This is a genomic window from Agrobacterium cavarae (assembly GCF_004310285.1).
In the GTDB taxonomy this organism is placed as follows: domain Bacteria; phylum Pseudomonadota; class Alphaproteobacteria; order Rhizobiales; family Rhizobiaceae; genus Agrobacterium; species Agrobacterium cavarae.
Genome location: NZ_SISF01000034.1, coordinates 131,491 through 186,362 on the forward strand (window position 1 = coordinate 131,491; position 54,872 = coordinate 186,362).

Here is a 54,872-nt window from a genome sequence, read left to right on the forward strand (position 1 = left end):
CGTGAAGGAACTGAAGCAGGCCGGTATTGCAAAGGTGGTTATCGAGCGCCCACACAAGAAGTGCCGCGTTACGATCCACTCCGCTCGTCCGGGCCTCATCATCGGCAAGAAGGGCGCTGACATCGAGAAGCTTCGCAAGAAGATCTCCGAGATGACCAGCTCCGAAACGCACCTCAACATCGTTGAAGTGCGCAAGCCGGAAGTCGACGCAACGCTCGTTGCGCAGTCGATCGCCCAGCAGCTGGAACGCCGCGTGGCTTTCCGTCGCGCCATGAAGCGCGCCGTACAGTCCGCTCTGCGCCTTGGCGCAGAAGGCATCAAGATCACCTGCGCAGGCCGTCTCGGCGGCGCGGAAATCGCTCGTACCGAATGGTACCGCGAAGGCCGCGTTCCGCTTCACACGCTGCGTGCAGACATCGACTACGGTACGGCTGAAGCCGAAACCGCATTCGGCATCTGCGGCATCAAGGTCTGGATCTTCAAGGGCGAAATCCTTGAGCACGATCCTATGGCGTCCGAGCGTCGTGCGCTCGAAGGCGATGCTCAGGGTCCTGCAAGCCGTGAGCGTGGCGATCGCAACGATCGTCGTCGCGAAAACGCTTGATTGACGCTGGCGAAAGATAAGCTCGGAGAAGTAAGAAAATGTTGCAGCCAAAGCGTACAAAGTACCGTAAGCAGTTCAAGGGACGCATCAAGGGCGTTGCCAAGGGCGGCTTTGACCTGGCATTCGGTGAATTCGGCTTGAAGTCGCAGGAACCGAACCGCGTGAATGCACGCGAGATCGAAGCGGCCCGCCGCGCGATCACGCGTTACATGAAGCGCGCAGGTCGCGTTTGGATCCGTGTATTCCCCGATACTCCGGTTACGGCTAAGCCGACCGAAGTTCGTATGGGTAAGGGCAAGGGTTCGGTTGATTACTGGGCATGCAAGGTCAAGCCTGGTCGTATGATGTTCGAGATCGACGGTGTTTCCGAGGAGATCGCCCGCGAGGCGCTTCGTCTCGGCGCTGCCAAGCTCTCGGTCAAGACGCGCTTCGTACAGCGCATCGCAGAGTAAGGAGCAAGGCAAATGAAAGCCGAAGATATTCGCGGCCTCAGCGCCGACCAGCTCAAGGACAAGTTGGCTGACCTGAAGAAGGAACAGTTCAACCTGCGTTTCCAGAAGGCCACCGGCCAGTTGGAAAAGTCCTCGCGCATCAACGAAGTCCGTAAGGACATCGCCCGGATCAAAACCATTGCTGCCCAAAAGGCCGCAGAAGCCAAGGCCTAAGGAAGAATACTATGCCTAAACGCATTCTCCAGGGCGTCGTTGTATCCGACAAGAACGAGAAGACTGTCGTAGTCCGTGTTGAGCGCCGATTCGCTCACCCGTTGCTGCAGAAGACCGTTCGTCGTTCTAAGAAGTACAAGGCGCACGACGAAAACAACCAATACAAGGTCGGCGATGTGGTTTCCATTGAGGAATGCGCACCGATCTCCAAGGATAAGCGCTGGACGGTTGTTGCCGCTCACGCTTAATTTCAACGGAATCGCGCCAGGTGTCTTGCACTTGGCGCGAAAATCTGTATGAAGCAGCGCAAGGACGCTCGTAACCCGAGCGTCTTTTGCTTTGATGCGCACGGAAGGTCCCTTTGGGAAACCACCCTGGCAAGATTTCTTCCGCGCAAAGACAGAGATTTCATAAGCTGGAACAGGGGGCAGCATCCATGATGTATGCCCAACCGGTCCGGTAACAACAAGAAGGCGACCTGACATGATTCAGATGCAAACAAACCTCGACGTGGCGGATAATTCCGGCGCACGTCGTGTCATGTGCATCAAGGTGCTGGGCGGCTCCAAGCGCAAGTACGCTTCCGTGGGCGACATTATCGTCGTTTCCATCAAGGAAGCTATTCCGCGCGGCCGCGTCAAGAAGGGCGACGTGATGAAGGCGGTTGTTGTGCGTACCGCCAAGGACATCCGCCGCGCCGACGGCAGCGTCATCCGTTTCGATAACAACGCAGCTGTTCTTATCGACAACAAGAAAGAGCCGATCGGCACCCGTATCTTCGGACCGGTTCCTCGCGAGCTTCGCGGCAAGAACCACATGAAGATCATCTCGCTGGCTCCAGAAGTACTGTAAGGAGCACGAGCGATGCAGAAGATTCGTAAAGGCGACAAGGTTGTCGTATTGACCGGTAAGGACAAGGGCCGTACCGGCGAAGTAATCCAGGTAATGCCGAAGGAAGACCGTGCTGTTGTGCGTGGCGTCAACATGGTGAAGCGTCACCAGCGCCAGACCCAGAGCCAGGAAGCCGGCATTATCAACAAGGAAGCATCCTTGCACATCTCCAACATTGCCATCGCCGATAAGGATGGCAAGCCGACTCGCGTTGGCTTCAAGGTTGTAGAAGGCAAGAAGGTCCGTGTGGCCAAGCGTTCGGGAGAAGTCATCGATGGCTGAGACCAAGTACGAACCGCGTCTCAAGACGGAATACGTAAACCGTATCCGCGGCGCCATGCAGGAGAAGTTCTCCTACGCTAACGTCATGATGATCCCGAAGCTGGACAAGATCGTGATCAACATGGGTGTGGGTGAGGCGACTGCCGACTCCAAGAAGCCCACGGTTGCTGCAGGCGATCTGGCTGCTATTGCAGGTCAGAAGCCGGTCGTAACCCGCGCCCGCAACTCGATTGCTGGCTTCAAGGTTCGCGAAGGCATGCCAATCGGTGCGAAGGTTACTCTTCGCGGCGCACGCATGTACGAATTCCTTGATCGTCTGGTCAACATCGCGCTTCCGCGCGTTCGCGACTTCCGGGGCCTGAACCCGAAGAGCTTTGACGGCCGTGGCAACTTCGCCATGGGCATCAAGGAGCACATTGTGTTCCCAGAAATCAACTACGACAAGGTTGATCAGATGTGGGGCATGGACATCATCGTTTGCACGACGGCGCCGACCGACGACGAAGCACGGGCTCTTTTGACAGAGTTCAACTTCCCGTTCCGTCAGTAACCGTAACGACGAGCGTAGAAAAGGAACTCCGATATGGCGAAAACAAGCGCAGTTGAAAAGAACAAGCGCCGCCGCAAGACAGTTGCCTCCCAGGCCGGCAAGCGTGCCGCCCTCAAGGCCATTGTCATGAACCAGTCCCTTCCGATCGAAGAGCGGTTCCAGGCAACTCTGAAGCTCGCTTCGCTGCCGCGTGACGGCTCGAAGACGCGTATCCGCAACCGCTGCGAAGTAACGGGCCGTCCGCGCGCGTTCTATCGCAAGCTCAAGATGTCGCGTATCGCGCTTCGTGAGCTGGGCAATTCCGGCAAGGTGCCGGGCATTGTCAAGTCGAGCTGGTAAGGAGACGGGCACATGACCATGACTGATCCTTTGGGTGATATGCTCACCCGCATCCGCAATGGTGCTTCCCGTCGCAAGTCTTCGGTTAGCACACCTGCTTCCAGCCTCCGCGCACGCGTTCTCGACGTGCTGCAGGCTGAAGGCTACATCCGCGGTTATTCCAAGGTCGATTTTGAAAACGGCAAGTCCGAATTCACCATCGAGCTGAAGTACTACGAAGGTGCGTCGGTGATCCGTGAGATCGGCCGCGTATCCAAGCCGGGCCGCCGAGTTTATGTCTCGGTTAAGTCCATTCCGCAGGTCGCGAACGGCCTCGGCATCACCATCCTTTCGACCCCGAAGGGCGTGATGGCCGATCACCAGGCTCGCGAACAGAACGTTGGTGGCGAGGTTCTCTGCTCGGTCTTCTAAGGCCGAGTAAGGATCTCCGTAACGGACAGACAGGATAGAAATATGTCTCGTATCGGTAAAAAGCCCGTTCAGGTTCCCGCAGGTGTGACGGCCAACGTTGAAGGCCAGAAGATTACTGCCAAGGGTCCGAAGGGCGAACTGTTCTTCGTCGCAAATGACGATATCCAGCTCAAGCTGGAAGACAACGGCGTTTCGGTACAGCCGTCCAACAACACCAAGGAAGCTCGTTCCAAGTGGGGCATGTCCCGCACGATGATCGAGAACATCTTCAAGGGTGTGAAGGATGGCTACGAGCGCAAGCTCGAAATCAACGGCGTCGGTTACCGTGCCGCCATGCAGGGCAAGAACCTGCAGCTGGCTCTCGGTTTCTCGCATGACGTCGTTTACGAGCCGCCGCAGGGTATCACCATCGCCGTGCCGAAGCCGACGGAAATCATCGTTTCCGGCATCAACAAGCAGCAGGTCGGTCAGGTTGCCGCGGAAATCCGCGAATACCGTGGTCCCGAGCCCTACAAGGGCAAAGGCGTCAAGTACGCTGAAGAACGGATCGTCCGCAAAGAAGGCAAGAAGAAGTAAGGAACTCGCGAAATGGCTAGCAGGAAAGAAGCACTTGCACGTCGTGCGAACCGTGTACGCCGCCAGCTCAAGGCGGTTGCTAACGGTCGCCCGCGCCTGTCGGTTCATCGCTCGTCGAAGAACATCTACGCTCAGATCATCGATGATGTTGCAGGCAAGACGCTCGCGTCTGCCTCCACGCTCGAAGCCGATCTGCGCTCGTCGCTGAAGACCGGCGCTGACGTTGCGGCTGCTGCCGTCGTTGGCAAGCTGGTTGCCGAGCGCGCTGGCAAGGCTGGCGTCAAGGATGTCGTATTCGACCGTGGCGCATTCATCTATCACGGCCGCGTCAAGGCCCTGGCAGATGCTGCCCGCGAAGGCGGTCTGAACTTCTAAGACTTTATCCACCCGGGCGCATGTCGCACCGGGTGGATTTTCACCGGGCCAACCGGACTTCAGCAATGGAGCCGGAGGGCCTACTTTCGTTTGCCGTTCGATACCGGAAAAGAAAAAGGAAAAGGACAATGGCACAGGAAAAAAGAGGTTCTCGCGAAGATCGCCAGAACCGCGAAGAGCGCGATAGCGAATTCGTCGACAAGCTGGTCGCGATCAACCGCGTTGCTAAGGTTGTTAAGGGTGGCCGTCGTTTCGGCTTCGCAGCTCTCGTCGTCGTCGGCGACCAGAAGGGCCGCGTTGGCTTTGGTCACGGCAAGGCTCGTGAAGTTCCAGAAGCAATCCGCAAGGCAACTGAAGCTGCCAAGCGCGATCTGATCTTCGTTCCGCTGCGCGATGGCCGCACGCTGCACCACGACGTTAACGGCCGCCACGGCGCCGGCAAGGTTCTGCTGCGCTCCGCCAAGGCTGGTACCGGTATCATCGCCGGTGGCCCAATGCGCGCTGTTTTCGAAACGCTCGGCGTTCACGACGTTGTTGCCAAGTCCACGGGCTCTTCGAACCCGTACAACATGGTCCGTGCAACGTTCGACGCTCTGAAGCATCAGGTTCATCCGAAGGACATCGCTGCTCAGCGCGGTCTCAAGTATGCAACCCTTCAGTCACGTCGCGTCGCATCCGGCGTCGCTTCTGAAGAGTAAGGATCTGGATCATGGCCAAGAGCACTACTGAAGCCAAGAAGACTGTTACGGTCGAACAGATCGGCAGCCCAAATCGCCGCCCTGAGATCCAGCGTCAGACGCTGATCGGTCTGGGTCTTAACAAGATGCACCGTCAGCGCACGCTGGAAGATACGCCTTCTGTTCGTGGCATGATTCGTGCGGTCCAGCATCTCGTTCGCGTCGTAGACGAGAAGTGAGACGGAGGAACCTATCATGAAACTCAATGAAATCAGAGACAACGAAGGCGCCACCAAGGACCGTATCCGCGTAGGTCGCGGTATCGGCTCCGGCAAGGGCAAGACCGGTGGTCGCGGCGTCAAGGGTCAGAAGGCTCGTTCGGGCGTTGCCATCAACGGTTTCGAAGGCGGTCAGATGCCTATCTACCGTCGTCTGCCGAAGCGCGGCTTCACCAACATCTTCGCTTCCGAATACGTGACCGTTTCGCTCGGCCGTGTTCAGGCTGCGATCGATGCCGGCAAGCTCGACGCCAAGGCAACGGTTGATGCCGCTGCTCTCAAGGCTGCTGGCGTGATCCGTCGTCCGAAGGACGGCGTGCGCATCCTGGCCGACGGCGAGCTGACGGCAAAGGTGGCTTTCGAAGTCGCCGGCGCTTCCAAGCCTGCGCTTGAAAAAATCGAGAAGGCTGGTGGCTCCATCAAGCTTCTCGTTGTTGCGCCGGAAGCTTCCGAGTAATATATGATGTCTGAACGCCCGGGGTGTTTCGCCCCGGGCGTTTCTCTTTACGCTACGTAAGTCTTTGAAAATCTAATCGATTTGACGGAAGTGCGCAGCGACTCATTGCGATCTCGCATGTCTCGCGCTCAAAATGCCGCAGCGTGCAGCGCAAGTGAGTGCCTCACAGTCCTTGAACTCCCTTGGGGGAGGGGATAGGACATACGAAAACAAGGGTGAGGCATGATTGCGACGTTACAGTCGCTTTCCGTCCGAAGCCCGGTTTTTGAACCAGTATCTTTATGGACCCTGCCGGAGACGCCGTTTACCGTGCTGCTGGATAGGGTCATGCGGAGAATTTTATGGCTTCAGCAGCGGAACAACTGGCCTCAAACCTGAATTTTTCGACCTTCGCCAAGGCTGAAGATCTGAAAAAGCGCCTCTGGTTTACCCTTGCCGCACTTCTCGTCTATCGCCTCGGTACGCATATTCCGCTTCCCGGTCTGAACCCGGAAGCCTATGCCCAGGCATTTCGCGGTCAGGCGAACGGCATTCTCGGTCTCTTCAACATGTTTGCGGGCGGCGCTGTCGAGCGCATGGCGATCTTCGCGCTCGGCATCATGCCTTACATCTCCGCTTCGATCATCGTTCAACTGATGACATCGGTCGTGCCGTCTCTGGAATCCTTGAAAAAGGAGGGCGAAGCGGGCCGCAAGATCATCAACCAGTACACGCGCTATGGCACGGTGCTGCTTGGTACGCTGCAGGCCTACGGCATTTCCGTTGGCCTCGAAAGCGGTGCTGGCCTCGTTGTCGACCCAGGCCTGTTCTTCCGCGTCTCCACGGTCCTCACGCTGCTTGGCGGCACGATGTTCCTGATGTGGCTTGGCGAGCAGATCACCTCGCGCGGTATCGGTAACGGTATCTCGCTGATCATCTTTGCGGGTATCGCGGCAGGTCTGCCGAAGGCTCTGGCCGGTACGCTGGAGCTTGGTCGCACAGGCGCGCTGTCCACGACGCTGATTCTGACCGTCGTCATCGTGGCCATCCTGGTGATCGCGCTGATCGTCTTCGTCGAGCGCGCCCAGCGCCGTCTTCTGATCCAGTATCCGAAGCGTCAAGTCGGCAACCGCATGTTCCAGGGCGACACCTCGCACCTGCCGCTGAAGCTGAACACGGCGGGCGTTATCCCTGCGATCTTCGCATCCTCGTTGCTGCTCCTGCCGGCAACGGCTGCGGGCTTTACCAACAGCACCAACCTTCCTTCCTGGGCGACGACGATCATTGCGTCTCTCCAGCATGGCCAGCCGCTCTTCATGCTGTTCTACGGCCTGCTGATTGCGTTCTTTGCCTTCTTCTACACGGCGATCGTGTTCAATCCAAAGGACACGGCGGATAATCTGAAGAAGCATGGCGGCTTCATTCCCGGCATTCGCCCCGGCGAGCGCACCGCAGAGTACATCGACTATGTGTTGACACGCATCACGGTTGTCGGCGCCATTTATCTTGTCTTCGTCTGTATCCTTCCTGAGACACTTATTGCCCGTACAGGCATACCGTTAGCCCTTGGTGGTACTTCGCTTTTGATCGTAGTCAGTGTAACTCTGGATACTGTTGCGCAAATCCAGGGCCACCTGATTGCTCAGCAATATGAGGGGCTGATCAAGAAATCGAAACTGCGTGGAGGAAAGAGGGGACGATGAGACTGATATTTTTGGGACCGCCAGGTGCAGGCAAGGGAACACAGGCCAAGCGTCTGACGGACAAGTACGGCATTCCGCAGCTTTCCACCGGCGATATGCTGCGTGCGGCTGTGACTGCTGGAACGGACATCGGCAAGCGCGCCAAGGCGGTGATGGATGCCGGTGGTCTCGTGTCGGACGATATCGTCAACCAGATCGTGTCCGAACGGATCGAGCAGGCTGACTGTGCGAACGGCTTCATTCTCGATGGCTACCCGCGGACGGTACCGCAGGCCAAGGCTCTGAGCGAGAATCTTCAGCAGAAGAACATTCAGCTGGATGCGGTCATCGAGCTCAAGGTCGACGAAGAGGCGCTGGTGCGCCGAATCGAGAATCGTGTGGCTGAGACGATCGCTGCTGGCGGAACCGTTCGCTCGGACGACAATCCGGAAGCCTTCCGCAAGCGCCTGTCCGAGTATCGTGAGAAGACCGCGCCGCTCTCCGAATATTACCGTGAGCAGGGCGAACTCGTCGTTCTGGACGGCATGGCCGATGTGGATGCGGTGACCGCTGCAATCGCTGGCGCCTTGGAGAAAGACAACAGCCCGGCGGCCTCTGCTGCACGGATCTAAAGAATCTTGGCGGGGCCGGTTGCTTTTTTGAACCGATTCCGTTAAACACCGCGCCAACTCGCGACAACCCAAGCGACTGGCGCGGATTTTCCTTTAGGGAAGGAAGGTCCGGGTTCGGTCGTTTTGACTTGTGACGAACAGGAATTTGAACTGGCGGCAGCATCGTGCCGCTCAAATGGAAGCACCACTTGCCGGATGGCAACTGGAACGCAAGGAGAATAGACGTGGCACGTATCGCTGGCGTCAACATCCCGACGGCTAAGCGCGTTGTTATCGCTTTGACCTATATTCACGGGATCGGTCCGAAATTCGCGCAGGAAATCATGAACAAGGTTGGTCTCTCGGCCGACAAGCGCGTTCATCAGCTGACGGACGCTGAAGTCCTTCAGATCCGCGAAACCATCGACCGCGATTACCAGGTCGAAGGCGATCTTCGTCGCGAAACTGCGATGAACATCAAGCGCCTCATGGACCTCGGTTGCTATCGTGGCCTGCGCCACCGCCGTGGCCTTCCGGTTCGCGGTCAGCGCACGCACACCAACGCTCGTACCCGTAAGGGTCCAGCGAAGGCCATCGCGGGCAAGAAGAAGTAATTTTCCGTTTATGCGGAAGAGGAGGCTGGTGCGAACCGCGCCAGCCTTTCTGAGTTTGGCGCAATGCCCGCAAGCGGGCGGCGTGCCGGTGTAGCCGCTGGTGTTACGGCGGTGAAGAGATCAATGAAAGGACTATCATGGCCAAGGAAGCCGCACGCGTACGCCGTCGCGAACGCAAAAATATCACGTCGGGTGTAGCGCACGTCAACTCGACCTTCAACAACACGATGATCACCATCACCGACGCACAGGGCAACGCGATTGCCTGGTCGTCTGCTGGTGCCAAGGGCTTCAAGGGTTCGCGTAAGTCGACCCCGTTCGCTGCCCAGATCGCTGCTGAAGATTGCGCCAAGAAGGCTCAGGAACACGGCATGAAGTCGCTTGAGGTCGAGGTTTGCGGTCCGGGTTCGGGTCGTGAGTCCGCACTTCGCGCTCTGCAGGCTGCCGGTTTCCTCATCACTTCCATCCGCGACGTGACGCCGATCCCGCACAACGGTTGCCGCCCGCGCAAGAAGCGCCGCGTCTAACGCGTTCTGTCTGGAGGTTCCGCCTTTCCATCGGTCTGGCGGAATTTTCGCGTAATCGGCGTGTGGTTGCCGGCGTGGCCGGTGTGCTTACGCTTGAAACCCTCCGATGAACCTTTGCGGTTCCTCTCGGTGATCATGCTCGGTCCGCCACGATTGGATGGTGGCGGCGAACGGAAGGTTTAAAGATGATTCAAAAGAATTGGCAGGAACTGATCAAGCCGAACAAGGTCGAGTTCACGTCCTCCAGCCGCACCAAGGCAACGCTTGTTGCTGAGCCGCTGGAGCGTGGTTTCGGTCTGACGCTCGGCAACGCGCTGCGTCGCGTGCTCCTGTCGTCTCTGCGTGGCGCCGCTGTGACTGCCGTGCAGATCGACGGCGTCCTGCACGAGTTCTCCTCCATCCCCGGCGTTCGGGAAGATGTGACGGATATCGTGCTCAACATCAAGGAAATCGCCATCAAGATGGACGGCGATGACTCCAAGCGCATGGTCGTGCGCAAGCAGGGCCCTGGTGCCGTTACCGCTGGCGATATCCAGACGGTTGGCGACATCGAGATCCTGAACCCCGACCATGTCATCTGCACGCTCGACGATGGCGCTGAAATCCGCATGGAATTCACCGTCAACAACGGCAAGGGCTATGTGCCTGCAGAGCGTAACCGCGCGGAAGATGCCCCGATCGGCCTCATCCCTGTGGACAGCCTTTATTCTCCGGTCAAGAAAGTGTCCTACAAGGTGGAAAACACCCGTGAAGGTCAGGTTCTCGACTATGACAAGCTGATCATGACGATCGAGACCAACGGTTCGGTTTCCGGCGAAGACGCCGTTGCCTTCGCCGCTCGTATTCTTCAGGACCAACTTGGCGTGTTCGTCAACTTCGACGAGCCGCAGAAGGAAGCAGAAGAAGAATCGGTTACGGAACTGGCGTTCAACCCGGCACTTCTCAAGAAGGTCGACGAGCTCGAGCTGTCCGTTCGTTCGGCAAACTGCCTGAAGAACGACAACATCGTTTATATCGGCGACCTGATCCAGAAGACCGAAGCCGAAATGCTTCGCACGCCGAACTTCGGTCGCAAGTCGCTCAACGAAATCAAGGAAGTTCTCGCTTCCATGGGTCTGCATCTCGGCATGGAAGTGCCCGCATGGCCACCAGAGAACATCGAAGATCTCGCTAAGCGTTACGAAGACCAGTACTAACAAAGAAAAGGCAGGCCCTCAAAGACTGCCTTTCCCCGTCAAACAGCAGACCAGTCGTCTGCATGTGCCAGGAAACGGCAGGACCGGATAGGGAACCTGCACTAAAGGAGAATAGCAATGCGCCACGGAAATTCAGGCCGCAAGCTCAATAGAACCGCCAGCCACCGCAAGGCAATGTTTGCCAACATGGCTGCTTCGCTCATCACCCATGAGCAGATCGTCACCACTCTGCCGAAGGCGAAGGAAATTCGCCCGATCGTAGAAAAGCTGGTCACGCTCGGCAAGCGCGGTGACCTGCACGCTCGTCGTCAGGCCATCTCGCAGATCAAGGACCAGGACGCTGTCCGTAAGCTCTTCGACGCGATTGCAGCTCGTTACGCAAACCGTAACGGCGGCTACATCCGCATCATGAAGGCTGGCTTCCGTCAAGGCGACAACGCGGCCATGGCTGTCGTTGAATTCGTCGAGCGCGACGTCGACGCCAAGGGCGCAGCCGACAAGGCTCGCGTTGCTGCTGAGACGGCTGCTGCCGAAGCTGCATAAGCCTCGCGCTTAAGCATCAAGACTTGAGAAGCCGGGTGAGCGATCACCCGGCTTTTTTGCGTTCTTGTATGGTCGTGCTGGTGGTCCGGCATGGTGGGGAAGCGGTTGGATGACCGGTGTCGAAATGTCTAGAGCGTGATGCTCCCTATTGGACGACCGAAGGACGGTCCATCTTCTTTGATCTAAGCATTGTGATTTGCGAAAATCGATTTCGATTTTCGGGCCGATGCTGTCAGAACCTACCGGTTCATGCATTGATGTCTCAAGTCGCGGTGTGGCCAGCACTGTGACACCAACGCGGTTTGTATCGGCCGACACAGGCTAGTGCAGGGACACTTTGAAGCGTCGCGGCTTTCTTGCCCAATAGTGGTCGAAAATGCCGATCGATTTTTCCGGACGTGGTTTGCTCTGGCTATACCGGTTAAACGACGTCGGAGGGTGTAGTCTGACGCCTCTCGCTATCAGCTCTGCTCGTTGCTGCTACGGGACAACGCAGCAAACACCGGTGGCTATTGCTCATGCGGCGCACCTTCGTTGTGCGAATGACGCCATTGCGAGATACCCCGGCGTCCGTCCACGAGAGGCTTTGACCGGCCTACTGTTTTTCTGGGAAACGAGCGTCGCAAAGCGTGACGAAGCGCTTCATGGAGTCGGGGTCTTTGGCAAAGATCGCGGACATCGTGTCGACGTGCTTCTGCAGGTAGGTCCGGGCTTCCGACTTCGACATTCTGTTCTCTTCGAAAGACGCTTCCGCCATCGCAGCAAGTTTGTTGAACCTGCTCTCGTAAGCCTGCGCCTGCGCTCTCGCCTTGGCGGATTTTGGACCATCCTGCAACGCGTGGGCGTTGATGATGAAGGTCGCTCCACACTGGAACATGTAATCCGTCTGGGACGGGCCAGGCTTGGCGGTGGAGGCGGCTAAAGCCGGAGCGCTGGACAGGCTTGCCAGAAGAATGAAGATACCAATACGCAACGCCGGTTCCTTTCAAGAGAGGCAGAACGTTTCGTGGTCATCACGCAGATCTTCACGACGTCATGTCGGCGGCCGTTATCGGGCATAAGACTTGAAAATAGGCCTCATCTGAAGGTCTGTAAATTGTGGTTTCTCGTACGATTTTTGGGAGTGAAACCAAACCTTTAGGTGTGTTTGTAGTCTGCCTCTACTCCGGGATGAAGATTCTGTGTTTGATATGCTTCAAATGGCAGACGATGGTGAAGGTCATGATGACGAGCAGCGACCATGAACTCCATTTGCCGAGGCTCACTGCGGACCATGCGCCGAGTTGGTTGGGGTAGCTCCAGATGGCAAAGAAGGTAGAGATGTTTTCCGCCAGCCAAACGAAGAAGCCGATGAGGATGAAGGAAAGAAGCAGTGGCATTTTCCGATCCCTGTCGTAAGGGCGGTAGGTCACTGTGGTGCGGGCATAAAGGCCCAGCGCGCAGGCGGCGATGTACCAGCGATAGTCGCCAATATAGTGATGGGTGAAGAAGTTGGCGTAGATCGCAAGCGCGATCAGCGTTGCCATCCAGTAAGGCGGATGATGGCGAATTCTCAAATCGAATAGCCGCCACGCTTGAATGATGTAGCTGCCGACGGCCGCGTACATAAAGCCGGAAAACAGAGGCACACCAAAGACTTTGCTGTAAGCGAAGTCCTGATAGGACCATGACTGGATGGTGCCGGACGTTTTGAACAATTCCAGCGCGAAGCCGACGATATGGAACAGGAAGATCGCTTTCGCCTCATCGAGCGTCTCGAGCTTGCTCCAGATCATGAAGATCTGGATCGTCAACGCAATGACGAGGAGAACATCGTAGCGTGGCAGGCCGAGGAGGCCGGCCCGCGGCACCAGAAAAATGGACAGGAAGAACAGCCCGGCAAATAGGCAGGCTCTGGCATTCTTGATACCGAAGTAGAGGAATTCAACGGCAAAGCGCCTGAAGCCGCTCAAGCCTCCCCAAGGCCGCGCGTCGCAAAGATAATGATCCAGGAATGACAGACGGGTTGCCGGAAACATTGTATCGGATACCAAGGTCTATGCTCCTGTTTACCGGCGTCGAGAAATGGGTGAGGGAATCGACGTAAGGCAGGATGATGATGATCGATAGCGGCAAATTTTATGCGTCCCGATTGCTCATCCTGTCGGGCCTTATCCTCGTCATTCTGGCGGGACTGGCGCTGCGGCGTTACGGATACATGATCGGACTGCCATTCCTCATCGTCAAATATGGCGGTTCGGTGTTGTGGGGCGCGATGGTCTATCTCCTGGTGGCGCTGCTATTCGTGAACCGCAGAACGCAGCTTTTCATCATCGCCGCCACGTGCTGCTTCGCTATCGCTGTGGAGTTGTTGAGATTGGTGCATTTCCCAGCGCTGGATACATTCCGCGACACGGCGACCGGCACCTTGCTGCTCGGCCGCGTGTTCTCGCCGTGGAATATCCTTTGCTATTTCGCCGGTATCGGAATGGCTGCCGCGATCACGCTGCAGGTCGCGAGGCGGTAGCGTCTCTGCGGGCTCTGCGCCGCGCCATGATGGTTGGCCGGATCAGGCGATAGCCGAGGAGCAGGATCGTGAGGGTGATGTAGAAAGCCGGTTCCAGCGTCAGGCTCTTGCGCGCCAGAACGAAGTGAAGAACGGCGACGATGAGCACCGGGTAGGCGAGCTTATGGAGCGTGTTCCATCGCGAGCCGAGCTTGCGGATCGACCAGCGGTTCGAGGTCAATGCCAGGGGCAGAAGCATCGCCAGTCCCGCCATGCCGAACATGATGTAGGGGCGTCTCAGAACATCGCCAATGATGGAGCTGAAGACCAAACCGCGATCGAGCGTCAAATAGACCGCAAAGTGCGCCAGCACATAGTAGAAGGCCAAGAGGCCGAGGGCGCGTCGATAGACAATCAGGTTGATGTTGAACAGATCGCGCAGTGGGGTCACCAGCAGCCCAAGGCAGAGGAAGCGCAGAGCCCAGATGCCCAGCAGATGCTCGAAATCCTTGACGGGATTAAAGCCAAGCCCACCTGTCGCGGCCAGGTAAAAATACCAGAGGCCGGGACAGAGGCCGAGAATGTAAAGTGCCCAGATGGCGGCGGGCTGGTAGCGTTTGGGCAAAGAGGGCAGGGGCAGGGCGAATGCCATGTCAATAATTCGCCTTCAAGTCCAGGCCGGTATAGAGGCTCGCAACGTCTTCATAGCCGTTGAACATCAGCGTCGGCCGGTTCTTGACGCCGAAGAAGCCGCCTTCGCCGATGCGCTGCTCGGTGGCCTGGCTCCAGCGGGGATGATCGACGTTGGGATTGACGTTGGAATAGAAGCCATATTCCCGCGCGTTGGAGTTTTTCCACGTGGTTTCGGGCTGTTTCTCGACCAGCGAAATGCGGACGATCGACTTGATGCCCTTGAAGCCGTATTTCCAAGGAACCACGAGGCGGATCGGCGCGCCGTTCTGGTTCGGCAACGTCTCGCCATAGAGGCCGACAGCCAGGATGGTCAGTGGATGACGGGCCTCGTCGAGGCGCAGGCCTTCGACATAGGGCCAGTTGAGCGGCTGGAAGAGCCCGCTTTGACCCGGCATCTCATCGGGGCGAACGACGGTCTCGAAGGAAACGAATTTCGCACTGCCGAGCGGCTCTACCTTGTCGAGAAGGCTTGCCAGGGGGAAGCCGATCCACGGGATCGCCATCGACCAGCCTTCGACGCAGCGCATGCGGTAAGTACGTTCCTCGAGGTCGAACTTAATCAGCTCTTCCAGCCCGAACTCTTTTGGCTTGCCGACGAGGCCATCGACCTTCACGGTCCACGGCGTCGGTTTGAACTTGCCGGAGTTTTCTTTCGGGTCGGATTTTCCGACGCCGAATTCATAGAAGTTATTGTAGCTGGTGACGGCATCAAGCGGCGTCAGTTGTTCATCCAGCTTGTAGGCGCCCGGCTTTGCCGTCAGTGGCGCTGCGATTGCCTCGCGACCCGTCAGGCCAATGGCTGCGAGCCCAGCCGCCGTGCCGAGAAAGCGACGCCTGGAGAGATAAACATCGCGCGGCGTGATTTCGCTGGAGGCGATACGGGGTGGGCGATAGACGGGCATCGAAATCTCCTGAGAAACAGGTGCTGCACCGGACGTGCATGATGAGGCAGGTCCATATGATATGATCCTGGTTTACGGCAAACAACAGGCGTCGGTTCACTTAATCGCGCGAAAGTGAAAACGCGATGCGATATGTTCGTCTGCTATGACGAGCGAGCGCACTCCTTTGTAAAACAAGGTCTAGATTCTGGTCAGATAGGTGGACGAAGGATTGGTTCGCTGGGTACTGTAATGACGGAGATTTCGCCGATTTTTTTCCTCGGGCGCTGGACGAGATAGTGCATGACGCCGGGGGACTCGCCCTCGAAAAGATTGAAGGTCTCCTGGCCCCTAAAGGTGATACGCGCTTGACCTGTATGGAACGAGCAGGGCGACGCGCAGGCAACGGTCAGTGTGTTTGCGTCGATACCGTTTGCCTGACCTAACTCGATACCCACCGTAATGCCGAGCTTTGGTTCCGAAATGATGCCGCAGTTCCTGCCGCTGTCGCAGGCTGCTGTCGCGATGAGCGGCTCCTTGGACGCGTCAAGGAGAACTGCTACCTGAACCTGTTGGACTTTTACTTCGGCTGCCTGGGACACGCAGGTTAACGCCAACAACGATGCTGGCGCTATTCTGAGTGTCCGCAGAAGCATTACGATCATTGAAATCTCCAACCCTGGATCGTCCTCACAGACAGTCGCGTCAACTGGCACCTGTGCGTGCCACGCATCGTATCACGCTGATTACAGGTGAGAAACAAATGAATTGGCGTACCGTACCGCACCGTACTGTTTTGCCGCAAGGTGACAGTGACAGGAGTTTGCGAATGGAGTAGAAGACGCGTCAGATTTTAAGCGGGCAGGGCGCGTTGATGTACCTGGGAGATATGCCCGCGAGTTTGAGAGAACCGAGGAATAACGAGATGCCTGTCTATCGCTCCAGAACGACAACCCATGGCCGCAACATGGCGGGTGCGCGTGGCCTTTGGCGCGCCACCGGCATGAAGGATGGCGATTTCGGCAAGCCGATCATTGCGGTGGTGAACTCCTTCACGCAGTTCGTGCCTGGTCACGTTCACCTGAAGGATCTTGGTCAGCTCGTCGCACGCGAGATCGAGGCGGCCGGCGGTGTTGCCAAGGAATTCAATACGATCGCCGTGGATGATGGTATCGCCATGGGTCACGATGGCATGCTCTATTCGCTGCCGTCGCGCGAGATCATCGCAGACTCGGTCGAATATATGGTCAATGCGCATTGCGCAGATGCCATGGTCTGCATCTCCAATTGCGACAAGATCACGCCCGGCATGCTGAATGCCGCGATGCGTCTCAACATCCCGGCCGTCTTCGTTTCCGGCGGCCCGATGGAAGCCGGTAAGGTCGTCCTGCACGGCAAGACCGTTGCGCTCGATCTGGTCGATGCCATGGTTGCGGCTGCCGATGACAAGGTTTCCGATGAAGACGTAAAGATCATCGAGCGCTCCGCCTGTCCGACCTGCGGTTCGTGCTCGGGCATGTTCACGGCCAACTCGATGAACTGTTTGACGGAGGCGCTTGGTCTTTCTCTGCCTGGCAACGGCTCGACGCTGGCGACCCACTCCGATCGCAAGCGTCTGTTTGTCGAGGCCGGTCACCTGATCGTCGATCTGGCACGTCGCTATTACGAGCAGGATGACGAGACCGTGCTGCCGCGCACCATCGCTTCAAAGGCTGCATTCGAGAACGCCATGTCGCTCGATATCGCCATGGGCGGTTCCACCAATACGGTTCTGCATATTCTGGCAGCGGCGCATGAAGGCGGAATCGAATTTACGATGGAAGACATCGACCGGCTTTCGCGCAAGGTTCCTTGCCTTTCCAAGGTCGCGCCTGCCAAGCAGGACGTGCATATGGAAGATGTGCACCGCGCCGGCGGCATCATGCGTATTCTCGGTGAACTCGACCGCGGCGGTCTCATCAATCGCGATTGCCATACTGTTCATGAGCCCACGCTGGGTGACGCCATCGACCGCTGGGATATTACCCGCACCAATTCCGAAACGGTGCGCGAGTTCTTCAAGGCGGCGCCTGGTGGCGTGCCGACCCAGGTTGCCTTCAGCCAGTCTTCACGCTGGGACGATCTCGATACCGACAGCGAAAACGGCGTTATCCGCTCAGTCGAAAAGCCTTTCTCGAAGGACGGCGGTCTTGCCGTTCTTTACGGCAACATCGCGCTGGATGGCTGCATCGTAAAGACGGCGGGTGTGGACGAGAGCATCTTGAAGTTCAATGGCAGCGCTGTTGTCTATGAAAGCCAGGATGCTGCGGTGAAGGGCATTCTCTCCAACGAAGTCAAGGCGGGCGATGTCGTCGTCATCCGTTACGAAGGCCCGAAGGGCGGCCCCGGCATGCAGGAAATGCTCTATCCGACGAGCTATCTGAAATCCAAGGGTCTGGGCAAAGCCTGCGCCTTGATCACCGATGGTCGTTTCTCCGGCGGCACGTCGGGCCTTTCCATCGGCCACGCCTCTCCGGAAGCGGCCCAGGGCGGCGCCATCGGCCTCGTGCGTCAGGGCGATCTCATCGAGATCGACATCCCGAACCGCACGATCAACCTCAAGGTTTCGGACGCCGAACTTGCGGCGCGTCGCGCAGAGCAGGACCAGCTTGGCTGGAAGCCGGCGGAGTTCCGCAAGCGCAACGTCACCACCGCGCTGAAGGCCTATGCAGCCTTTGCATCCAGTGCAGATAAGGGTGCTGTTCGCATTCTGCCGGAGTGACTTTTCTCCGGGCCTCAGCATGATCTTTTTTAAATGGAAAACGCCCTGACACGGGCGTTTTTTTATTTTCTCCAACGGATTGGGAGGTTTGGTTATGAGATTGAATCAGGTCCTGATCACCATGCTGATTCTGGATAAGGGCTGAGACTTCACCTTCATCTTCGGTCGCGGCTTTGAGCTTTTTCCCATGTCAGCCGCTCAAGCTTGTAACGGATAAGGGGCACCACCTTGCTACGCTCAGAGCAAAAGGCTCTGGCGACGCCGTTCCTTTCAAACCCCAGCTTTTCCAGCAGATGACGAGATGCTTTGTTGTCCGCAATCGGGCTGGCATGAAGAGCGTCGATCTCAAGGCACTCGAAAGCATGGTTGATGACAAGACATGCTGCCTCAGAGGCAAAGCCTCTGCCCCAAGCGCTGCGGCCGAGCCAATAGCCGAATTCACCCGCAAGGCCGATCAGACCAACGAGTTGACCGGTGTCGATGGCCCAAACCGGGCTCTTCTTTTTTCGGGCTCGCAAGATCAGTTCTCTTGCATCGGCGGTGGTAAAAGGCATTGCGGTTTTAAGCAGATTGCGTGTGACCAGTGGATCGTTTGTCATCCGCGCGAGCCCTGCGGCGTCCGCAATTTTCAGCGGTCGCAGCAGGAGCCGTCTCGACGTCAGCACGATAGGATAGGTGGCGACCTTGCTCATGGACCTCATCATGCGTGAGACGTTCGTCGACGCAACCCTTGTTTCAGCATCGGAACAACCAGCCAATCGGAAACGTTGCCGCATGAATTGCTAGGGAGAAAATCATGAAGCGGGCAGTTGTGACCGGCGGCGGTGGCTTGATCGGGGCGGGAATTATCGAGGCTCTGTTGGACGACGGCTGGACCGTTGCGTGCTTCGACATCAAGGACACCAAGACAGCGGCGCGCAACATTCTGTGTGACGTGGGAAATGAGACCTCAGTGCTTGCCGCCTTCGATCAGCTTGGTTGGAAAGGGCTTGAACTGCTCGTCAACAACGCCGGTATTGCAAGCCCGGTGAATGGGCCGATCCATGAGCTGTCGCTTGCCGATTGGCGCAAGGTCACCGATAGCCATTTGACGGGAGCATTCCTGATGACAAGGTCCGCCGTGCCGCTGATGGGCGAGGGTGCGAGCATCGTCAATATGGTCTCAACGCGTGCCTTCATGTCCGAGCCGGAAACCGAAGCCTATGCCGCGTCCAAGGGTGGGCTTGTTGCCTTAACCCATGCGCTGGCTGTCAGTCTCGGGCCAAAGATACGCGTCAATGCGATTGCGCCGGGTTGGGTGACCGATGAAGCCGATCTCCGCAAAAAGGACCATGCGCAGCACCCGGTAGGGCGCGTTGGCAGGCCGAAGGATATTGCCGATGGTGTGCTCTATTTGGCGGGTGCCGGCTTCATGACTGGTCAGGTTCTGGTGCTGGATGGTGGGATGACGCGGAAGATGATCTACGAGGAATAGCATTCGTGTTTCTTCAAAAAATGAATCAGGGCGTTGAGGTTTTGATTCAGGAAAAAGCTGAAACGCATTGTTTCGAGACTCCTTTTCGCGATCGACGCTTTGCGAGTCACAAGGTGGTGATGCTGCTTCCTTTGATCGTGGCAGCGCTTACCTAGGTAAACATGAAACGTCGCACAGCACTCGCACTCCTCGCCTCCCTGCCTTTTGCCACAGCGGTTCGCGCGCAATCGTCAGGCACAGGCGCCAAATTCGATCCCATCCTGGAAGGGGCGGGTTCTCTTCAGACGCTGAAGGCAGTGATCGTCAGCGTCGATAGCGAGGAGGTTGCCTCGCGCGCCTATAATGGTTCATCGCTCAACGGATCGACCAATATCAAGTCCGCGTCCAAGTCGATCGTCTCTGCCCTTGTTGGCATGGCAATCGATCGCAAGATTCTGGAGGGTGCCGATCAGCCTATTGCCTCGGTGCTGAGAGCCGACTTTCCCGCGAACTCCGATCCGCGACTGGAACGCGTTACGATCGGCAATCTGCTTTCGATGCAGTCTGGTCTCGCACGCATGTCCGGTCCGAATTACGGGCGCTGGGTCGCGAGCCGCAACTGGGTGCGCACGGCTCTCGGCTCGGGCTTCGATGGCGAGCCGGGCGGTGGCATGCTCTATTCGACGGCCTCAACGCATCTCCTCTCGGCCATTTTGACGAAAGCCTCCGGTCGCCCGACGCTGGCGCTTGCCCGAGACTGGTTCAAGCCGCTCGATAGGTTTGCCATCGGCAGCTGGGAACGTGATCCGCAGGGCATTTATCTGGGCGGTAATCAGATGGCGATGACGGCGCGTTCGCTCTTGGCTTTCGGAGAATTGTATCGGCGTGGTGGCGTTACCGCCGATGGTGAGCGCATCCTCTCGCAGTCATGGATCGACCAGTCCTGGACGCAGCGAACGAACTCGGTGTTCAATGGCGACGGTTATGGCTATTGCTGGTTCATCAAGGAAATGGCGGGAGAGAAGGTATTCTACGCCTGGGGCTATGGCGGGCAGATGCTCTATATCGTGCCGTCGAAAAAGCTCTCTGTGGCCATGACATCCCGGGAAGATGCGCCCTCGGCGCGCACCGGTTACCGGGATGCGTTGCATGGTTTAATGACGAATATCATCGCGGCGAGTTAGAGTGGGCGGTTGATGCTCTGGAATGCTTCGCCAAGCTTCACCATGCGCTCGTCATAAGCCTTGGTCAGGCAGGCGACATCCGCTTCACAGGTCTGGCGACGCTTCAGCCATTCGCTCTGTTCGGTTTTCAGTGCATCACGAGACCCCATGGCCATGAGCTGAGTGAGAATGTCGAAGGTGGTGGCCATTTTCACGTCCTGATCATTCAGGGCGCGGTTCTCGCAGATGGTCTTCTCATCTGCCGCGAGATCAGTCTTGCTGCAATCGAAGCTCGCGGCTCCGACGGGCGATCCATGCGAATAGGAGGCGCAAACAATAAACAGGGCCAGAGCGTGTTTTCGAAACTGCATTTTTCTGTCTCATCTTTCATCAGATCTTGGCGGTTCAATTCTCAGACCTCGAAACCAGTTCCAAAGAAAGTAAAGCGCTCGCTTGTAAAGCCGTGCGTCATGATATTGCCGCCCTTTGATTTATAGGCTGAGACGCTATAACTGCATCCTATTGATGAAGATGAGGAATCACATGCAGCGCGTGTTGAAATTCATGGCCCACGGCTTTCTTGCGGCGTTGCTTCTTGCGCCCTTGGGTGCGCAGGCGCAGGACGCTAAAGCGGTGCCGGCCAGCCGCATGGACATGCAGCTGTCCTTTGCCCCGCTGGTCAAGCGCACATCCGGTGCCGTGGTGAACGTTTATGCCGAGCGCATCGTCCAGCGCCGCACCTCGCCCTTTGCCGGCGACCCGTTCTTTGAACAGTTTTTTGGCCAGCAATTGCCGAACCGCACGGAAAAGCAATCTTCGCTGGGCTCCGGCGTGATCGTTTCGGCCAGCGGGCTGGTGGTGACGAACAACCACGTCATCGAAGGCGCCGACGATATCAAGGTCGCGCTGGCCGATGGTCGTGAATTTCCCTCCAAGGTTCTCCTGAAGGATGACCGTGTCGATCTCGCGGTGCTGCAGATCGATGCAAAGGAACAGTTCCCCGTGCTGCCGCTTGGCAATTCGGACGCCACGGAAGTCGGTGACCTGGTGCTTGCCATCGGTAACCCGTTCGGTGTGGGGCAAACTGTCACCAGCGGTATCGTCTCAGCCTTGGCGCGCAATCAGGTGACGCAAGGCGATTTCGGCTTCTTCATCCAGACGGATGCTTCGATCAATCCCGGCAACTCCGGTGGCGCACTGATGAACATGAACGGCGAGCTGATCGGCATCAATACGGCGATCTTTTCGCGCGGCGGTGGCTCCAATGGTATCGGCTTTGCCATCCCTGCGAACCTGGTCAAGGTGTTCCTGGCCGCGGCTGAAAAGGGCGACAAGAGCTTCCAGCGGCCCTATGTTGGTGCAACATTCGATCCGGTTACCTCCGAAGTCGCGGAAGCTCTTGGGCTGAAGCGCGCGCGAGGCGCACTTGTCGTCAGCGTTGTGAAGGGTGGCCCTGCGGAGAAGGCGGGCATCGAGCCAGGCCAGGTGGTCACTGCCGTAAACGGCATTGAGGTGGAGCATCCGGATGCGCTGGGTTATCGCCTGACGACGGCGGGTATCGGCAAATCCGCCAAGATCGCGCTGATCGACAAGGGCAAGGAAAAGACCGTCACCATTGCGCTCGATACTGCGCCGGAAACGGCACCGCGTGACGAGCGCCTGCTGGAGGGTCGCAATCCATTTGCCGGTGCCACCGTCGCCAATCTTTCGCCGAAGCTTGCCGATGAGTTGCGTATGGTCGGAACACCCTCCGGTGTCGTGATCGTCGATGTCGCGCGCGGTTCGCCCGCTTCGCGTGTCGGCTTCCAGCCAAAGGATATCATCGTGTCGTTGAACGGCGCCGATATCACCTCCAGTGCCCAGATGGAGGAAGCGCTGCATGACGATCCGGGCTTCTGGCGTCTTGAGATCATTCGCGATGGTCAGCGCCTGCGGCAGTTTCTGCGATGAGCGGAGACCTCTTCGCACCTCAGATTCCAGCGGAGGTCGCCAATCGGCGGCCTTTGGCAGACAGGCTGCGGCCGACCACGATCGCACAGGTCACAGGTCAGCCGCATCTGACGGGCGAGGAAGGTGTTCTGCGCCGCATGATCGAAAGCGGCTCGCTGGGCTCGATGATCTTCTGGGGGCCGCCGGGCACGGGCAAGACAACCGTTGCGCGGCTACTTTCGGGTGAAGCCGGTCTCGCCTTTGAGCAGATTTCCGCAATCTTCTCCGGCGTGGCCGACCTGAAGAAGGTGTTCGAGGCTGCGAGGACGCGGCGGATGAACGGGCGGCAAACGCTGCTCTTCGTCGACGAAATCCATCGCTTCAACCGGGCTCAGCAGGACAGCTTTTTGCCGGTGATGGAAGATGGGACCATCATCCTTGTCGGTGCAACGACCGAGAACCCGTCCTTCGAACTGAATGCCGCTTTGCTGTCGCGTGCCCGCGTTCTGACCTTCAAGCCGCATGACGAAGAGAGCCTGATGGAGCTCCTGAAGCGTGCCGAGGAGGCGGAAGCCAAACCGCTGCCGCTTGATGAAGACGCGCGGCTCTCACTGCTTCGCATGGCCGATGGTGACGGGCGCGCCGTGCTGACGCTCGCCGAGGAAGTCTGGCGTGCGGCGCGAGAAGGCGAGGTGTTCAATACGGAGGGGCTGACCCGCATCGTTCAGCGTCGGGCGCCGGTCTATGACAAGGGTCAGGACGGGCACTATAATCTGATCTCTGCACTTCATAAGTCGGTGCGCGGCTCCGATCCCGATGCAGCGCTTTATTACCTGGCGCGAATGCTCGATGCGGGCGAAGATCCGCTTTATCTCGGCAGACGTCTGGTGCGTATGGCAGTGGAGGATATCGGGCTTGCCGATCCGCAGGCGCTGGTCATCTGCAATGCGGCGAAAGATGCCTATGATTATCTCGGCTCGCCGGAGGGGGAGCTGGCGTTGGCGCAGGCCTGCGTCTATCTGGCGACGGCGCCGAAATCCAATGCGGTCTACACCGCCTACAAGAGCGCGATGCGGGCGGCCAAGGAGAACGGATCGCTCCTGCCTCCCAAGCATATTCTCAATGCGCCGACCAAGCTGATGAAGGGCGAGGGCTATGGTGATGGCTATCGCTATGATCACGACGAACCAGATGCCTTCTCAGGCCAGGATTACTTCCCGGAAAAGATGGGGCGCACTACCTTCTACGATCCGCCCGACCGGGGTTTTGAACGCGACATTCGCAAGCGCCTGGATTGGTGGTCGAAGCTGAGACGGGAACGCAACCCTCGTTGAAGCGCAAAACCAGCTTTAGGGCTGGCTGTCTGCGCTTCGCTTCGCTTCTCATTCCTGTTGGACGGTTGATCAGGCGCTCTTGCGCTGGGCGGCTGCTGGATTTGCCGGCAGCATCTTCACAGAGGATTCCGCCAAGCCATTGTGGCCTTCACCATCGACGATGACATGCCAATGGCCGGTTTCGGGAATCGCCAGACGCAGCGGTGATTTTCGAGCAACGCCGCCGACATATTTGAAATCCAGAAGCTCTGTGAATCTTTGGAAATTTCTGGCCGTCATCAATCGTACGTTGGCGACCGCGTTGAGAGATACTTCAATAATGGTACCAGTACGGATCTCCTTGAGATCGTAGTGGGTGTAGCGAAAATTAGGTTTTGGCATATCGATCTCGTCGTCTTATTCGGCGCAGAGATCATGATTCTGATTTCTTAATTCGAAATTACTTGATGTGTAGTCTGTGCGAACTTTTTTTAGGCTTTAAGGAGACAAACTCCCAACGATACTGCGAGCTAAAAACAATACGCCGTTATCTCAAATGTGTTGTCTGAGCCGTTACCTTCCAAATTATATTTCCACCTACCACTGCGTGCACTTTATGTTTTTGTCAATTTTTTAAGATTACCAATAATTGATCACATTCGGGGGAATTTGACGTATGAAACATCTCACCATTTCCACGCGGCTTTATGCGCTGGTCGCATTGTTTCTGGCGATACTGGCGGCGGCGCTGACATCAAGCCTGTTCGGTGGCTATGGCGGGATGGAGAGGGAGCGCAAGGCCGGGCTGGAGGCGTTGACGCATTCGGCTGTCGGCATTCTCGATCAATATTATCGTCTGGAACAGAGCGGGACGCTGACTCGGGAGGTCGCTCAGCAACAGGCGAAGGCTTCGATTGCCGCGATGCGCTATGACAATGGCAATGGCTATTTCTGGATCAACGACATGGGTCCCAAAATGGTCATGCATCCGGTGAAGCCGGAGCTGAACGGTGCCGATCTGACGAAAAACAAGGATCCGAACGGCAAGTTTCTCTTTGTCGAATTCGTCAATACCGTGAAGGCGAGCGGGAAGGGCTTTGTCGATTATCAGTGGCCGAAGCCCGGCGCGCCTGATCCCGTGGGCAAGTTCTCTTATGTCGAAGGCTTTGCACCCTGGGGCTGGATTGTTGGCACAGGTGTCTATGTTGACGATCTGAACGCCATGTTCTGGCGCGAGGCAACCCTCTATGTCGGCATTTGCCTGATCAGCGCGCTCGTCGTTCTTGCCGTCGCCACCGCGGTCGTGCGCAGCGTTTCAGGCCCGATTGGCAAGCTGAAGACGAGCATGTCCAGCATTGCGGATGGAAACGCTGAGGCCGATGTGCCGTTCGTCGAACGTCGCAACGAGATCGGCGCCATGGCCAAGACGCTGCTCGTTCTTCGCAACTCCGTGAATGAGCGCAGCCAGTTGCAGCTTCGCGAAGCCGAGCAACAGAAGGCAATCGAGAATACGCGCCGGGAAAGCGAGGATGTGCTTCGTTCCGCCTCCGAGCGCCAGGCCCAGGCCATGGACTCGCTCGGGCAGGCTATGGAAAACCTCGCGCGCGGCGATCTTACTGTTCAAGTGGGTCAGGTGGGTGCCGAATATGACAAGCTGCGCGCCGACTTCAACAGCGCTGTTGGCGTCCTTCGGGACGTGATCGCAACGATTTCGCGCAGCAGCGATGTCGTCAACGCCAGCGCCTCCGATATCAGCGAGGCGACGGGCAATCTTTCCCGCCGTACCGAACAGCAGGCAGCGGCGTTGGAAGAGACGGCAGCTGCACTCGACGAGATCACGGCAACGGTTCGCACGGCGTCCGAGCGCGCAAACGAGGCGCGGCAGATGGTAACGGAGACGAAGCAAAGCGCGGGTCGCTCCGGTGATATCGTCCGCAGCGCAGTGGAGGCCATGAACCGGATCGAGGAGTCTTCCCGCAAGATCGGTCAGATCATCGTCGTCATCGATGAAATCGCTTTCCAGACAAACCTGCTCGCCTTGAACGCTGGTGTCGAAGCCGCACGTGCCGGTGAGGCCGGTCGTGGCTTTGCCGTCGTAGCGCAGGAGGTTCGCGAACTTGCTCAGCGTTCCGCCAATGCTGCAAAGGAAATCAAGACGCTGATCAACAGCTCGGCAGAGCAGGTGAGTGGCGGTGTGACGCTGGTTCGGTCCACCGGAGAGGCGCTGGAGGAGATCGTATCGCTGGTCAACCGTGTCGACGGCCACGTGAACTCGATTGCCACGGCTGCTCGCGAGCAGGCGACGGGACTGCAGGAGATCAACACTTCCGTCAACCATATGGACCAGATGACCCAGCAGAATGCCGCAATGGTGGAGGAAACCACGGCGGCGAGCGAAACGCTGGCAGAAGAGAGCCGCAAGCTGCATTCGCTGCTGGCGCGGTTCCAGCTTGGAAGCTTTTCTGCTGGAGGCTCGATGTCGCGGGCGGCCTGACTTTCACTTCCATACCGATAGCGGGGCGTCGCTTGCGGCGCCCTTTTCGTTTTCGCATATGAGTGCAACGCTTCGGTCGCAGCTACGACTGTGCGGTTTTCGGGAGCCTGCTGTTTCGTTTCAGAACATACAAGCCTTTGCCGGTCACTTTCTTTGCGTCGACACAAAGGGTTCGTTTACCAGATTTCTTTAGAATTTGATCTGATCGCTGCGTGTTGCGGTCGCTGAAGGTACAGGTTCTGGTATGGCGTATGTTTCCCTTCCGCGTCGTCTTGCGGCGTTGATGACAATGTCGGCGGTGATCGTGTCGTGCTCAGCGGAGGGGCTTGTGCCCCCCGCTGAGGTCGATGGCGCGACACGGGTCAGTTCCATTCGCTCCTCCAGCCGGCAGAATTACAGTGCGCCGCCCGCACCTGTCAGCCAGGATCTTCCCTTCAACGACCATTCCGCCCTGTCGCAGCCGCTGCCGGAGGCGCCGGTATCGCGTGATCCGCTGCTAAGCTCCAGCGGGCAGGGCTACTCGACGCTCGATGCGCAGGCGAGCCGCCTTGCGCCCGTTCAGCCGCAGTCAACCCACATGCCGTCGCAGATGGCGGAGGGTGACGAGGGCGTGAACATGGATGCAGGACTGGGCGTGGCGCCGGGACGGAGCCTTGCGGAGGAACAGGATATGCAGGTGTCCGCTCCCGACAGTGCCGCTTCTCAGCCACCGCAAGCACCGCGTGGGCTTGCCAATCAATCCCGCCTTATTCCGCCGCCGCCAAGCGGTCAGCGTCAGGCGCAGCCCGTGGAAGAGGTGGCGATGCTGATGCCGGACAATCCGGCGCAGGAGCGGCGCATGTCGCAGCCGCCCGGCATGATGCCACCCTCCGAAGTGGCCTGTCGCACAGAGCTTCGCCGATTGGGTGTCGCCTTTCGCGATGTGGCGCGCATTGCCGATGGTCCGACCTGCGGTATCGATTACCCGATCGAGCTTAGCGGTCTCGATAGTGGCGTTGCGATCCGCCCGGCTGTAAAGCTGAACTGCCAGGTGACGCTTGCCTTTGCCAAATGGGTGAAGTTCGAACTCGTGCCGTCTTCTCGCTTCCGTTACTTCTCTGGTGTCGGCCGTATCACCCCGATGGGTGGCTACTCCTGCCGCAAGATGAATTCCAGGGCGAGCAACCCCTGGTCTGAGCATGCGCGCGGTAACGCCATCGACATTGGAACGATCACGCTCAAGAACGGCAAGGAGATCGACGTTCGCAAGAAGAGCTTCTTTGCCTTCCGTGAGAAAGGCTTGTTAAAGGCCGTTCGCTCCGACAGCTGCAAGTATTTCTCTACCGTGCTCGGACCGGGTAGCGACCCCAACCACTGGAACCACTTCCACTTCGACCTGCGTACACGCAAGTCCGGTTATCGCCACTGCGATTGATGGCCTTGCTCTTCGATCGGATGGTGGATGTCGACTGCCCAAAAACAGGGCCAAAAAAACAGGGCAGAGTGCGGGGGTAGCCTCTGCCCAAAATAATGTTTTTCAATATGACTGCCGTATGTCTCAAAATGTCGAGCGGTGCTGAAAACCGGACGGGCGCCCTGTGGTGAACAGTCCGGTACCCGTCACGCCGATTTCTACGACATCAGCATCACATCTTCATGACAGGGACGATAGGAAGATGACGCCGTTGGTGAAATTTGCGGAACTGCAACCGGCGTGTGTTGTTTCCGCTCTCTCCAGCTAACTTTTTGTCTTGATCCCTTCCGGATGCAAAACGGACAACACTTTTGCTGGAAATGCTTTATATGAGCAGTTCAAGAACGTGCCGAAAGATCATTCATGACGCCTTCCCGCAAACCCATCGTTTCCATCCGTAATCTGACGAAATCTTACGCCAACGGCTTTCAGGCGCTGAAAGGCGTCACCCTTGATATCTACGAGGGCGAAATCCTTGCGCTGTTAGGCCCTAATGGTGCTGGCAAGACGACGCTGATTTCGATCATCTGTGGTCTCGTCAATCCGGGCGAGGGCAGCGTGCTCGTCGGCGGCAGTGATGTCGTCAAGGATTTCCGCAAGACACGCGCTTTGATCGGGCTCGTGCCACAGGAACTGACGACCGACCAGTTCGAGACGGTGTGGAACACGGTGTCGTTTTCCCGCGGATTGCATGGCTATCGTAAAGACCCTCAACTGATCGAGCGCGTTTTGAAATCCCTGTCGCTGTGGGACAAGAAGGACAATATGCTGCGTGAGCTTTCCGGCGGCATGAAGCGCCGCGTGCTGATCGCCAAGGCGCTGGCGCATGAGCCGAAGGTTCTGTTTCTCGACGAGCCGACGGCTGGTGTGGATGTGGCGCTGCGGCGTGACATGTGGAAGGTTGTCGAAGAGCTGCGGTCCGCTGGCGTCACCATCATTCTGACCACCCATTACATCGAAGAGGCCGAGGAAATCGCCGATCGCGTCGGGGTGATCAATGGCGGCGAACTTCTGTTGGTGGAAGAAAAGACTGCGCTGATGCGCAAGCTGGGCCGCAAGCAGCTTTCGCTGGAATTGACGACGCCGGTCACCACGCTTCCCGAAAGCCTGTCGCCTTTCCATCTGCAACTTTCGGAAGACGGTACCTGCCTGACCTATGAGTATGACGGCAATGGAGAGCAGGGACGGATCGCCGAGCTTTTGTCAGCGCTTGCCGGTGAGGGCATTCATTTCAAGGATATTTCGACACGACAAAGCTCGCTCGAGGATATTTTCGTTGCATTGGTAGGAGGACAGAAATGAATTTTGAAGCCATCAAGTCCATCTACCTGTTCGAAATGGCACGCACGCGCCGCACGCTTTTGCAAAGCGTGATCTCGCCGGTCATCTCGACATCGCTCTATTTCATCGTCTTCGGCACCGCGATCGGATCGCGCATCCAGGAGGTCGAGGGCGTTTCCTATGGAGCTTTCATCACGCCTGGCCTTATCATGCTGACGCTGCTGACGCAGTGCGTCAGCAATGGCTCCTTCGGCATCTATTTCCCGAAATTCACCGGCACCGTGTATGAAATTCTCTCCGCCCCGATCTCGATGACGGAGATATTGGCAGGCTATGTCGGAGCGGCGGCCACCAAAGGTCTGATGATCGGTACAATTATCTTGATCACGGCGTCTTTCTTCGTCGATATCTCGATTGCCCATCCGTTCATGATGGTCCTGTTCTTCGTGCTGACGGCCGTCAGCTTCAGCCTGTTCGGCTTCATCATCGGTATGTGGGCGTCGAATTTCGAGCAGCTCAACCTCATTCCGATGCTGGTTGTTCCGCCCTTGACCTTCCTCGGCGGCAGTTTCTACTCGATCAACATGCTGCCGCCCTTCTGGCAGACGGTCAGCCATTTCAATCCGGTGCTTTATCTGATCAGTGGCTTTCGCTGGAGCTTCTACGAGATCGCCGACGTCAATCCGCTGATCAGCATCGTGATGATCATCGGCTTTTTGACCGTGTGCCTCGCCATCGTCGGCTGGATGTTCAGGACGGGTTACAAGCTGCGCAACTAACCGGCCTTACCGATCCCTAAGCGTCAGCTGATCTGTCTGCATCTGCAACGATCCGAGGGTCGAGAGGAAGGTCATGCCGAGCAGGCTTTGATCCAGCTGACCCTTCTGCGCGACGAGGGCAGGGACATTGCGCCGAACAATCGGACCGACCGCGATCTCCGACAGACGCACCGGGGCTGCCGATGTGCGTCCATTGGCGGTCATCACCGAGACGGTATAATTCAGATTGTCCGGATTGATGCCGACTGCCTCGGCGTCGGCATTGGATAGGACGACGGAGCTTGCACCGGTATCCACCAGCATATGGACAGAGACGCCGTTGATCGTGGCGTCGGCCTCGAAATGGCCGCCCATGGATTTGCTGAGGATGACTTCCTGCACACCGTCGGATGTTGTCGTCACCACGGCGCGACCGGGAATAAGGCCTGCCATCAGCCTGTCGCCGAAACGCTGCAGGTCTCCCCGGTAAAGATAGCCTGCGGCGAGCCCCAAGATGATGAGGAGCCAGATGGCCAGTTGGCGGAGCACCGTGGGCAGGTTGCCGCGACTGCCTGCCAGAATGCCGGCCGCAAGAAGAACGGCAATCGGCGTCAGATAGAGCGCACTGGCGAATCGATCATTGTCGATGCCGAAGGTCTGTCCGCTGCTGTTGTTGATCAAGAGAAGTGCCAGGCCGATGCCAAGAATGAAAAGAACCAAAGTCAGCCTGTTCATGCACTCTCCATTCCTGTCGCCTTCGCCGTCTTGCGTCTGGGTAACTCACTCATGATCCTGTGCCTTTCAGCGACGGTAAAGCCGCTCCAGCCGGTGATTTCAGCGATTGTCCGGTGGCAACCGGTGCAAAGACCTTCAGGGCTGAGCTGGCAGACGTGAATGCAAGGTGTTTCCATCATTTTCATATCTGTTCTTCAGGCGAGGAGAGCAAGAGCGACCAGCATCACGATCTCGGTGATTTGCTGTGTTGCGCCAATCGTATCGCCGGTGTGCCCGTCAATCTTGCGGAGACACAGACGTTTGAACAGGTGCGCGGCCGCGAAAGAGGCGGCGATCGCGACGATTGCGGCAACTACAGCGTATGACAAAAACAGCACCATGCAGGCGATGACGATGCCGTAGGCAAGAGCGTGGTTTCGATCGGTTGGTCCTGGCTGGCCAATGGAGGCTGCAACGCCAGCTTGGCGGGCAGGTGGAAGACCATGCCAGTGCCACACCATCATAGCACGGCTGAAGCTTGCCACGGCGATCAGAGAGACCGCACTTGCAGGCCCGGGGAGTTCGCGGATCAGGACGGCGATGGCTGCAACTCTGACCATGAAGGAAAGGATCAGCGCGATGGCGCCATAACTTCCGATGCGGCTGTCCTTCATGATGGTGAGGGACCGTTCCTTGTCCGCCCCGCCGCCAAAACCATCCGCGGTGTCTGCCAGCCCGTCCTCATGCAAGGCGCCTGTAAGAGCCGTGGTGACAGCCAAAGCCAATGTCGCTGTCAGCAACGTGTCGGCGTGCGCGTGATGGAGAATGGAGACGAGAATGGCGGATGGCAGGGCGATCAGCAGCCCGGCTATGGGGAAGACACGGGTGGCGGCCAGCATGTCTACCTTGCGACCTTGAAAGAAGCTGTCATGGACAGGGATGCGACTGAGAAAGCTGAGTGCGTGCATGACCCGCGTCAGAAAACCGTCCAGGATCAATCCGCTCTCCCGCATTTCGAAAGACCAATGTTGCGCTGTCGGCGAGCGTCATAGTATCGCAAAACCGTGTCCTTGGTTTGCACCACATGCTTTAGAGGTTGTCCCTCTGCCCGTCCCCGATTATGAGAGGCGCAACAAAGACCGATTTGCCGGAAAACACAAGTCTTCGGCATGAGAGAAAGATCGATACCATGAGCGTGAGCGGCCTGCCTTTCGACGATTTTCGTGTTCTTTTGCGTGATCTGCCGGGACCGGATACCTATGCGCTGGTTGCCGCCAAGGAACGCAATGCGCAGCTGACCAAGCCTGCCGGTTCGCTGGGTCGTCTGGAAGAGATTGCCATGTGGCTTGCCGCCTGGTCGGGTCGCGCACCCGCCGTTAACCGTCCGCTCGTCGCGATCTTTGCCGGCAACCACGGTGTGACCCGCAACGGTGTGACGCCTTATCCGTCCTCCGTGACGCAGCAGATGGTGGAGAACTTCGCCGCAGGCGGTGCCGCGATCAATCAGATCTGCGTGACCCACGATCTTGGTCTCAAGATTTTCGACCTTGCCCTCGATTACCCGACCGGTGACATCACCTGCGAGGCAGCACTCTCCGAGCGGGACTGCGCAGCCACCATGGCCTTCGGTATGGAAGCGATCGCAGGCGGCACCGATCTGCTCTGCATCGGAGAAATGGGCATCGGTAACACGACGATTGCTGCTGCCATCAATCTGGCGCTTTATGGCGGTACGGCTGAAGAGTGGACCGGTCCTGGCACGGGCTCTCAAGGTGACGTCATGGAGCGGAAGATCGCCGCTGTGAAGGCTGCCGTGGAGTTCCACAAGGATCATCTCTCCGACCCACTGGAAATTATGCGCAGACTGGGCGGTCGCGAAATCGCTGCCATGGCCGGTGCGATCCTCGCAGCCCGTGTGGAAAAGATACCGGTCCTGATCGACGGCTATGTGGCAACCGCGGCTGCCGCTCTGCTGAAAGCCGCAAACCCTGCGGCCCTCGATCACTGCCTGATCGGCCATGTGTCCGGCGAACCAGGCCACATGGCGGCGGTGGAGCGGCTGGGCAAAACGCCACTTCTGGCACTTGGCATGCGTCTTGGTGAGGGAACCGGTGCTGCACTTGCAGCCGGTATCGTCAAGGCCGCTGCTGCCTGCCACTCCGGCATGGCGACCTTTGCGCAGGCCGGCGTCGATACCGGTGCTGCTCACCATTGAGGCGATGATGGACAACCTTCCCAAGAGCCCAGTGTCAGAGCCAGTCTTCCGCAAGGAAACCGGCTTTCGCCATCTGCTTGCCGCCGCACGCTATTCGCTGCAAGGGCTTCAGCGCCTCTGGCAAGAGGCGGCGTTTCGTCATGAAGTGATTGCCTTGGGTGCAGGACTTGTTTTGCTGGCGGCCATCAACGCACCTCTGGTGCATGATCTGATCTTCATCCTGCTGATGCTGCTGCTTTTCTGTGTGGAAGCGCTGAATACGGCAATCGAGGAAATCGTCGACCGCGTTTCGCCGGAGTTTTCCAGCGCTGCCCGCAACGCCAAGGATCTGGGCTCCTTTGCGGTTTTCTGCCTTCTGCTCGCCAATGGCGGCTTTATTCTCTACTCGTTGATTTCAACGGTGTTCTTTAGCGTCAACGCGATCTGATTCACGCAAAAGATCGCTTGCGTGGCTGCACCGCCTGCACGTCTTCAACTGCGGGGACGGTTTGCAGGATGCGCTTGGCCGGCAGGATTGCGATTGTTTCGGTTCCCTCGCGCAGTTTCGATTTCAGCACGAACTGACCATCATGCTTGGAGAGAATGGCCTGAACGATCGGCAGGCCAAGACCCGTGCCCTGTTCTGCGCTTTTGATAGCAATCGATCCCTGACCGAAGGCAGAGAGCACCACTGGAATTTCTTCTTCTGGAATGCCCGGACCGTTGTCCTTGATCGAGACATACTGGCCGCCACGTGCGGTCCAACCGGCCTTGATCGAAATCTCGCCGCCCTGTGGGGTGAATTTAACGGCATTGGACAGGAGGTTGAGGATCACCTGGCGGAGCGCCTTTTCATCTGCCCAGACGCTCGGCAGGCTGCGCTCGAACTGCTGGACGATGCGGATATTCTTGCCGCGTGCGCGCAGCTGTATCATGCCGACGCAGTCTTCGGCGATTTCGAGGAGCGACACGGCCTCTTCCTGCAACTCATAGCGGCCTGCCTCGATGCGGGAGAGATCCAGAATCTCGTTGATCAGATCAAGCAGGTGCTGGCCGGAGCGGTGGATATCGCCCGAATATTCCTTGTAGAGCGGGTTGTTGAGCGGCCCGAGGATTTCCGATGCCATGACTTCGGAAAAGCCGAGGATGGCGTTGAGCGGCGTGCGCAGCTCATGCGACATGGATGCCAGAAAGCGGGACTTTGCGAGATTGGCTTCCTCCGCCCGGCGCCTTGCCTCATCCGACATGGACTTCGCCACTTCCAGTTCCGCGATCAGGTCGTCCTTTTCCGACTGGAAGGACAGAAGCTTGATGCTGGAATTGTGCAGGCGCCTGGTGATGTAATGGCAAAACAGCATGGCCATGAAGAACATCAGCGCCATGCCGATTGCCATCGGATCCTGCGAGGTGGCGGCATTGATGCCAAGCGCCATCAGCACCGGAAGAAAAGTCATCAAGATCGCCCGCCGCAACATGAAGTTGGACATGGCGGTGATGGAGAGCGCAATGAGCAGCGTGGCGCCCTTGTAGAACATCGGCAAGGCCGCGTCCTTGGCGCCCATCGGGTAGCCGGCAAAAAGCGCCCAGATCAGGCCGATGATGATCTGCACGGCAAGGAACGTGCTGACCCAGCGGTTGACGTTTGCGGGCGTGATGGTCTGCTTTTGCGCCTTGCGCGCAAAGATCAGCGCAAGGGCGTGGCCGCTCAGCGCCAGAAGGGTCCAGCCAACGATCTCGATGTCGCGGGTGATATAGACGCCGATGCCGGTTGCCAGCAGGATGAAGAGCGGCATGATGGTTGCGCCGTACAGCGTCTCTGCGATATGCATCTGCAGCATTTCGCATTCGAAGGCCACAGTGCCGACACCGCCATATTGCAGCCGCTCGCGCGTCGACTTCACGGCATCGAACACGGCTTTATTACGCCGCGTGCGAGACCGATCGACGATGTTCTTGTCGGCTATGTTGCTGGCGCTTTTACTCATCTACTGAACGAAACCGATGCGAGATGTTTGCACGTTACCGGTAAAGTCTTAAGAAGATGCTGCCGCGAAAGGATTTGTTTGCCATTTCTGCAAAGGGTTTGTTGGGATATGAGACGAAAGTCAGGCAGGAGATTTTCTCCGGTGAAGGACGGAATCATTCTGCTTTTGCTGATCGTTCTGGGTGCCTTGATCATGGCGAAGGTCGATGGTCTCAATGATCGGCAGTTCTCCGGTAGCTTCGTCGCGATTGACGGAGATACGCTTGCGCTCGGTGCTTCCCGTTATCGGTTGATGGGGATCGATGCGCCTGAGCTTCGTCAGGATTGCGGAGCGGGTGATGGAACCTGGGCATGTGGACACGCGGCTAAGGATTTCGTCAGAGAGGTTCTGGAGACAGGCGAGGTCGAGTGTACCGGCGGTAGCAAAGATCGGTATTCCCGTTTTCTCGTCCGCTGTTCGGTGAATGGTGCAGACCTCGGCAGCCTCATTGTCTCTGAAGGTCTGGCTTTGACCACGGAGTATTTCCTCTACGCCAAGGAGGAGGATAATGCGCGAGAGGAAAAGCTTGGCCTCTGGAGTGGAGCATTCGAAAATCCAAGGGACTGGCGACGGGAGCAGAAGACAATGGAAGCCGATGCGCCGCGGGCAGGGCCTTTGACGGTGCTGCGCCATGCCTTCGGCTGGTGACATGAACGTGACTGTGGAGAAGCAGGGGGATATCCAAGAGGCATTGATCGAGCGGTTGCGCGACAGCATCGCGCGATGTCGGATCTGCCGGGACACGCCGCTGAAGGGCGAAGGCGACCGGCTGCCGCATGAGCCCAGACCGGTCGCTGTCATCTCGGCCAAGGCTAAAATCTTGATTGCCGGGCAGGCGCCTGGACTTCGTGTGCATGAAAGCGGTCTGCCATTCAATGATGCCTCTGGCGACCGACTGCGCACGTGGCTGAATGTCGACCGGGACATGTTTTACGATGCCGATCGGTTCGCCATCGTGCCGATGGGCTTTTGCTTTCCCGGATATAACCAGCGCGGCAGCGACCTGCCGCCCCGGCGGGAATGCGCCCCGCGCTGGCGCGATGAGGTGATGTCCGCCATGCCGCAGATCGAGCTTGTGCTGGCGATTGGTCAATATGCGCAAGCCTATCATCTTGGCGACCGGCGCAAGAAAAGCATGACGGAAACCGTGCAGAACTGGCGAAACTATCTCCAAAGCAATACGGGCATTCCCGTACTGCCCCTACCGCATCCAAGCTGGCGCAATACCTCCTGGTTGCGAAAGAACCCCTGGTTCGAGCAGGAGATACTGCCGACCCTCCGTCAGCATGTGGAAATTCTCACGCGATGAAACAAATTTCTTTTTCTTGGTTTTTTTTAGTGTAAATAGAGGAAAATAATTCCGTAGGAGAGAAGATTGGACCGTCTCGACCGTAAAATTCTGCGTATTCTGCAAGAGGATTCCACACTGGCTGTTGCCGACCTTGCAAAGAAGGTCGGGCTTTCCACGACGCCCTGTTGGCGGCGTATCCAGAAGATGGAAGAGGATGGCGTCATTCGTCGTCGCGTGGCGATTCTGGATGCGGCGAAGGTCAATACCAAAGTCACGGTCTTCGTTTCCATCCGCACCGCGTCTCACTCCATCGAGTGGCTGAAGCGCTTTTCGGAGGTTGTTTCCGAGTTTCCGGAAGTGGTCGAATTCTACCGTATGAGCGGTGACGTGGATTATCTGCTGCGCGTCGTCGTACCGGATATCGCTGCTTATGATGCCTTCTACAAGCGGATGATTGCAAAGATCGAAATCCGCGATGTGTCATCGGTCTTTGCCATGGAGCAGATCAAGTACACGACCGAACTGCCGCTCGATTACATGATCCTGGACAATCCAAAGTCCGGCGAAGAGTGATCGGCCGTGTCAACTGATAGCTCATTCCCGCGCTGATCGCGGGAATGAGTAGAGCCACGCTCAGCCCTTGAACTTCGCGATCACCAGATGGCCGGGTGTCGGCTCCCCATCCTGCATGCGCACATTGATATCTGTGACCTCGATCACATCAAAGCCGGTCGCGGTCAGACGTTCGCGCACATAGGTTTCCGCATGGGCAAAACGCTGATGAGCGCCGACGATGTAGGGTCTGCCAGCCATTTTGTCGTCGGGGAGGGTTTCTGACGAAAAGACAAAGATGCCGCCTTTCACCATATTTTCTGCGGCACCGAAGAACAGCGGTTCCAGAGCGCCGAGATAGGGCAGCACGTCCGTCGCGGTGATCAGATCGAAAGCTTCGTCGTCATTGTCTTCGAGGAAATCCTCGACTTCGGCGACGTAGAGCGTCTCGTAGACATCCTTTTCATGGGCGATTTCAACCATGTTTTCGGAGATGTCTATTCCGGTGATGTCGTCGGCCATGTCGCGAAGCGCTTCGCCCGTGAGACCGGTGCCGCAACCAAGATCGAGCATGCGCTTGAAGGGACCGAGTTCAAGCGTCTGCAATCGCTGACGCACCATCATCGGGACGGCATAGCCAAGCTGTTCGACGAGAATATCCTCAAAGGCTTCCGCATGCTGATCGAAGAGCGTTTCGACATAGGCGTCCGGTGCCTTAGGCGGCGCTTCGCCTCGTCCCATCGATGCGATGCGCACGGCGGCACCGCCATGATCTTCGGGATCGATTGCAAGAACCTCTTCGTAAGCCTTCACCGCGGCGTCGATATCGCCGGCCTTTTCGAGCGCAAGTGCGCGGTTATAGGCTTCTGCAAGAGCCTCTTCATCGATCTTGGCGTTCTTGGTCATGGCGTTCATCAGGCTCCGCTTCGTTGGAAGCCTGATTAAGCCGCAACGCTTTTGCGCGCAATGTTTTGTTTCATCGTTAGCTTCGAAGCCGGAGGCGCATCCGTGCGGACATTTATGTCAGTGCAGGATGAATTCGCCCTTCAAGGAGCGCCATTCCTGGGCCGATATCAGCTTTCGGTGGACGTAGCGCACCGAGTGCAGCGGACCGTCCAACTTCTCCTGCCAGAATTTCAGGAAGCCGTGCATTTCCGGAAAGTCGGGTGCGAGATCATAGTTCTGCCAGAGATAGCTCTGAAGCACGGAAGGACGATCCGGCATGCGATAAAGGATTTCGGCTGTGGTGAGACCATAGCCTTTCAGCATCATTTCCATGTCTTGGTTCATGTGGCTGTTCCCATTCTATTGATCGCCGACACACCGAGGTGTCATCGACAATGGGAACATGACATGGTTAATCAAAGCTTGCCAAGAAACCGAGATGTCACAAATTATTTATGTTTCTCAGTGTGTTAGCATCCTCTCTCAGTGAGTGCTGCCAGCCTCTCATCGCTTCAGATGGCGTGTCAGCCGTGCCTCCACGCCTGCCCAGACATGACGCAGGATTTCCACCATCGAGAGGTAGAAGATCGCCGCCCAGAGATAGGCCTGGAAGTCGAATGTGCGGGAATAGGCGTATCGGGTCTGCCCCATCAGGTCGAAGACGGTGACGATGGAAACGACCGCCGAGCCTTTGATCATCAGAATGATTTCGTTGCCGTAGGGGCGAAGCGCCACGATCAATGCCTGCGGCAGAACGACCTTCCAGAATGTCACCGGCTTGGAAATGCCAAGCGATGCGGCGCCCTCGTGTTGGCCTCGTGGAACGCTTTGGACTGCGCCGCGCAGGATCTCGGCCTGATAGGCGGCGGTGTTCAGCGTCAGTGAAAGAAGCCCGCAATACCACGCGTCGCGGAAGAACCACCACAGGCCGACGGCCTCAAGCTCGGTACGAAAGCCACCGAGGCCGTAATAGATGAGGAAAAGCTGCGCCAGAAGTGGCGTGCTGCGAAAGAGATAGACATAGGCGAACGCAATGGCGCTTACGATCCTATTCTTCGACATGCGGGCGAAAGCAATCGGAGCAGACAGGACAGCGCCAAGGATCAAAGCAAGGCCGACGAGGCTGACCGTCGTCCACAATCCATCGATATAGCGCCAGCCATAGCGCGCGATCTTATCCGGGTCCCAGTCCAGGATCAGCGAAAGCACCAGACCGACGAACAGCATGGCCCAGAGAGTGACGATGACATAGCCGGCGATCCGCGCGAATGAGAACCGCCGCGCAGGAGCGGGTGGTGCGGGTCTTGCCTCAATCAAATTGTCGATATGGCTCATCTCTGCACCTCCGAGCGGCGCGCCCAGCGGTCGATATAGCCAATGCCGATTGAGGAAATGAGAGCGAGAATGAGGTAGAGCAGGCAGGCAATGCCGTAAAACAGAAAGGCATCCTTGGTCACGCGCGCGGCGATACCGGTCTGGCGCACGATATCCGCCAACCCAATGATCGAGACGTAGGACGTGTCCTTCAACAGAATGACCCAGAGATTGGTCATGCCGGGAAGGGCGATACGCACGAGCTGCGGGATGATGATGAGAACCATGGTGCGGCCGCGCGACAGGCCCAGCGCATCACCCGCCTCATATTGCCCCTTGGGAATGGCGCGAAACGCAGATAGCAGCACTTCGGACGAGTAGGACGAGAAGACGACCGAAAGCGCAATCATGCCCGCAACGAAGGCGTTGATCTCGATGGGGCCGGTAAAGCCGAGATAACCGCCGATCGTTTGGAGCAGGATCTGCATGCCGTAATAGACGATGAAGAGGGTCAGGAGCTCGGGTAGACCACGGAAGATCGTGGTGTAGATGCCGACGGCAAGGCGGAGGGATTTCTCCTGCGATTGCGCGGCTAGCGCGATCAGGAAACCCAGGAACAGCCCGACGGGAAGCGTGGCGAGGGCCACGGAAATCGTCACTTTCACGCCGAAGGCAATTTCGTCGCCCCAGCCATCGCCGCAGGCGAGTAGGGTGCCGTTGCCAAAGAGTGAGAAGATACCGACCGGACCACAGAACGGGTCGAACAGATATGTGAGATAGGTCCAGAACGAACCTATGGCGGAAAACACTCCGCTCATGCCAACTTCCCCCGCGGTCTGCGCCGCTTTCATATTTGTTTTATGAAGGTGTTCTCAAACAAAAATGGCGGAAGGGCAACCCTCCCGCCATGATATTTCAACATGAGAAACGCGCTTACTGGCCGTAAACGTCGAAGTCGAAGTACTTGTCGTTGATCTCTTTGTATTTGCCATTCGCGCGGATGGCCTTGATTGCCGCGCTGAACTTGTCGGCGAGAGCTGTGTCGCCCTTGCGAACGGCAATGCCCGCGCCCTTGCCGTTGATCTGTTCATCGACAGGCATAGCCGTCAGGATCTTGCAGCATGCGCCAGCGTCCGACTTCACCCACTGCGACAGAACCACGATGTCGTCGATGACGCCATCGATGCGGCCATTGGTGATGTCGAGCTTGTACTCGTCAGCCGTTGGATAGAGCTTCAGCTCGGAATCAGCCAGGTGCTTTTCAGCATAGTTGGCGTGCGTGGTGGAGCCCTGCGCGCCGATTGTCTTGCCCTTCAGGTCCTCAACGGACTTGATCGGCGAGTCCTTTGGTACGGCGATCGCCGGAGGCGTGTTATAGTACTTCTCGGAGAAGTCCACCTTTTCAAGGCGCTCAGGCGTAATCGACATGGAGGCAACAATAGCGTCGAATTTCTTCGCCTGAAGGGCTGGAATGATACCATCCCAGTCATTGGTAACAAAGGTGCATTCGGCCTTCATCTGTTCGCAGAGTGCCTTGGCGATATCGATATCGAAGCCGGTCAGCTTTCCGTCAGCCTCCAGAACGTTGAATGGCGGGTAGGCGCCTTCCGTGCCGATGACGATCTTGTCCTGCGCCATGGCGGAGCCAGCAAACAGCGACAAGGCTGCAATGGAAGCTGCAGCAAACAGACGGGTGGGGTTCAGCATTTAGATCCTCTCTTTCGGCGATACGACGCACGCCTCATTTATGTTCTGCGTGCGTGAAGATTTTGGCACTCCGCGCGCGGTCGAGCGCCGGTTGCGGATGCTTGCCGGGATACTCATCCCGTTGCAAAAAAAATGCAACATCATTGTTTTGCGCTGCGACAGCCTCCTCAATAAATCGATTTGAATCGCTGCCACCTGCTCGAAATCCAGGGAACAAAATATGGCGCTTATGCGTAGTAAGGAAGCCTTATAATTTCAGGCGACAATTCATTTTTTTCAGACGACGGTTCCCGATTTTCGGCCTCCGCCTCCACCTCCAGGAGGAATTTTCATGGGTATCACACACAGCATTCAGGCGCTGACACCTGCGCAGCGCAACACTGTTATCGCCAGCTTCCTCGGCTGGACACTCGACGCCTTCGATTTCTTCATCCTTGTTTTTGTCATCAAGGATATCGCGAAGGAGTTCAATACAAGCATCCCGGCGGTCTCGATCGCAATTTTCCTGACGCTTGCCATGCGGCCGATCGGTGCGCTGATCTTTGGCCTTGCATCCGACCGTTACGGTCGCCGCATCACGCTCATGGTCGACGTCCTTCTTTATTCGGCCCTTGAGCTTCTCTCCGGCTTCTCGACCGGGCTTACGATGTTCATCGTCCTGCGTCTGCTTTACGGCATTGCCATGGGCGGCGAATGGGGTGTCGGGGCTTCACTGACCATGGAAACGGTGCCGCCGCAAGCGCGTGGCTTCGTCTCAGGCCTGCTTCAGGCGGGCTACCCGGCTGGCTATTTGCTGGCCTCGATCGTCTTCTTTCTGCTCTACCCGATCATTGGCTGGAGAGGCATGTTCTTCGTCGGCGCTCTGCCAGCGTTGATCGTTCTCTACATCCGGCGCAGTGTCGAGGAATCCCCCGCATTCCTCCAACGCAAGAGCCGACCTCAGCAACCGTTCCTGACTGTCTTGAAGAAGAATATTCCTCTCTTCATCTGGACCGTGATCCTGATGACGGCGTTCAATTTCCTCAGCCACGGCACGCAGGACATCTACCCAACCTTCCTGGAAACGCAGCGGGGTTATGACAGCCACACCACAGGCGCCATTGCGATCGTTTACAACATCGGGGCGATTTGCGGTGGTCTGTTCTTCGGTACTCTGTCGCAACGAATTGGCCGGAGAAAGGCAATTGTGATCGCCGCGCTTCTGGCCATTCCGGCCGCCTGGTTCTGGGTTTATGCTCCCGGCGCCGTCCTGCTTGCCATCGGTGCTTTCGTTCTGCAGTTCTTCGTCCAGGGTGCATGGGGCGTTATCCCTGTTCATCTGAACGAACTCTCGCCGGACGAAGTGCGTGGCACATTCCCAGGCTTTGCCTACCAGCTTGGAAACCTGCTGGCCTCTGGCAACGCAACCCTGCAAACGACACTGGCCGCACACTGGCAGGGGGATTACGCCCTGGCGCTGTTCAGCGTTGCCGTTGTCGTCGCCTGCGCTGTCGCCCTGCTGGCGGGGTTCGGATATGAAAAGCGCAACGTGCAGTTTGGCGTTCCAGATGACCAACCGGTTGAACCGGCGCCGTCAGCGCGGGGAAGAACGGCTTGAAATTTGCGCTGGACGACGGCGGGTTCATCCCCGCCGTCGTTGCGATGTGATGGGCATGGCGGCTGCTGCCATAACCAGTTCTGTCGATCATGGCAGTCCTCCCAGAAAATGCCTTTATTCGTTCATTCCCGGTACAGGCCGGCATCTTCATCATTGGAACAAGACCGCATGCCGGGCGTTGTTTAGCGCCATGATGTGCAGACTGTGCCCCAATGCCGCAGGGCAAACGCAAATGAAGACGGCAGATGAGGAAGCGCCATGCTGAATAAGAATAAATTGATGACCGGGGTCGTTTTCCCCCTGATGTCGATTGCCATTGCAGTCGAGCCGGCACTTGTGGCCACCGTTGCGCATGCAGCGCCGATGGCGCAGGTTGAGCAACAGGGAACCCTTTCCAACGGCAACGGAGCCATCATTCTTGCGCAGGCCGAAGCGCCGCCGAACCCAGAAGAAGAATTGTTGAAGCGCCGCCAGCGCGAGCAGCAGGGCGAGCCCCAGGCTGAGCCGAAGCGCGAGCCTGAGCAGAAGCGTGAGGAAGCCCCGCAGCGTCCGAAGCGCGAAGCAGCACCTGAACCGCAGGCCGAGCAGCCACAGGAGCGTCCACGCCGCGAAGCAGCACCAGAAGCTGAGGCACCACGCCCAGAGCGCCCACGCCGTGAAGCCGCCCCAGAGGCAGCGCCGCAGGCCGAACCCGAGCAGCAGCAGGAACGCCCGCGCCGCAAGCCGGCCGCAGAGGCTCAGCCTGAAGCCGAAGGCCAGCCACGTCCAGAGCGTCCGCGCCGTGACGCTGCTCCCGAAGCCGCGCCACAGGCTGAGTCCGAGCAGCAGCAGGAACGCCCGCGCCGCAAGCCCGCTGCCGAAGCGCAGCCTGAAGCCGAAGGCAAGCAGCCGCCGAAGCCGGAAGCGCCGGCAGCAAAGCCCGAAGCCCCGGCCGCCAAGCCTGCGAATGAACCGGCAGCCAATGAGGCTGCACCGGAAAAGCCTGTCAAGCCCGCAAAGCGTCCGGCAGCTCCAGAACCTGCCGAGGGTGCGGCACCGGTGCCTGCAGAACCGCCGACACCCGGTCGCGCTCCCGCACCGACCGAGCAGCCGAACCCGGCTCCAGGCCAGCAGCCATCCGAGCAGCCACGCCCGCCGCGCGCGCAAAACGGCGAACCTGCACCAGCCCCTGTTCCGGGTGCGCCCGCAGCGCCACTTGACGGCGCCGCGACTGGCCAGGCACCAGCCGGTGAGCCGGTTCCAGCCCAGGTCGCAACGCCTCAGACAGAAGCGCCCACGACGACCAAGGAACAGCTGGACAAGGCACGCGCGATAGCCGAGGACCCGTCCAAGTCGGCTGATACCGTCGTGCTGCCCGTGGACAAGGGAGCTGCCGTTCTCGACAGCGACAAGGAAGTCTATCGCAGTGGCAACGAGCAGCTTCGCGAACAGCGTCGTCGTGAACGCGAGCAGGGCCAGGACTTCAAGGTCCCGACCTCGGATGCCGAAGCCCAGGCGGGTGGACGCCGTCACGGACAGCCCGCACCGCAGATCAATATTCAGAACATCACCAATATCCAGGGTGAGCGCATCGACCGCCGTCCGCAGTTCGATCGTCCCGACGGTGTTCGCGAGTGGCGTCCCCGCGATATGCCGCGCGACCGCGACATGGGCGACCGCGTGTTCCTGCAGTTTGGTGACCGCGTCGTGGTGCGTGGCAGTGATGACGACCGCTTCGTCAGCGAAGGCGCGAAGCCCTACTATGAGCGCCTTCCTGACGATCGCTACCGCGAAACGATCGAGCGATCCGACGGAACGCAGGTGGTGACGATCCGCAATCGCTATGGTGACGTCATTCAGCGTTCCCGTATCGACGCCCGCGGTCGCGAGTATGTTCTGTTTTACGCACCGGAACTGGCCGATGAACCTGACCGCGAATACGTCTATCGCGATCCTGGTCTCGACCTGCCGCCCCTGCGTCTGCGTATCCCCGTCAACGAGTATATCATCGATACGTCGTCTGACGATGACCGCGACTACTATCGCTTCCTTGAACAGCCTCCGGTAGAGCCCGTCCAGCGCGTTTACTCCATGGATGAGGTCCGCTACTCGGCTCGTGTGCGTGACATGGTGCGTCGTATCGACCTTGACACCATCACCTTTGCGACCGGCAGTGCCGAAATTCCCATGAGCCAGGCACGCTCGCTGCGCAAGGTTGCCGATGCGATGAACAAGGTGCTTGAAAAGAACCCGGCTGAAACCTTCCTGATCGAAGGCCATACCGATGCCGTCGGTTCGGATGAAAGCAACCTTGTGCTCTCTGACGAACGCGCAGAGTCTGTCGCCAAGGTCTTGACCGAAGTGTACGGCATCCCGCCGGAAAACCTGACGACGCAGGGCTATGGCGAGCGATACCTGAAGGTTCAAACGCTTGGTCCGAACCAGGAGAACCGTCGCGTTACCATCCGCCGCATCACGCCGCTAGTGCGCCCGGTCGCGCAGAACTAAAATTCGTTCCGATCAACAAGAGGGCCCGGAAGCCATCAGCTTCCGGGCCTTTTCTTTTTAAGTCCCGGCTGTTCAGACGAGTGCGACGGCGATCTCGGCTGCGAGGCGGGCATTGTTGCGCACCAGCGAGATATTGGTGTCGAGGCTGCGGCCTTCGGTGATCTCGAAAATCTTTGCCAGTAGATAGGGCGTGACCGCCTTGCCAGTGATGTTGTCTTCTTCGGCTGCGGAAAGCGCGCGCTCGATGTAGATCTCCATCTCGTCACGGCCGATTTCGTCTTCTTCCGGCACCGGGTTAGCGATCAGCATGCCGCCTTCGAGGCCGAACTGTTCGCGGGTTGTCTGGAAGTTTGCGATCGCTGCCGGGCTGTTGAGCGTCAGCGGGCTTTTGAGGCCCGACGCGCGCGACCAGAAGGCCGGGAATTCTTGCGAGCCATAGGTGACGACCGGAACGCCGTTGGTTTCCAGAACCTCAAGCGTCTTCGGCACATCGAGGATCGCCTTTGCGCCTGCGCAGACGACGATGACGCCGGTGCGTGCAAGCTCGGTCAGGTCGGCCGAGATGTCGAAGCTTTCTTCCGCTCCGCGATGTACGCCCCCGATTCCGCCGGTCGCGAAGACCTTGATCCCGGCATGTTCAGCCGCAATCATGGTGGCGGCAACCGTGGTTGCACCTGTCCGACGCTCGGCAATCGCGAAAGCGATGTCGGCGCGTGAGACCTTCATGGCATCCTTGGTTTGTGCCAGGGCTTCCAACTGATCCTTTTCGAGACCGATATGCAGCGTGCCGTGGATGACGGCAATGGTGGCCGGAACCGCGCCGTTGTCACGGATCAGTTTCTCCACGCCTTCAGCCATGCGGATATTGCCCGGATAGGGCATGCCGTGGGTGATGATCGTGGATTCAAGCGCAACGATCGGCGCGCCGCGCTGCTTGGCGGCGGCAACTTCTTCCGAATAGACGATCGGCAGGAGCGGGGAGGTGGTCTTGGTCATGGTCTCTTCCAGTTTAATTAAGCGATCTCTTCACACCATTTCAGCCTGCGGCACAAGCGCCAGTGCGGCGGCAAGTGTCTCCGCATTCAATTCGCTGGCCGTTGCAAAAGGAGACTGGACGGTAATGGCAGCCGCGGCGGCACCATGGCGCAAGGCTTCGGTGATGGGTTTGCCGCTGGCAATGGCGGACAGGTAGCCGGATGCCATGGCATCCCCCGCACCGGTCACATCTTTCACATCCTCGATCAGCGGTGGTGTCAGCACCGCAGTAGCGTTCTGGTCGAAAGCGACAACGCGTTTGGCGCCACTGGTGATGACGCCGCCGCGTAGGCCGGCCTCTCTCAGCAAAGTCGGCCATTGTCTCGCCTCGGTGACATTCTGGCCTGTCAGCGCGCGCGCTTCCGCCTCGTTCATGAACAGCATGTCGATCTCGGCCAATGCGGGCCTCATACGCACGACTTTGGCTGGCGAAATGGCAATGGCCGCGAGACGCTTTTCGCAGGCGCGCGCTGCCATTCCGATCGCGCTTAGCGTATCTTCAGGCAGGTTGGCATCGCAGAGAATGATGTCGGTGGTCTTGATCGCTTCGCGCACGGCGCGGGCTTTGAGGCGACGCGGCGTGAAGAGCTTGTAGAGATCCATATCGGCAATGGCGATGACCAGATTGCCGTCGCGCTCCAGGATTGCCGTGTAACTCGGGGTGCTGCGGTCTAGGAAGGTGAAAGGCGTATCTTCGACCCCTGCATCCCGCGCTGCTGCGGCAACAGTCGCACCATTGCCATCACCGCCACGCGGTGCGATGAGCCTCACCTGGAATCCCAGCCGGGAAAGGTTACGGGCCGCATTGAAACCGCCGCCGCCGGCTTCCTCCATCCAGGAACCGGGATTGCTTGCCCCTTGCACCGTTTCCGTCTCGATCATGCCGCGCCGGTCAATATGCGCGCCGCCCAGAACGAGTATTTTCTTCACGCTGGCCAATCCTTCTTCACGCGACAAACTGCCAAATCCGATTCGGTGTTTTTCAGCTCTTTCCAACTGACCCTTTGGCCGTGGAAAATCCTTCAACAAAGAAAAACAAAAGCAGAACGAACGGCTTATCGTTATTTGTTTTCAACGGGCTGATGCGCTGTTGTGGAATGAGAACAAAAAGAGTACATACAGTCTACACACTGCTTCGTTGCCTGTGCGGCTTCAATAACCTAAAGGTGGTTCAGATGGCACAAAATTCTTTGCGTCTTGTAGAGGACAATTCGGTGGATAAAAGCAAGGCACTGGAAGCGGCGCTCTCCCAGATCGAACGTTCGTTCGGCAAGGGATCGATCATGAAGCTCGGTTCCAATGAAAACGTCATCGAGGTCGAGACCGTTTCGACGGGATCTCTCAGCCTTGATATTGCGCTCGGCATCGGCGGTCTGCCGAAGGGGCGTATCGTTGAAATTTACGGGCCGGAAAGCTCCGGTAAAACGACCCTGGCACTGCAGACGATTGCAGAAGCCCAGAAGAAGGGCGGCATCTGCGCCTTCGTGGACGCCGAGCACGCGCTCGATCCGATCTATGCCCGCAAGCTTGGCGTCGATCTTCACAACCTTCTGATTTCGCAGCCCGACACGGGCGAGCAGGCGCTTGAAATTACCGATACGCTGGTGCGCTCCGGTGCCGTGGACGTGCTGGTGGTCGACTCCGTTGCTGCTCTGACGCCACGTGCTGAAATCGAAGGTGAGATGGGCGACAGCCTGCCGGGTCTCCAGGCCCGTCTGATGAGCCAGGCGCTGCGCAAGCTGACCGCATCCATTTCCAAGTCGAAGACCATGGTGATCTTCATCAACCAGATCCGCATGAAGATCGGTGTGATGTTCGGTTCGCCGGAAACGACGACGGGCGGCAACGCGCTGAAGTTCTACGCCTCGGTTCGTCTCGACATCCGCCGTATCGGCTCGGTCAAGGAGCGTGAAGAGGTTGTTGGTAACCAGACGCGCGTCAAGGTCGTCAAGAACAAGATGGCGCCTCCCTTCAAGCAGGTCGAATTCGACATCATGTATGGCGAAGGCGTTTCCAAGACTGGCGAACTTGTGGATCTCGGCGTGAAGGCCGGCATCGTCGAGAAGTCTGGCGCCTGGTTCTCCTATAACAGCCAGAGGCTGGGGCAGGGGCGTGAGAACGCCAAGTCGTTCCTGCGCGACAATCCCGCTGTCGCCAACGAAATCGAAATGGCCCTCCGTCAAAATGCCGGCTTGATCGCTGACCGATTCCTTGAGAACGGCGGACCTGAAGCCGATGCGGATGGTGTAGAACCGGACGCATGATTAAACGCTGCCGGGCTTTCTCCGGCATCGTTGCCCATCGTTGATTGATCCAAGGTCGTGCGATCCCGTCGCGCGGCCTTTGTCATTTTGCTGCCTCATTCTGGCAGAGCCCGGCGCTCTTTGGCTGGACAGGCCGGGTGGCGGACGATAAAAGCCTGTGACTTTTTTATTATCGCTGCGTGAGCGTGGCAATGAAGGACTTCGTATGAGCGGTGTGAATGAAATCCGGTCGACTTTCCTCGACTACTTCAAGAAGAACGGCCATGAAATTGTGCCATCCAGCCCGCTGGTGCCGCGCAACGACCCGACCCTGATGTTCACCAATGCGGGTATGGTCCAGTTCAAGAACGTCTTCACCGGTCTTGAGAGCCGTCCTTATTCGAAGGCCGCTTCGTCGCAAAAGTGCGTTCGCGCGGGTGGCAAGCATAACGACCTCGACAATGTCGGTTACACCGCGCGCCACCACACCTTCTTCGAAATGCTCGGCAACTTTTCTTTCGGTGACTATTTCAAGGAAGAGGCGATCACGCACGCCTGGAACCTGATCACCAAGGAATTCGGCATCGACAAGAACCGTCTTCTGGTGACGGTCTATCATACCGATGACGAAGCTTTCGACCTTTGGAAGAAGATTGCCGGTTTTTCCGACGATCGCATCATCCGCATTCCGACGAGCGATAACTTCTGGGCCATGGGCGACACCGGTCCTTGCGGTCCTTGCTCGGAAATCTTCTACGACCACGGCGATCATATCTGGGGCGGACCTCCTGGCTCTGCCGATGAGGATGGTGACCGGTTCATCGAAATCTGGAACCTCGTCTTCATGCAGTATGAGCAGGTGACGAAGGAAGAGCGCATCAACCTGCCGCGTCCATCCATCGACACGGGCATGGGCCTTGAGCGCATCTCAGCTCTGCTGCAGGGCAAGCATGATAATTACGATACCGACCTTTTCCGCGCGCTGATCTCGGCCTCCGTCGAAGCGACCGGCGTTCCGGCTGAAGGCGAGAAGCGCGCAAGCCACCGCGTGATTGCCGATCACCTGCGTTCTTCGGCATTCCTGATCGCCGATGGTGTTCTGCCGTCGAATGAGGGCCGTGGTTACGTTCTGCGCCGCATCATGCGTCGCGCCATGCGTCATGCCGAGCTTCTGGGCTCCAAGGAACCGCTGATCTGGAAGCTTCTGCCGACGCTTGTCCAGCAGATGGGCCGCGCCTATCCGGAACTCGTGCGCGCCGAGGCGTTGATCTCCGAGACGCTGAAGCTTGAAGAAACCCGCTTCCGTAAGACGCTGGAGCGTGGTCTCTCGCTTCTGTCCGACGCCACGTCCGACCTTTCCAAGGGCGGCATGCTGGACGGCGAGACCGCCTTCAAGCTTTACGATACCTATGGCTTCCCGCTCGATCTGACGCAGGACGCACTGCGCGCCCGCGAAATCGGCGTGGACATTGCCGGCTTTACCGATGCCATGGAGCGCCAGAAGGCGGAAGCCCGCTCGCACTGGGCCGGTTCCGGCGACAAGGCAACCGAGACCGTCTGGTTCGAGCTGAAGGAAAAGTTCGGCGCGACCGAGTTCCTTGGCTACGACACTGAGACTGCCGAGGGCGTGGTCCAGGCGATCGTCAAGGATGGCAAGTCGGTCGACGCTGCAGCCGAAGGCGAGACTGTCCAGATCGTCGTCAACCAGACGCCGTTCTACGGAGAGTCCGGCGGTCAGATGGGCGACACCGGTGTCATCTCCTCCGACAATGGCAGCGTCACGGTCACCGATACGCAGAAGAAGGGCGAGGGTCTCTTCGTCCATATCGGCAAGGTCGCCAAGGGCGGCGTGAAGCTCGGCGACGCCGTTCAATTGACAGTCGATCATGATCGCCGATCGCGCCTGCGTGCCAACCACTCCGCAACCCACCTGCTGCACGAAGCGCTTCGCGAGGTTCTCGGAACCCATGTGGCGCAGAAGGGCTCGCTTGTGGCACCGGAACGTCTGCGCTTCGACGTGTCGCATCCAAAGCCGATGACGGCGGACGAGTTGAAGATCGTTGAGGACATGGCGAATGAGATCATTCTCCAGAACTCGCCGGTCGTCACGCGCTTGATGAGCGTGGATGATGCGATTGCAGAAGGCGCGATGGCGCTATTTGGCGAAAAATATGGCGATGAAGTGCGCGTCGTCTCCATGGGCACCGGTATCCATGGCGCCAAGGCTAACCGGCCTTATTCAGTCGAACTTTGTGGCGGTACGCATGTCTCCGCTACGGGACAGATCGGCCTCGTGCGTATCCTTGGCGAAAGTGCCGTTGGTGCGGGCGTGCGCCGCGTCGAAGCGGTCACGGGACCGGGTGCGCTTGCCTATCTTGCAGAGCAGGATGACCGCGTGAAAACACTTGCCTCGTCGCTTCGCGTGCAGCCAGGCGATGTTATCTCGCGCGTCGAGGGTCTGCTGGATGAGCGCAAGAAGCTCGAGCGCGAACTGGCTGACGCTCGCCGCAAGCTCGCCATGGGCGGCGGTTCGGCGGAAGGCTCGGCCAGCGATACGAGAGAGGTCGGTGGCGTGAAGTTCATGGCAAAGGCCATGTCCGGCATCGATGCCAAGGATCTGAAGGGTCTCGCAGACGATGCCAAGACCAATCTGGGCTCTGGCGTGGTGCTGCTGATTGCCGTATCCGAGGATGGAAAGGCCAGTGCCGTTGCAGCGGTCACCGAAGACCTGACATCGCGTTTTAGCGCCGTCGATCTGGTGCGTACGGCGTCGGCTGCTCTCGGCGGCAAGGGTGGCGGTGGACGTCCAGACATGGCGCAGGCTGGTGGCCCCGATGGATCGAAGGCTGATGAAGCCATCGAGGCAGTTGCAGCGTCGCTCGCGAGCTGATCTCGTTCAAGGTCGTGGGAAAGCAGCTGAGCTGCCCTGCGTTTGATTGCTGACATTCAAGGGCCGGAACTTCGAAGACGAGGTTCCGGCCCTTTCTATTCCAGTCATCGGTTCACGACCCTATAATGACAGCGTGATGGCGTACTGGTAGCTTTCGAGTGATTATGTCGTCGTGCGTTTGTGGTGGAGGGCAGGATGAGACGTCGACGTGTTTTGTTTCGCCCTCACGGGCCGCTCCAGAGCGTCGGACCGATCGAACCGCATTCGCGTTGCAGTCCGATGATCGCGCGCTGGGTGACGACGCAGGGGAACTGGGCGTATCGATGACGGTTCGATGTCTTGGCAGCTGACCGGCTACCCGCATGATGCTGTCTTCTCCAACCTGACCCTCCCTCGCGGGAGGGTTTCTTTTTGGCTTGGAGCGCCGTGCGTCCTACTGGAGGCACCAAGGACGCTCTGTCTTCTTTGATCTAGGCATCGTGCTTTAGGAACCGGTGCGATCCCATCCGCATTGTGTTCATAACAAAGGAGACGACCATGGAAAATTATGCAGAACTTCGGGAGCAGATCGCGCAGGATCTCGATACGCTCAGCCGCACCGAAAGCCCGAAATCCATTTTTGAAATTGCCGATGATTATCTGCTGGGAAATCCGTCGCTGAAACGCGAACTGGTCGAGGATATCATCAAGGAAGAAGCGGATAAAAGAAACATCCCAATCCATTGAACGGATCGCCGATCGTTCACACGGAGCTTCAGGGAATTCGCTTAGATAATTGAAGACAAAGAAAAACCCGCCGAAGCGGGTTTTTCTTTTGGTGCGGTCGAGAAGACTCGAACTTCCACGGGTTGCCCCACAGCGACCTCAACGCTGCGCGTCTACCAATTCCGCCACGACCGCATCGTGGTAGGGTCGACTTGCGCCGACGGGGGTGCATGTAGCAAAAGGATTTTGGGTGCACAAGAGCGCCGTGACAGTTTTTTGAAATTAAAAACAGGCCTTTGCCTTCCTATATGGAAGAAGCCCGCAAACGCTGGGCTTGCAGCCTCTATTTCATTCTGCCAGAAGGCTGTGGAAAGGACATTTTCATGCTCACACGCACCGATCTCACCTCCACGATGTACCCGAGCGCCGGTTCTCCTGCGGTACGCTGGCGAATCTCTGACGGGCTGGTGCCCTACGAGCAGGCGATCGAGGAGATGGAGCGTGAGGTCTCAGCCATCGCTGCGGGCGAAGCGGACGAGCTTGTATGGCTCCTGGAGCATCCGCCGCTTTACACGGCGGGCACGAGTGCAGATTCGTCGGACCTGATCGAGCCGGACCGCTTTCCCGTCTTCGCAACCGGACGGGGCGGGGAGTACACCTATCATGGCCCAGGCCAGCGGGTGGTCTATGTGATGCTCGATCTCAAGCGCAGACGCCAGGATGTGCGCGCCTATGTGGCTGCACTGGAGGAGGTCATCATCCGCACGCTCGACAAGATGAACGTCAAGGGAGAGCGGCGTGAAGATCGGGTCGGTGTTTGGGTTCGCCGGCCGGAAAAGCCGCTTCTGCCGGATGGCTCCATGTCCGAGGACAAGATTGCGGCGCTCGGGATTCGCCTGCGCAAGTGGGTGAGCTTTCATGGCCTGTCGATCAATGTCGATCCCGACCTGACCCACTTCGGCGGCATCGTTCCCTGCGGCATCACCCAATACGGCGTCACCAGCCTCGTCGATCTCGGCCTGCTGGTGATGATCAACGATGTCGATGTCTTCCTACGGGAGGCCTTCGAGGAGGTCTTTGGCGATACCGCGAACGAGGGCGCAGGGGCGGCGTCCTAATTCGGTTTTGCTACACCCATTCTGTTTCCGAGAACCAACTTCTTATCATGTCGGATAACAGACAATCGTCTAGCCTTCGCCGGGTTTCAGCTGTCTGTGCCTGTCTTTCCAATAGTTACGTCAGATAGGCCGAAAGGGTCATGAATGGCCGTTCTTGGCAAAGGGAGGGGTCGCTCGATGATGCGCAAGCGGCCCGTCGCAAGGATCTGGTCAAGTGACGCCGGCCGGCCGAGAAGGTAGCCCTGTGCTTCCCCGCATCCTTCTGATTCCAAAAGCGAAAGCTGTTCCCTTGTTTCCACCCCTTCCGCCAAAACCGGGATTTTAAGGCCCTTGCCGAGAGCCAATACGGTGCGGATGATGGTCAGTGCTTCCTGACTGCTGTGGCTTTCGTCGATAAAGGAGCGGTCGAGCTTGATCTTGCTGAAAGGGAAAGACCGCAGCGTATCTATCGAAGAATAGCCAATGCCGAAGTCGTCCAGCGCAATGGAGACTCCATAGGATTTGATTTGGCGAAGCATGTGAAAGGCACGCTCGCGATCCTTCAGGATGGCGGTCTCGGTAAGTTCGAGCTCCAGTCGATGCGGGGGAAGACCCGTTTCGAGAAGGATGCTCATGACGAGCTTGGGCAGATCGCCCGCTGCAAACTGAACGGCAGAGAGGTTGACGGCAACCTTGCAGGCTGGCTCCCAGGAGGCAGCAGCTGCGCATGCGGTGCGCAGCACCCACTCGCCAAGTTGCAAAATGAGCCCGTTTTCCTCCGCCAGCGGAATAAAATCTGAGGGCGGGATGAAACCGCGTTCCGGATGGTGCCACCGCAGCAGCGCTTCGTAGCCCGTGATCTCGCCAGTCGAAACGGAGGTCTGTACCTGGTAGTGGATCGAGAGTTCATCGCGGGAGAGTGCTTTGCGCAAATCAGCCGCCATGCAACGCCTTGCTTTGACGGCCTTGTCCATGCCCGCCTCATAGAAGCAGACACGCTTTTCGGTGAGTTGCGACTTTGCCCGATACATGGCGAGGTCCGCATTACTGACAAGCGTTTCCTTGTTAGTTGCGTCGTCGGGGTAGAGGGCGACACCGAAGCTTGCGCCAGCGACAATTTGGGCTTCGTCGATATTGATCGGAGTGAACATCACCGTTTCGAGACGTTTCAGAAACCGGTTTATGCCGACCATTTCATCGTCCTGAATACGGAATAGAGCGGCGAACTCGTCTCCGCCAACACGGGCAACGAACTCGCCCTTGTCTTCCCGAACCAAATGCTTGAGCCGCAGACCAAGGTCGGTCAAGACGTCGTCGCCGACATGGTGGCCACGGGTGTCGTTGATCTCCTTGAACCGGTTGAGATCGATGCCGATCATCGCTAGCCGGATCTTTTGCGCATCGGCGAGCGCGAGTTCTTTCTCCAGCCTCTCGTTGAAGTTGGCGCGATTGGGAAGGCCGGTTAGCGCGTCGTATAACGCCATTTGACGAAGATGCGCCATGGTCTCGGCGCGTGTGCCATTGTCGATGAGGTAGCTTACCAGACCGCAGGCAACGATGACGAAAGCCATGCCGGAAATGGCGATGGCCAGAGTCCAGAGAGAATCCGGATTGGAGAAGGATCCGTCGACATACATCGGTTCGACCTTGAACGCCGTCATCCCTGTGAAGTGCAAGACGGCGATTGCAAGCGTTAGGACCACGGCCATGACGTTGCTGCCTTTACGCATGCCAAAATGCAGCGCAGCCGATGAAAGACCCACGGAAAAAACGATCGAAGCGATAAGGTAAGTCCTGTCCCAGGATACGATCCCTTGAACGCGGTAGGCCATCATACCGGTATAGTGCATTGTGGAAATGGCGAGACCGACGATTGCGCCGCCCGAGGCGGGCATGATGGGATGACGGTTGCTGACTGCCACGGCAAAACCGATCGCATTGCCGAACAGGACGACCAGAAGCGAAACAACCGTCAACGACAAATCGAAGCCGATGGGCACGCCTGCGTCATAGCCAAGCATGGCGACGAAATGTGTGCACCAGATCGCCACGCCTGCAGAAAGCGCAGTCATGGCCTGCCAGCCGATGCGCTGCTTCCCGGTCGCGGTCGTCGTTTTACTGAAAAGCCGGGATGTCACCCACGAACCGGTGCCGCA

Annotated in this window: 62 protein-coding genes and 1 tRNA gene (2 of these 63 only partly in view); 42 read left to right on the forward strand and 21 right to left on the reverse strand. The window is 58.0% G+C overall.

Going from position 1 to position 54,872, the window contains the following annotated elements; translation table 11 throughout:
- From rpsC to rplQ, 20 genes are all read left to right on the forward strand, one after another.
- Positions 1-604: the 3' portion of a 30S ribosomal protein S3 gene (rpsC, locus tag EYC79_RS21475; protein ID WP_062427532.1), read on the forward strand. It extends 128 nt beyond the left edge of the window; only the last 604 of its 732 coding nucleotides appear in the window; its start codon lies beyond the left edge, outside the window; its stop codon occupies positions 602-604.
- A 38-nt stretch (positions 605-642) separates the two neighbouring features.
- Positions 643-1,056: a 50S ribosomal protein L16 gene (gene rplP, locus EYC79_RS21480; protein WP_027677422.1), complete on the forward strand. Its 414-nt coding sequence runs from the start codon at positions 643-645 to the stop codon at positions 1,054-1,056.
- 12 nt (positions 1,057-1,068) lie between these two features.
- The gene (rpmC, locus tag EYC79_RS21485) at positions 1,069-1,269 is read left to right on the forward strand and encodes a 50S ribosomal protein L29 (protein WP_027677421.1); all 201 of its coding nucleotides are present in this window, start codon (positions 1,069-1,071) and stop codon (positions 1,267-1,269) included.
- Between the two features lie 11 nt (positions 1,270-1,280).
- The gene (rpsQ, locus tag EYC79_RS21490) at positions 1,281-1,517 is read left to right on the forward strand and encodes a 30S ribosomal protein S17 (protein ID WP_027677420.1); all 237 of its coding nucleotides are present in this window, start codon (positions 1,281-1,283) and stop codon (positions 1,515-1,517) included.
- Between the two features lie 235 nt (positions 1,518-1,752).
- A complete protein-coding gene (gene rplN / locus EYC79_RS21495) occupies positions 1,753-2,121 on the forward strand; it encodes a 50S ribosomal protein L14 (protein ID WP_027677419.1) in 369 nt (122 codons plus the stop codon).
- Between the two features lie 12 nt (positions 2,122-2,133).
- Positions 2,134-2,442, forward strand: a complete 309-nt coding sequence (rplX, locus tag EYC79_RS21500) for a 50S ribosomal protein L24 (protein ID WP_062427531.1) — start codon at positions 2,134-2,136, stop codon at positions 2,440-2,442.
- Entirely contained in the window at positions 2,435-2,992 is a 558-nt protein-coding gene (gene rplE / locus EYC79_RS21505; protein WP_062427530.1) for a 50S ribosomal protein L5, read from the forward strand. The genes rplX and rplE overlap by 8 nt, the downstream gene beginning before the upstream one ends.
- Positions 2,993-3,025: 33 nt before the next feature.
- Positions 3,026-3,331, forward strand: a complete 306-nt coding sequence (gene rpsN / locus EYC79_RS21510; protein ID WP_062427529.1) for a 30S ribosomal protein S14 — start codon at positions 3,026-3,028, stop codon at positions 3,329-3,331.
- 12 nt (positions 3,332-3,343) lie between these two features.
- Complete coding sequence (rpsH, locus tag EYC79_RS21515; protein ID WP_062427528.1) at positions 3,344-3,742, forward strand: 30S ribosomal protein S8; 399 nt, start codon at positions 3,344-3,346, stop codon at positions 3,740-3,742.
- 42 nt (positions 3,743-3,784) lie between these two features.
- A complete protein-coding gene (gene rplF, locus EYC79_RS21520; RefSeq protein WP_062427527.1) occupies positions 3,785-4,318 on the forward strand; it encodes a 50S ribosomal protein L6 in 534 nt (177 codons plus the stop codon).
- Between the two features lie 12 nt (positions 4,319-4,330).
- Complete coding sequence (gene rplR / locus EYC79_RS21525) at positions 4,331-4,693, forward strand: 50S ribosomal protein L18 (protein ID WP_062427526.1); 363 nt, start codon at positions 4,331-4,333, stop codon at positions 4,691-4,693.
- Positions 4,694-4,821: 128 nt separating this feature from the next.
- Positions 4,822-5,391 carry a 30S ribosomal protein S5 gene (gene rpsE, locus EYC79_RS21530; RefSeq protein WP_113226276.1) on the forward strand — a complete coding sequence of 190 codons (570 nt, stop codon included), beginning with the start codon at positions 4,822-4,824 and terminating at the stop codon, positions 5,389-5,391.
- 11 nt (positions 5,392-5,402) lie between these two features.
- The gene (gene rpmD, locus EYC79_RS21535; RefSeq protein WP_062427524.1) at positions 5,403-5,609 is read left to right on the forward strand and encodes a 50S ribosomal protein L30; all 207 of its coding nucleotides are present in this window, start codon (positions 5,403-5,405) and stop codon (positions 5,607-5,609) included.
- 16 nt (positions 5,610-5,625) lie between these two features.
- On the forward strand, positions 5,626-6,105 hold the full coding sequence (gene rplO / locus EYC79_RS21540) for a 50S ribosomal protein L15 (RefSeq protein ID WP_062427523.1): 480 nt from the start codon (positions 5,626-5,628) through the stop codon (positions 6,103-6,105).
- A 341-nt stretch (positions 6,106-6,446) separates the two neighbouring features.
- Positions 6,447-7,787 carry a preprotein translocase subunit SecY gene (gene secY, locus EYC79_RS21545; protein ID WP_062427522.1) on the forward strand — a complete coding sequence of 447 codons (1,341 nt, stop codon included), beginning with the start codon at positions 6,447-6,449 and terminating at the stop codon, positions 7,785-7,787.
- Positions 7,784-8,398, forward strand: coding sequence for an adenylate kinase (locus EYC79_RS21550; RefSeq protein ID WP_062427521.1), 615 nt, complete (start codon positions 7,784-7,786; stop codon positions 8,396-8,398). Before secY ends, EYC79_RS21550 begins: the two co-directional genes overlap by 4 nt.
- A gap of 224 nt (positions 8,399-8,622) precedes the next feature.
- Positions 8,623-8,991: a 30S ribosomal protein S13 gene (rpsM, locus tag EYC79_RS21555; protein WP_062427520.1), complete on the forward strand. Its 369-nt coding sequence runs from the start codon at positions 8,623-8,625 to the stop codon at positions 8,989-8,991.
- A 137-nt stretch (positions 8,992-9,128) separates the two neighbouring features.
- Positions 9,129-9,518 (forward strand): 30S ribosomal protein S11, encoded by a 390-nt coding sequence (gene rpsK, locus EYC79_RS21560; RefSeq protein WP_062427519.1) that lies wholly within the window; start codon positions 9,129-9,131, stop codon positions 9,516-9,518.
- Between the two features lie 185 nt (positions 9,519-9,703).
- On the forward strand, positions 9,704-10,714 hold the full coding sequence (locus EYC79_RS21565) for a DNA-directed RNA polymerase subunit alpha (protein WP_003495228.1): 1,011 nt from the start codon (positions 9,704-9,706) through the stop codon (positions 10,712-10,714).
- Positions 10,715-10,831: 117 nt separating this feature from the next.
- The gene (gene rplQ / locus EYC79_RS21570; RefSeq protein WP_062427518.1) at positions 10,832-11,257 is read left to right on the forward strand and encodes a 50S ribosomal protein L17; all 426 of its coding nucleotides are present in this window, start codon (positions 10,832-10,834) and stop codon (positions 11,255-11,257) included.
- A gap of 595 nt (positions 11,258-11,852) precedes the next feature.
- On the opposite strand, the gene EYC79_RS21575 is transcribed toward rplQ, so the two are convergent.
- Both EYC79_RS21575 and EYC79_RS21580 read right to left on the reverse strand, forming a co-directional pair.
- The gene (locus EYC79_RS21575; RefSeq protein ID WP_112358239.1) at positions 11,853-12,230 is read right to left on the reverse strand and encodes a hypothetical protein; all 378 of its coding nucleotides are present in this window, start codon (positions 12,228-12,230) and stop codon (positions 11,853-11,855) included.
- 187 nt (positions 12,231-12,417) lie between these two features.
- Positions 12,418-13,275 (reverse strand): DUF817 domain-containing protein, encoded by an 858-nt coding sequence (locus tag EYC79_RS21580; protein WP_112358240.1) that lies wholly within the window; start codon positions 13,273-13,275, stop codon positions 12,418-12,420.
- A gap of 80 nt (positions 13,276-13,355) precedes the next feature.
- Here EYC79_RS21580 and EYC79_RS21585 point away from each other — a divergent pair, with 80 nt between their 5' ends.
- Positions 13,356-13,763 carry a ribosomal maturation YjgA family protein gene (locus tag EYC79_RS21585; RefSeq protein WP_205654465.1) on the forward strand — a complete coding sequence of 136 codons (408 nt, stop codon included), beginning with the start codon at positions 13,356-13,358 and terminating at the stop codon, positions 13,761-13,763.
- On the opposite strand, the gene msrQ is transcribed toward EYC79_RS21585, so the two are convergent.
- The 3 genes from msrQ to EYC79_RS21600 form a co-directional block, all read right to left on the reverse strand.
- Positions 13,738-14,394 carry a protein-methionine-sulfoxide reductase heme-binding subunit MsrQ gene (gene msrQ, locus EYC79_RS21590; protein WP_130979460.1) on the reverse strand — a complete coding sequence of 219 codons (657 nt, stop codon included), beginning with the start codon at positions 14,392-14,394 and terminating at the stop codon, positions 13,738-13,740. The two genes, EYC79_RS21585 and msrQ, sit on opposite strands and share 26 nt — an antisense overlap.
- Position 14,395: 1 nt before the next feature.
- Positions 14,396-15,337, reverse strand: coding sequence for a protein-methionine-sulfoxide reductase catalytic subunit MsrP (msrP, locus tag EYC79_RS21595; RefSeq protein WP_130979461.1), 942 nt, complete (start codon positions 15,335-15,337; stop codon positions 14,396-14,398).
- Between the two features lie 191 nt (positions 15,338-15,528).
- Positions 15,529-15,981: a hypothetical protein gene (locus tag EYC79_RS21600; protein ID WP_130979462.1), complete on the reverse strand. Its 453-nt coding sequence runs from the start codon at positions 15,979-15,981 to the stop codon at positions 15,529-15,531.
- Positions 15,982-16,241: 260 nt separating this feature from the next.
- Between EYC79_RS21600 and ilvD the strand changes: the two genes are divergently transcribed.
- Positions 16,242-18,077, forward strand: a complete 1,836-nt coding sequence (gene ilvD / locus EYC79_RS21605; RefSeq protein ID WP_062427511.1) for a dihydroxy-acid dehydratase — start codon at positions 16,242-16,244, stop codon at positions 18,075-18,077.
- A gap of 155 nt (positions 18,078-18,232) precedes the next feature.
- Here ilvD and EYC79_RS21610 read toward each other — a convergent pair whose 3' ends face one another.
- Entirely contained in the window at positions 18,233-18,769 is a 537-nt protein-coding gene (locus tag EYC79_RS21610) for a GNAT family N-acetyltransferase (protein ID WP_165457094.1), read from the reverse strand.
- Positions 18,770-18,873: 104 nt separating this feature from the next.
- Here EYC79_RS21610 and EYC79_RS21615 point away from each other — a divergent pair, with 104 nt between their 5' ends.
- The 3 genes from EYC79_RS21615 to EYC79_RS21620 are packed head-to-tail and all read left to right on the forward strand — an operon-like array spanning position 18,874 to position 20,714.
- Positions 18,874-19,551 (forward strand): SDR family oxidoreductase, encoded by a 678-nt coding sequence (locus tag EYC79_RS21615; protein WP_130979464.1) that lies wholly within the window; start codon positions 18,874-18,876, stop codon positions 19,549-19,551.
- A gap of 5 nt (positions 19,552-19,556) precedes the next feature.
- Positions 19,557-19,706 carry a hypothetical protein gene (locus EYC79_RS23560; protein ID WP_165457095.1) on the forward strand — a complete coding sequence of 50 codons (150 nt, stop codon included), beginning with the start codon at positions 19,557-19,559 and terminating at the stop codon, positions 19,704-19,706.
- 6 nt (positions 19,707-19,712) lie between these two features.
- Complete coding sequence (locus EYC79_RS21620; RefSeq protein WP_130979465.1) at positions 19,713-20,714, forward strand: serine hydrolase domain-containing protein; 1,002 nt, start codon at positions 19,713-19,715, stop codon at positions 20,712-20,714.
- On the opposite strand, the gene EYC79_RS21625 is transcribed toward EYC79_RS21620, so the two are convergent.
- Positions 20,711-21,064: a lysozyme inhibitor LprI family protein gene (locus tag EYC79_RS21625; protein WP_062440774.1), complete on the reverse strand. Its 354-nt coding sequence runs from the start codon at positions 21,062-21,064 to the stop codon at positions 20,711-20,713. The two genes, EYC79_RS21620 and EYC79_RS21625, sit on opposite strands and share 4 nt — an antisense overlap.
- A gap of 172 nt (positions 21,065-21,236) precedes the next feature.
- On the opposite strand from EYC79_RS21625, the gene EYC79_RS21630 reads away from it, so the two are divergent.
- A complete protein-coding gene (locus EYC79_RS21630; protein WP_130979466.1) occupies positions 21,237-22,643 on the forward strand; it encodes a DegQ family serine endoprotease in 1,407 nt (468 codons plus the stop codon).
- Positions 22,640-23,956, forward strand: a complete 1,317-nt coding sequence (locus tag EYC79_RS21635; protein WP_112358247.1) for a replication-associated recombination protein A — start codon at positions 22,640-22,642, stop codon at positions 23,954-23,956. The genes EYC79_RS21630 and EYC79_RS21635 overlap by 4 nt, the downstream gene beginning before the upstream one ends.
- A gap of 69 nt (positions 23,957-24,025) precedes the next feature.
- Here the strand turns inward: EYC79_RS21635 and EYC79_RS21640 are convergent, their stop codons facing one another.
- Positions 24,026-24,337, reverse strand: coding sequence for a DUF1883 domain-containing protein (locus EYC79_RS21640; RefSeq protein ID WP_130979467.1), 312 nt, complete (start codon positions 24,335-24,337; stop codon positions 24,026-24,028).
- A gap of 274 nt (positions 24,338-24,611) precedes the next feature.
- Here EYC79_RS21640 and EYC79_RS21645 point away from each other — a divergent pair, with 274 nt between their 5' ends.
- The 4 genes from EYC79_RS21645 (at position 24,612) to EYC79_RS21660 (ending at position 29,942) form a co-directional block, all read left to right on the forward strand.
- Positions 24,612-26,429: a methyl-accepting chemotaxis protein gene (locus EYC79_RS21645; protein WP_113327204.1), complete on the forward strand. Its 1,818-nt coding sequence runs from the start codon at positions 24,612-24,614 to the stop codon at positions 26,427-26,429.
- 244 nt (positions 26,430-26,673) lie between these two features.
- Complete coding sequence (locus EYC79_RS21650; RefSeq protein ID WP_130979468.1) at positions 26,674-27,843, forward strand: extensin-like domain-containing protein; 1,170 nt, start codon at positions 26,674-26,676, stop codon at positions 27,841-27,843.
- A gap of 402 nt (positions 27,844-28,245) precedes the next feature.
- Entirely contained in the window at positions 28,246-29,184 is a 939-nt protein-coding gene (locus tag EYC79_RS21655; protein ID WP_062440788.1) for an ABC transporter ATP-binding protein, read from the forward strand.
- Entirely contained in the window at positions 29,181-29,942 is a 762-nt protein-coding gene (locus EYC79_RS21660; protein WP_130979469.1) for an ABC transporter permease, read from the forward strand. Before EYC79_RS21655 ends, EYC79_RS21660 begins: the two co-directional genes overlap by 4 nt.
- A gap of 6 nt (positions 29,943-29,948) precedes the next feature.
- Here the strand turns inward: EYC79_RS21660 and EYC79_RS21665 are convergent, their stop codons facing one another.
- The 3 genes from EYC79_RS21665 to cobS are packed head-to-tail and all read right to left on the reverse strand — an operon-like array spanning position 29,949 to position 31,633.
- Entirely contained in the window at positions 29,949-30,656 is a 708-nt protein-coding gene (locus EYC79_RS21665) for a retropepsin-like aspartic protease family protein (protein WP_130979470.1), read from the reverse strand.
- Complete coding sequence (locus EYC79_RS21670; RefSeq protein WP_335625486.1) at positions 30,653-30,841, reverse strand: DUF1289 domain-containing protein; 189 nt, start codon at positions 30,839-30,841, stop codon at positions 30,653-30,655. Before EYC79_RS21670 ends, EYC79_RS21665 begins: the two co-directional genes overlap by 4 nt.
- Before the next feature lie 9 nt (positions 30,842-30,850).
- Positions 30,851-31,633: an adenosylcobinamide-GDP ribazoletransferase gene (gene cobS, locus EYC79_RS21675; protein WP_418123602.1), complete on the reverse strand. Its 783-nt coding sequence runs from the start codon at positions 31,631-31,633 to the stop codon at positions 30,851-30,853.
- A gap of 191 nt (positions 31,634-31,824) precedes the next feature.
- On the opposite strand from cobS, the gene cobT reads away from it, so the two are divergent.
- The gene (gene cobT, locus EYC79_RS21680; protein WP_113226294.1) at positions 31,825-32,850 is read left to right on the forward strand and encodes a nicotinate-nucleotide--dimethylbenzimidazole phosphoribosyltransferase; all 1,026 of its coding nucleotides are present in this window, start codon (positions 31,825-31,827) and stop codon (positions 32,848-32,850) included.
- A gap of 7 nt (positions 32,851-32,857) precedes the next feature.
- Entirely contained in the window at positions 32,858-33,277 is a 420-nt protein-coding gene (locus EYC79_RS21685) for a diacylglycerol kinase (protein ID WP_130979673.1), read from the forward strand.
- A gap of 1 nt (position 33,278) precedes the next feature.
- On the opposite strand, the gene EYC79_RS21690 is transcribed toward EYC79_RS21685, so the two are convergent.
- Entirely contained in the window at positions 33,279-34,814 is a 1,536-nt protein-coding gene (locus tag EYC79_RS21690) for a sensor histidine kinase (RefSeq protein WP_062427496.1), read from the reverse strand.
- A gap of 141 nt (positions 34,815-34,955) precedes the next feature.
- On the opposite strand from EYC79_RS21690, the gene EYC79_RS21695 reads away from it, so the two are divergent.
- From EYC79_RS21695 to EYC79_RS21705, 3 genes are all read left to right on the forward strand, one after another.
- Positions 34,956-35,501: a thermonuclease family protein gene (locus tag EYC79_RS21695; protein WP_165457096.1), complete on the forward strand. Its 546-nt coding sequence runs from the start codon at positions 34,956-34,958 to the stop codon at positions 35,499-35,501.
- A 1-nt stretch (position 35,502) separates the two neighbouring features.
- Positions 35,503-36,162 (forward strand): uracil-DNA glycosylase family protein, encoded by a 660-nt coding sequence (locus EYC79_RS21700; RefSeq protein WP_130979473.1) that lies wholly within the window; start codon positions 35,503-35,505, stop codon positions 36,160-36,162.
- A gap of 66 nt (positions 36,163-36,228) precedes the next feature.
- Positions 36,229-36,717 (forward strand): Lrp/AsnC family transcriptional regulator, encoded by a 489-nt coding sequence (locus tag EYC79_RS21705; protein ID WP_062427493.1) that lies wholly within the window; start codon positions 36,229-36,231, stop codon positions 36,715-36,717.
- Between the two features lie 60 nt (positions 36,718-36,777).
- Here EYC79_RS21705 and EYC79_RS21710 read toward each other — a convergent pair whose 3' ends face one another.
- The 5 genes from EYC79_RS21710 to EYC79_RS21730 form a co-directional block, all read right to left on the reverse strand.
- Complete coding sequence (locus tag EYC79_RS21710; RefSeq protein WP_130979674.1) at positions 36,778-37,602, reverse strand: class I SAM-dependent DNA methyltransferase; 825 nt, start codon at positions 37,600-37,602, stop codon at positions 36,778-36,780.
- A 117-nt stretch (positions 37,603-37,719) separates the two neighbouring features.
- Positions 37,720-37,986, reverse strand: coding sequence for an usg protein (locus EYC79_RS21715; RefSeq protein ID WP_130979474.1), 267 nt, complete (start codon positions 37,984-37,986; stop codon positions 37,720-37,722).
- 159 nt (positions 37,987-38,145) lie between these two features.
- On the reverse strand, positions 38,146-38,976 hold the full coding sequence (locus EYC79_RS21720; RefSeq protein ID WP_130979475.1) for an ABC transporter permease: 831 nt from the start codon (positions 38,974-38,976) through the stop codon (positions 38,146-38,148).
- A complete protein-coding gene (locus EYC79_RS21725; protein ID WP_062427557.1) occupies positions 38,973-39,773 on the reverse strand; it encodes an ABC transporter permease in 801 nt (266 codons plus the stop codon). The genes EYC79_RS21720 and EYC79_RS21725 overlap by 4 nt, the downstream gene beginning before the upstream one ends.
- Positions 39,774-39,888: 115 nt before the next feature.
- On the reverse strand, positions 39,889-40,662 hold the full coding sequence (locus tag EYC79_RS21730) for an ABC transporter substrate-binding protein (RefSeq protein WP_130979476.1): 774 nt from the start codon (positions 40,660-40,662) through the stop codon (positions 39,889-39,891).
- A gap of 331 nt (positions 40,663-40,993) precedes the next feature.
- Here EYC79_RS21730 and EYC79_RS21735 point away from each other — a divergent pair, with 331 nt between their 5' ends.
- The gene (locus EYC79_RS21735) at positions 40,994-42,259 is read left to right on the forward strand and encodes an MFS transporter (protein ID WP_130979477.1); all 1,266 of its coding nucleotides are present in this window, start codon (positions 40,994-40,996) and stop codon (positions 42,257-42,259) included.
- Between the two features lie 258 nt (positions 42,260-42,517).
- Positions 42,518-44,746, forward strand: coding sequence for an OmpA family protein (locus EYC79_RS21740; protein WP_130979478.1), 2,229 nt, complete (start codon positions 42,518-42,520; stop codon positions 44,744-44,746).
- A gap of 72 nt (positions 44,747-44,818) precedes the next feature.
- Here the strand turns inward: EYC79_RS21740 and EYC79_RS21745 are convergent, their stop codons facing one another.
- Both EYC79_RS21745 and EYC79_RS21750 read right to left on the reverse strand, forming a co-directional pair.
- On the reverse strand, positions 44,819-45,742 hold the full coding sequence (locus EYC79_RS21745; RefSeq protein ID WP_062598498.1) for a pseudouridine-5'-phosphate glycosidase: 924 nt from the start codon (positions 45,740-45,742) through the stop codon (positions 44,819-44,821).
- Between the two features lie 30 nt (positions 45,743-45,772).
- On the reverse strand, positions 45,773-46,711 hold the full coding sequence (locus EYC79_RS21750) for a carbohydrate kinase family protein (protein ID WP_130979479.1): 939 nt from the start codon (positions 46,709-46,711) through the stop codon (positions 45,773-45,775).
- Between the two features lie 245 nt (positions 46,712-46,956).
- Between EYC79_RS21750 and recA the strand changes: the two genes are divergently transcribed.
- The 3 genes from recA to EYC79_RS21765 all read left to right on the forward strand — a co-directional run bounded on the left by recA (position 46,957) and on the right by EYC79_RS21765 (position 51,640).
- On the forward strand, positions 46,957-48,045 hold the full coding sequence (gene recA, locus EYC79_RS21755; protein ID WP_062440813.1) for a recombinase RecA: 1,089 nt from the start codon (positions 46,957-46,959) through the stop codon (positions 48,043-48,045).
- Between the two features lie 205 nt (positions 48,046-48,250).
- Positions 48,251-50,914, forward strand: coding sequence for an alanine--tRNA ligase (gene alaS, locus EYC79_RS21760; protein WP_130979480.1), 2,664 nt, complete (start codon positions 48,251-48,253; stop codon positions 50,912-50,914).
- A gap of 537 nt (positions 50,915-51,451) precedes the next feature.
- Positions 51,452-51,640: a hypothetical protein gene (locus EYC79_RS21765; RefSeq protein ID WP_062427484.1), complete on the forward strand. Its 189-nt coding sequence runs from the start codon at positions 51,452-51,454 to the stop codon at positions 51,638-51,640.
- An 89-nt stretch (positions 51,641-51,729) separates the two neighbouring features.
- Here the strand turns inward: EYC79_RS21765 and EYC79_RS21770 are convergent.
- Positions 51,730-51,814 (reverse strand) — tRNA-Leu (locus tag EYC79_RS21770).
- A 188-nt stretch (positions 51,815-52,002) separates the two neighbouring features.
- Between EYC79_RS21770 and lipB the strand changes: the two genes are divergently transcribed.
- Positions 52,003-52,737 (forward strand): lipoyl(octanoyl) transferase LipB, encoded by a 735-nt coding sequence (gene lipB / locus EYC79_RS21775; RefSeq protein WP_130979481.1) that lies wholly within the window; start codon positions 52,003-52,005, stop codon positions 52,735-52,737.
- A gap of 86 nt (positions 52,738-52,823) precedes the next feature.
- On the opposite strand, the gene EYC79_RS21780 is transcribed toward lipB, so the two are convergent.
- On the reverse strand, positions 52,824-54,872 hold the 3' portion of the coding sequence (locus tag EYC79_RS21780) for a bifunctional diguanylate cyclase/phosphodiesterase (protein ID WP_130979482.1). The gene runs 69 nt beyond the window's last position; 2,049 of the gene's 2,118 nt are visible here — the last part of the coding sequence; its start codon lies off the right edge, out of view; the stop codon is at positions 52,824-52,826.

Bases quoted from the DNA above. Each gene is read 5' to 3' on its own strand.
- rplP (WP_027677422.1), top strand. From the start codon at position 643: ATGTTGCAGCCAAAGCGTACAAAGTACCGTAAGCAGTTCAAGGGACGC.
- rpmC (WP_027677421.1), top strand. From the start codon at position 1,069: ATGAAAGCCGAAGATATTCGCGGCCTCAGCGCCGACCAGCTCAAGGAC.
- rpsQ (WP_027677420.1), top strand. From the start codon at position 1,281: ATGCCTAAACGCATTCTCCAGGGCGTCGTTGTATCCGACAAGAACGAG.
- rplN (WP_027677419.1), top strand. From the start codon at position 1,753: ATGATTCAGATGCAAACAAACCTCGACGTGGCGGATAATTCCGGCGCA.
- rplX (WP_062427531.1), top strand. From the start codon at position 2,134: ATGCAGAAGATTCGTAAAGGCGACAAGGTTGTCGTATTGACCGGTAAG.
- rplE (WP_062427530.1), top strand. From the start codon at position 2,435: ATGGCTGAGACCAAGTACGAACCGCGTCTCAAGACGGAATACGTAAAC.
- rpsN (WP_062427529.1), top strand. From the start codon at position 3,026: ATGGCGAAAACAAGCGCAGTTGAAAAGAACAAGCGCCGCCGCAAGACA.
- rpsH (WP_062427528.1), top strand. From the start codon at position 3,344: ATGACCATGACTGATCCTTTGGGTGATATGCTCACCCGCATCCGCAAT.
- rplF (WP_062427527.1), top strand. From the start codon at position 3,785: ATGTCTCGTATCGGTAAAAAGCCCGTTCAGGTTCCCGCAGGTGTGACG.
- rplR (WP_062427526.1), top strand. From the start codon at position 4,331: ATGGCTAGCAGGAAAGAAGCACTTGCACGTCGTGCGAACCGTGTACGC.
- rpsE (WP_113226276.1), top strand. From the start codon at position 4,822: ATGGCACAGGAAAAAAGAGGTTCTCGCGAAGATCGCCAGAACCGCGAA.
- rpmD (WP_062427524.1), top strand. From the start codon at position 5,403: ATGGCCAAGAGCACTACTGAAGCCAAGAAGACTGTTACGGTCGAACAG.
- rplO (WP_062427523.1), top strand. From the start codon at position 5,626: ATGAAACTCAATGAAATCAGAGACAACGAAGGCGCCACCAAGGACCGT.
- secY (WP_062427522.1), top strand. From the start codon at position 6,447: ATGGCTTCAGCAGCGGAACAACTGGCCTCAAACCTGAATTTTTCGACC.
- EYC79_RS21550 (WP_062427521.1), top strand. From the start codon at position 7,784: ATGAGACTGATATTTTTGGGACCGCCAGGTGCAGGCAAGGGAACACAG.
- rpsK (WP_062427519.1), top strand. From the start codon at position 9,129: ATGGCCAAGGAAGCCGCACGCGTACGCCGTCGCGAACGCAAAAATATC.
- EYC79_RS21565 (WP_003495228.1), top strand. From the start codon at position 9,704: ATGATTCAAAAGAATTGGCAGGAACTGATCAAGCCGAACAAGGTCGAG.
- rplQ (WP_062427518.1), top strand. From the start codon at position 10,832: ATGCGCCACGGAAATTCAGGCCGCAAGCTCAATAGAACCGCCAGCCAC.
- EYC79_RS21580 (WP_112358240.1), bottom strand. From the start codon at position 13,275: ATGTTTCCGGCAACCCGTCTGTCATTCCTGGATCATTATCTTTGCGAC.
- EYC79_RS21585 (WP_205654465.1), top strand. From the start codon at position 13,356: ATGATCGATAGCGGCAAATTTTATGCGTCCCGATTGCTCATCCTGTCG.
- msrQ (WP_130979460.1), bottom strand. From the start codon at position 14,394: ATGGCATTCGCCCTGCCCCTGCCCTCTTTGCCCAAACGCTACCAGCCC.
- msrP (WP_130979461.1), bottom strand. From the start codon at position 15,337: ATGCCCGTCTATCGCCCACCCCGTATCGCCTCCAGCGAAATCACGCCG.
- EYC79_RS21600 (WP_130979462.1), bottom strand. From the start codon at position 15,981: ATGATCGTAATGCTTCTGCGGACACTCAGAATAGCGCCAGCATCGTTG.
- ilvD (WP_062427511.1), top strand. From the start codon at position 16,242: ATGCCTGTCTATCGCTCCAGAACGACAACCCATGGCCGCAACATGGCG.
- EYC79_RS21610 (WP_165457094.1), bottom strand. From the start codon at position 18,769: ATGAGCAAGGTCGCCACCTATCCTATCGTGCTGACGTCGAGACGGCTC.
- EYC79_RS21615 (WP_130979464.1), top strand. From the start codon at position 18,874: ATGAAGCGGGCAGTTGTGACCGGCGGCGGTGGCTTGATCGGGGCGGGA.
- EYC79_RS21620 (WP_130979465.1), top strand. From the start codon at position 19,713: ATGAAACGTCGCACAGCACTCGCACTCCTCGCCTCCCTGCCTTTTGCC.
- EYC79_RS21625 (WP_062440774.1), bottom strand. From the start codon at position 21,064: ATGCAGTTTCGAAAACACGCTCTGGCCCTGTTTATTGTTTGCGCCTCC.
- EYC79_RS21630 (WP_130979466.1), top strand. From the start codon at position 21,237: ATGCAGCGCGTGTTGAAATTCATGGCCCACGGCTTTCTTGCGGCGTTG.
- EYC79_RS21635 (WP_112358247.1), top strand. From the start codon at position 22,640: ATGAGCGGAGACCTCTTCGCACCTCAGATTCCAGCGGAGGTCGCCAAT.
- EYC79_RS21640 (WP_130979467.1), bottom strand. From the start codon at position 24,337: ATGCCAAAACCTAATTTTCGCTACACCCACTACGATCTCAAGGAGATC.
- EYC79_RS21645 (WP_113327204.1), top strand. From the start codon at position 24,612: ATGAAACATCTCACCATTTCCACGCGGCTTTATGCGCTGGTCGCATTG.
- EYC79_RS21650 (WP_130979468.1), top strand. From the start codon at position 26,674: ATGGCGTATGTTTCCCTTCCGCGTCGTCTTGCGGCGTTGATGACAATG.
- EYC79_RS21655 (WP_062440788.1), top strand. From the start codon at position 28,246: ATGACGCCTTCCCGCAAACCCATCGTTTCCATCCGTAATCTGACGAAA.
- EYC79_RS21660 (WP_130979469.1), top strand. From the start codon at position 29,181: ATGAATTTTGAAGCCATCAAGTCCATCTACCTGTTCGAAATGGCACGC.
- EYC79_RS21665 (WP_130979470.1), bottom strand. From the start codon at position 30,656: ATGAACAGGCTGACTTTGGTTCTTTTCATTCTTGGCATCGGCCTGGCA.
- EYC79_RS21670 (WP_335625486.1), bottom strand. From the start codon at position 30,841: ATGAAAATGATGGAAACACCTTGCATTCACGTCTGCCAGCTCAGCCCT.
- cobT (WP_113226294.1), top strand. From the start codon at position 31,825: ATGAGCGTGAGCGGCCTGCCTTTCGACGATTTTCGTGTTCTTTTGCGT.
- EYC79_RS21685 (WP_130979673.1), top strand. From the start codon at position 32,858: ATGGACAACCTTCCCAAGAGCCCAGTGTCAGAGCCAGTCTTCCGCAAG.
- EYC79_RS21690 (WP_062427496.1), bottom strand. From the start codon at position 34,814: ATGAGTAAAAGCGCCAGCAACATAGCCGACAAGAACATCGTCGATCGG.
- EYC79_RS21700 (WP_130979473.1), top strand. From the start codon at position 35,503: ATGAACGTGACTGTGGAGAAGCAGGGGGATATCCAAGAGGCATTGATC.
- EYC79_RS21710 (WP_130979674.1), bottom strand. From the start codon at position 37,602: ATGACCAAGAACGCCAAGATCGATGAAGAGGCTCTTGCAGAAGCCTAT.
- EYC79_RS21715 (WP_130979474.1), bottom strand. From the start codon at position 37,986: ATGAACCAAGACATGGAAATGATGCTGAAAGGCTATGGTCTCACCACA.
- EYC79_RS21720 (WP_130979475.1), bottom strand. From the start codon at position 38,976: ATGAGCCATATCGACAATTTGATTGAGGCAAGACCCGCACCACCCGCT.
- EYC79_RS21725 (WP_062427557.1), bottom strand. From the start codon at position 39,773: ATGAGCGGAGTGTTTTCCGCCATAGGTTCGTTCTGGACCTATCTCACA.
- EYC79_RS21730 (WP_130979476.1), bottom strand. From the start codon at position 40,662: ATGCTGAACCCCACCCGTCTGTTTGCTGCAGCTTCCATTGCAGCCTTG.
- EYC79_RS21735 (WP_130979477.1), top strand. From the start codon at position 40,994: ATGGGTATCACACACAGCATTCAGGCGCTGACACCTGCGCAGCGCAAC.
- EYC79_RS21740 (WP_130979478.1), top strand. From the start codon at position 42,518: ATGCTGAATAAGAATAAATTGATGACCGGGGTCGTTTTCCCCCTGATG.
- EYC79_RS21745 (WP_062598498.1), bottom strand. From the start codon at position 45,742: ATGACCAAGACCACCTCCCCGCTCCTGCCGATCGTCTATTCGGAAGAA.
- recA (WP_062440813.1), top strand. From the start codon at position 46,957: ATGGCACAAAATTCTTTGCGTCTTGTAGAGGACAATTCGGTGGATAAA.
- alaS (WP_130979480.1), top strand. From the start codon at position 48,251: ATGAGCGGTGTGAATGAAATCCGGTCGACTTTCCTCGACTACTTCAAG.
- EYC79_RS21765 (WP_062427484.1), top strand. From the start codon at position 51,452: ATGGAAAATTATGCAGAACTTCGGGAGCAGATCGCGCAGGATCTCGAT.
- lipB (WP_130979481.1), top strand. From the start codon at position 52,003: ATGCTCACACGCACCGATCTCACCTCCACGATGTACCCGAGCGCCGGT.